The organism is Lysinibacillus sp. HST-98, from assembly GCF_016757845.1.
In the GTDB taxonomy this organism is placed as follows: domain Bacteria; phylum Bacillota; class Bacilli; order Bacillales_A; family Planococcaceae; genus Lysinibacillus; species Lysinibacillus capsici.
In genome coordinates, this window is the sequence record NZ_JAENHX010000005.1 from 56,354 (window position 1) to 114,024 (window position 57,671).

Genomic DNA, 57,671 nt, shown 5'->3' on the forward strand with positions numbered 1-57,671 from the left:
CTTGTCTGTGAAAAAGATTACAGACAAGCCTATTGCTAGTTATTAAGTAATGCCACCATGTATATTACAATAATACTCGATCTCAATAATATGAGGTGAGGATACACCATTATATGAATAGTAGCCACCGATCGCAATATTGTAAGCACTGCCTTGATCTTTAATGGAAGGGTCATAGCCCGTTTGCGTCCAGTAGCCTTTACCCTGTTCAATTGTAGAAGACAAGGAATGCATAACCGAAAATAACTGTCTTCCACCAGGAATGTCCATGCTTAGTTGGGTGTCAAATGAACCATCCACACGAATCATTGTTCGATGTGCCCCCATATGTAATTCAACGAATTTTGGTACTTTAACTGGAGAAAAAACTTCCTTATTATCGACTACGACATAAGAAGTGTCTATTCTACCTTTTAATATTTCTTCAAAATCTTTCAATTCAAGCCAATAATTTGCTGAGAATGATGTGATGGGATCTAGCTTAAAGCCTGTCCCATACTCTTCATTTAGTTTATTGACAATTGCCGAATATTCTTTATAGTAGTATTCTTTCTGCGCTAGCGTTAAAACTAATGGAACAGGTGCCCTGACAGATTCCGCAGTGATTATTTGTTCATCTACTGATGTAGATAGTGTTGAGGCTGCTTTGTCATTCTTTTCACAGCCTGTCAGGAAGATGGCTCCTACTAAAATGCTTGTCACCAAATATCTTTTCAACACTTTCACCTCCCAAAAATGAATAAAATCTATTATACCATACATAAATGTGAATAATTTCATTTATTTGGTAAAATAATAGTTTCGTAGTATATTGTAGAGAGAACGACGATTCAGCAAGTGTAAGGGGCGGTATAGTGGCAATTTTAAAAGATGATTCGAGTCAGCCAAGTTGTGAGGTAGAGCTAGATATTTTAATGGTGAATGAGGAAAGTGTAAAGTTTCGTATTGAATTTCGCTTTGGGCCAGCTTTCCCAGCGATAAATACTGAGATTTCCTGTTTAAAAAGAGATTTCCTTCAATTATTAGAAGACATAACACAATTGGAGCTTGCTTATTTAAGTATGCTGGAGCCGCATGATCCTGGCCTATGCATCTATCATATCCCTCATTATGGCGAATATTTTTTTCCTGGATACGGTCTCTTTCAAATTCCTGAAGAGGAGAGGGAGGAAGCAGAGCAACGTTATAAATTAATGTTTGTACTAGATGCTTATGAAAAGAATCATTATGGTGCAAGAGAATGTGGGCCTGCATTATGTATTATTGTGACGATGGAACAAATTCGCGTGTTCATTACCACTTTGCGAGAACAAGTAAAGATATTCTAAAGGAAAAGGTGATACAACGGTCATTCATCTTCTTCTAAAAAGATGCTAAAGGAAAGGTTGAGACGATCACATAGTTTATTTCATCGCTAGGTTATTGCTCATTCATCCCTAATTGTTCAAATGAAAATGTTTCCTGAATTTGATCGGTATATTTCGTATTAAAGGAAAACGTAATAAATTTAGACACGTTGATTTTCCTGCGTTTCCTAGGGTGTACATTCATGGGCGAATTATAAGAAATTGAATGTCGTTGATATTTTCAGTAACTAACCTTTTTTTCTTTGGGTAAAAAGAATAGAAAATGCTGTCGGCTGAATTATCATTAATATAGACAGTGTAAGTAGTATAATTTTCTAGCAATTGCTTTAATTGTTGGATTATTTGTTCATTCGGTTTTTCAGCTTTTGTTTCTTTTTCTAGTTCAAGAGTGATTGCTGTCGTCATATTTTGTATATCTAATTGGCTTGCAGGGCGATTAAATTTTTTCTGACTAGATAAAATAACATCGATTTCTTCAGGTGTAAGATCTTGTTCAGAAATATTTTTTCCTCCTCTCCAATTCATTGTTTGTCAAAAGGCAACTTAACAAGTATGAAATTTATTAAGTGTTTTTGTTAAAATGTAGTATAAACTCTCGTGTATGAAGGTGCAATAGTTACCATTAAGGAGCAGTATACTTCTGCTTTCTTCGTTTCTTTTGCTTATAGGTAAGATAAGAAGTTTTTAAGGAAGCATAACTTCCCATTGCTGCATAGCCATAAAACCAGCCCATGAATAGTCCTGCAAGTAGATTATGTCGGTGGCTGATGAAAATAGAAATGAATAAGCCGACAACTAGTGCAATGGTCGGAACCCAGAAAGGCTTTATATGACACATTTTCTTAATTAGTTGGGTAATAATCATAACTACAGGACTGCAACGACGGCATCCAAAAAATTTGTATGTATGAGTGGAAAGTGTTCCATTCCGTTCACCTCGCATTGACAATTGACAACTTATTGTGGACATAGAAATCATTGAGGATTTGTTGAGAGAATGTATAGATAGCTATGGTAGACTTACTCTGTTGGGGTGCACAAGCAAACTAACACGCACAAAAGGGACAGGGCAACTAGCCTTGTCCTTTTAATAAAGTAGCACCAAATGGAAATAGAGATTGCAATACCCAGTTGATAAATGTAAAATTTGATTCATAAATCTACGATAAAAGAGGTATATGATGTTTCCAATATTACATACTGAACGATTAGTGTTAAGGGAATTGTCGAGTTCTGATGGACAAGCTCTTCTTGCGTGCTTTTCGAATCCTGAAGTTTTGCGCCATTATGGACAACAGCCCTTAACGAGCTTAGGTCAAGTGCAGCAAATCATTCAAAATTTTGCCAACAATTTTGCCGAAAAACGTGGTATTAAATGGGGCATTGCATTAAAGGAACAAGAAGGAATTATGGGTACAATCGGCTTTCAAGAATGGTCAATAGAGCATCGAAGAGCGGAAATCAGCTACGCCCTTTTTCCAGAATATTGGGGAAATGGCTATGCTCAGGAAGCTGTTAAACGAGCTATTTCCTATGGTTTTGAAGAAATGGATTTAGTACGTATTGGAGCCATTGTATTTAAAGAAAATGAAGCTTCCAATCTACTATTGCAAAAAATAGGCTTCGAACAAGAAGGCTTATTAAAAAAATATATGCATCAACATCATGTGCCCCATGATACTTATATATACTCACTTATAAAATAATAGGGAGACCAGATTCCTATAAGGACATCTGGTCATTTTTTGATGGTTTCTGTAAAAGTTTTTCGACCTGGATTGATTTTGGCTACATCCACATCAATTTTGCTAATTGAATCCTCTGATAATGGGATTTTTCCATCTTTCTCAAGCTTTTTCCAAGCCTTGACGTTATCGCGGTAGAGATATTCTGACAATCGATAGATATCCACATCTAATTTTAGGCCTTCGTTATAGGTTTCCTGGATTTCCTTTTTCACTTCTTTTACAATAAGCTCTTTCAGCTCCTGTTCGGTTACTTTTCCTTTAAAACCATTGATGGTCGCATTGATTCTCAAATTGACTTCAAATGTAACAGCCTCTTGTTTAACAAGTGGTTCCACATCGACATGTATTTTCTCAATACTCACCGTTAGTTCTTCCTGGTCACCTGTGTTTAATTGAAAGGTAATCTCTCCACGATTTGTATAGTTATGCATCCATTGACTGCCACGAGCCGCAGTGTCTTGTACGAACCCCTTAAAGCCATCTTTCGATAGGACACCAACCCCTGAAAAATAGGTTTCCTCTACTTGCTCCTCATCTGTTTCCCAATCGTCTTTAATGGACACATAAGGAATTGTTACTTCATAACTTGGCTCATTTAAACCAATGACAACATCTCTTAAGTCCTTTGGTTCAATAAATGTTTCTTGTTCTGTTGGGTTGATTGGGTTACTTAATTTTGATGAGGATAACGAATTTCTTAAGATAGGTGTGACAAGCAGTATGTCTTCTACTGGGTTTTTTGTACAATACACCCAGATTTGATACCTAGTATCGCGAAAACGTATGAATGTATCGATGACAGGAATAATGTGTTCATTTTCCATAGCCTGCTCTGAAAAGACCATATATCGCATATGCCCCCAAAAAATTTCTTGATCCGAGGAGCGATATAATTTGTAAATGGCCTCTTCTATTGTTTTACCAGTGGCACGACCTACTTCAGCAGGCGCCACCGATGCGCTAGGTTGTATAGATTTCGCGACATCAGCGAAATTAATCACTTGTAAATAGACAATATACTCGTCGTTTTCGTAGTCTACACCTACTGCATTTATATAGTACATTCTTTGTGGCTCCGTAATATCCCAGCATCCAGCGAGTAAGGTCGTCAATCCGATGATCAATAAAAAGTTGAAATAAGTTTTCATGGTTTCTCCACTCGAATTGCTCTTTAGTTGTATTTTATAGTGTTAGCTTAGACAAAAGACGGCTTTTTTATAAAGTGCTTGCTGAGGAAATGGTATTTGGAAAATCATATCCAATGAGCCGATTTTCAGGTATGATGAGGCAAGGAGGGGAGAACGGTGACTAGTATTTCATATTGTCTAATTAATACATTTACGAATGAGCTATATAAAGGAAATCCTGCAGCAATATGTCTATTAGATGAAGCTATTTCTGAGGAGGCCATGCAAATAATTGCACAGGAGATACCTGTCCCGACAACAGCCTTTATTGAAAAAAAACAGGTTGATTTTTCGCTGAAATGGTTTACGCCAAATAAGGAAATACCCATTTGTGGTCACGGCACCCTTGCTAGTGCCTTTGTGCTTTGGCAGCAAGGAATTGTGCCAAAGGAGCACACAATTACATTTCATACAGCAAGTGGTCCTTTACATGCCAAGTGGCAACATGAACGAGTGGAAATCGCCATCAAAACGTATCCAATTGCTGAAATGGAATGTCCTTCAGCATTGGAGGACTGGTTAGGATGTAAGCCCATCTTTGTAGGGAGGACCGAATTGGATTATATCGTGGAAGTAGGCAATGAAGACCAAATTACACAGTTTGAACCTAACTTTTTTGCGATGAAGCAGTTTCCTGTTCGAGGAATTTGTCTAACTAGTCAGTCGAAGGAAGAAGGCATTGATATCGTATCTCGCTTTTTTTCTCCAGCACAAGGTATTGACGAGGATCATGTAAATGGTTCAAGTCATGGTGCACTAGGCCCTTATTGGTGTGAGAAATTATCTAAACAACAGCTTGTCAGCAAACAACTTTCTAAACGTGGTGGTGTACTCTATGTGACCCCTCACCACAACAAGGTATTGATTGCAGGCGCAGCAGTTACAGTCTTGCAAGGAGAATTAAACATCTAGTTACGGTTTAAAAGGAGATTTATATTTGAGGTAACTGTTTTTTGTTTTGGTAATTATTCCTATTAGAAAATTTGAAATTTGTTGTAACCTTTTTCAATGTGAAACGACTACTCTATTAGTAGAATACAAAAGAACTAAAGCAAGTAGTAACATTCACTTTTCACAAAATGACCAGGGCTCAGTTTTGAGTGCCTGGTTATTTTGTTGCCATAATAAAAGAGGGCTCGCACATGGCATACCCTCTTCGATTTTATTCGCTCAGCATAGCTTTTAATGTTCGTTTTTGCCAGCCTAGCTTGAAGTATGCATATTGCATAATGAAGTGGACGCAGAAGGTGATTGGATAGGCTAACCAAACACCATTTAGTTCTAGTGACGTATGGTGAGATAATAGGAACGCTAATGGTACCTGTACAACCCAAATCGTAATGACTAAGAAGATGGTTGGCCATAATACGACACCCGTCGCCCGCATTGTAGCAGAAACAGTTTGTGTGTGTCCGAATATTAAATAGCTCCAAAAGGCGATATATAAATAATTCTTGGCAATAAGCACAGTCTCATGTGAATCGATAAAGAAAGCCAAAATAGGCTCTGCAAACAGATACATAATGAGTATGATCGCGCCACCTAGAAGATAATTAATGCGCACACCCATTTGTCGGATTTTTTTAATCATCTCTGTGGAATTAGCCCCTAACGCCTGTGCTACAAAGACAGATGTAGCAATGGCAATACTCATTGCTGGGACTTGAGCATAGCTAGCTACCTGATTGACAACGCCATAAGCGGCAGTAGCATCCGAACCATAGCCATTCACAAAGCCAATAACGGCAATTTCGGCCACTGAAATGGCAACCATGCTAATACTGGCTGGAATGGCTAGCTTTAATAAGGACGTTAAAATATCTTTCTTTAATTTAAAATGCTGTAAGATCGTTTTATCAAAACGTAGTAAATGCTTTGTTTTATGCAAATAGGCTAACAACAGGATCATTGTCACCAGGTTTGATAACACGGAAGCATAGGCAGCCCCATTTAAGCCGAACGCAGGCAACCCCATCCATCCGAATACTAAAGGGGGGAGGAAGGCGATATTTAACACGACACTAATTACTAAAAATAGAAATGGGGTTTTGGAATCACCGACTCCTCGCATAAAGGTTGTATACACCAAATACCAAAACATAATCGGTAACGTGAAGAAAAGTATTTGGGCATAACTAATACTCATGTCTAAAATATTCGCAGGTGTCTGCATAAAACGTAAAATCCATTCGATGAAAAAGCCACCAAAAATCGCGACAGCGATTGATAAAATGGTTGTAAAGGCGAGTGTTACACCAACAACCTCTTTCATTTTGGCATGATTACCAGCCCCAAATGTTTGCCCGACTAAAATAGAGCTTCCTGAACCAATGCCAATTGCAAAGGCCATTAAAAAGAAGAAAAATGGAAAAAATGCCGAAATGGCTGCTAGGGCATCGACCCCTAAATTGCGTCCGACGATAAACATAGCAAAAACTTGGCCAACAGATTGCAGCACATTCGCTAGCATCACGGGAATTAAGAAATTAAAAAAAGCTTTGCGTAGCTGTTGATCATCCTGTAACATTTGTTCGTTCATCATTAAGTTCCTCTTGAGTTTTAATAACCCATTTCTTTTAAGATTCTTGAAAGTGTGCGTAGGCGTTCACCAATTAGCTCACCATCATTAGTAAGTGCTTGCTGAAAAAGCTGAATATCCTCTTTAATCTGTTCATTTTCTGTGCAAACTTCCACTGTCATGGCATCTCCCTGTAAGCCTACACGATTAATTACAGGGTTTTCTTCATCATATAAATGCTCATGACGATAAGCCTCCTTAAAATAAAGTTCCGTTTCACACACTAAAATAGCGAGATCAAGTACGCGGTGTAGGGGAAGTTCTTCTGATTGGCGAGACCACTTGCCACCTGTATGCCGCCAAACCTTCGCAGAAATATCAACCTTTCCTCGATCATTCCATTGTGCCAGACCAAGGGAAAGCCCTTGTGCATCTGTTTGATAAGCCGTGCGCCCATCAATATTGGCATAATTTTCTGCCACGATGACAGGTTTATGTTTTAAATGTGTTGGAATTTTCATGTATCCGTACTCCTTATCATTTCGAATTTAGTAATTTAGTAAATTACTGCTTTAGTAAATTTAGCATGATACGCTTCTATAAGTCAATCGAAAAGAGCAAAGTTGGAACCCTTTCTTTTAAGACCAGCTAAAGATGGGCTTAGCGTAAGGGATTCATTACAATAAACGTTCAAAATCTGCCGTGGTTTTTACAAAATAGTAAGTTATAATTTATAGAAGTATGATTGATTGGAGAGAAATAGGATGGAAACAGCTAAATATCACCGAATGGTTTATACACGTATATGTGAAAATTTACAAAAATGGGATAATAGTGACTTTGTTAGAGAAGACGAGCTCTATTCATTTTTACATACGTTAAAAGGCACCGCTGGATCAATCGGTTTACATGAATTAACGTCGATTGCTCGTGAAAAGCTAGAGCTTTTGAATGAAGACAGTAACAAGCAATGGACCAAATCAGAATGGAAAAAGTACCTTGCTCCGTTTATTGAAAGCGTTCATTTTTATCAAGAAAATAATTCAATGGCTCAACATATAGAACATCCTACAACCATCATTAAAAATCCAGCAAAACAAGATTTTATTCTGATAATAGATGATGATGTGGTATTTATTTCCTATTTAAAAAATGTTTTAGAGAAAAAAGGCTACTCTGTCATTGCAGCTCATAATGGTAAACGAGGATTAGCGTTAATTTATGAATTGCAACCATCCATCGTATTTCTAGATATCATGCTTCCAGATTCTAATGGCTTTTCTATTTTAGACAATATTAAAAAAACGAAAAAAGAGCTCATGTTTGTGACATTGATTAGTAGTAATGATAGTAAAGAAAATCGCGTTCGCACATTGGAGATGGGTGCTATGGATTTTATGGCAAAGCCCATTGATGAAGAGCTATTAGTTGCTTATGTTTCCAATCGCTTAGCCTATAAAAGAGAATTAGAGCAGGCTATTGTCATTGACGAATTAACCCAAATTTATAATCGTAAATTTATGGAATCACAAATGAAGCTTTTCATTAAACACCATCAGCAAAACAAAGAACATTTTTCGATTGCGATGATCGATTTAGATTATTTTAAAAAAGTAAATGATACATATGGTCACCTAGTAGGTGATGAGGTGCTGAAGGGTTTCGCTTCATTGGTGAAGGAGCTAAAAGGAGCTGAAGAAATTGCTTGTCGCTTTGGTGGAGAAGAATTTGTGATTTTAATGCCCCGTACTACTAAAAAAGAGGCATTTATTTTTATTGAAAAACTTCGTACCTCCATGGAGAAAAAGATATTTACAGCAAATGGAACTAGCTTCCATGTTACATTTTCTAGTGGAATCGCAGAAGCCACTTCTACCAATTTACATCCTAAAAAGATGCTAGAAGAGGCAGATCAAGCACTATATACGGCCAAGCAATTAGGGAGAAATCAAACGATCATCTTTGATAACATAGCTGCTGTGGAGAAAAGAAAGGTGAAAATCAAGATCGTTGTCATTGATGATGTGTATATTATTCGTGATCTGATTACCAATCATTTTAAGCATTTGGAGGAAAAAGAGGATTATATGATTGAAACACTGGCATTTCCTGATGGCATTAGTTTTCTGGAAGCCAATTGGTATGACCCTGAGTGCAAATACATTATCTTATTAGATTGGATATTGCCGAAAATGGACGGCATCGAGGTGCTAAGTAAGATAAGAGAGCAACATGCTTCAAGTAATGTAATCGTCTCCATGCTAACTTCACGTGTGGGGGAAGAATACGTCATGAAGGCTTTCATTAATGGGGCGGATGATTATATTGTGAAGCCGTTTAATGTGGCTGAAGTATCGGAACGCATTATTCGTTTAATTCATCAAATGTTTCTTTAATGGGAAAGGGAGAAAAGACAGGATGGCTAGAATTTTAGTAGTAGATGATGAAGAAATATTACGCATGTTAATACGTGAAACCTTAGAAGATTTAGAATTTGATATTGATGAGGCAGAGGATGGCGAGGAAGCCCTAAAAAAAATGATGGAAAGCTCCTATGATTTAATGATACTCGACTATATGATGCCGAATTTAACAGGAATTGAGGTGATCGAGCTTCTCCCACCAGAGATTAAAATGTCGATGCCTATTCTCATGCTGACAGCTAAATCACAGGAAAGTGATCGTCAAAAGGTATTTGATTTAGGGGCAGATTACTTTATGTCCAAACCGTTTAGTCCCATTAAGCTAATGAATTTGGTGGAGGATATCTTAAATGATTAAGTCTACATCCTTGCTGAATAAAAGTATACGAAGCCAATTCTTTAAAATGCTGCTTTTTCTAGTTGCTAGCTTTTTAATCATCATTGCTGCTTTTCTTGTCGTAGTCAATGCAAGTCAAAATGCCTTACAGCAGAAGAGAGAGCAAATGTATGAAAAATCAATGCTTGTCGATGAATTGGAAGAAAATTTTAATGGCATATTTTTTCGAGCAAGGGGCTATTATGCCTTTCAAAATGAGCAGGAATTAAAGCTATTGTATGAAAATTTGGAGACGTTTGAAGTTCTATTACAGCAGTTTTCGCAACTCGATTTAACAGAAGAAGAACGAGGGCTCTATAATGAGCTAGTTGATTTTCATTATAATTATAAAACAGTTACTCTCCCAAAAGCGTTAAGCTTTGCGAAGATGGGGGATTATGAGGCTTTGCGAGAACTTTCGAATGGCGGAGCAAATGACCTTGTCAATAAATTTATTACCTATACAAAATCCTATAAGAAAAAAACAGACCACTCCTTAAACCAAATTTTTAGCAAGACAGTGGAGCAGGGGCAATTATTCACTTTTATTTCGTTAATGATTAGCGGTCTCATTTTCCTATTTGTTGGCGTCATTTTACGAAGAGTGCTGAATAATATGATTCGACCAATTGAACAATTAACACTTGCGACAAACGCTTTGGCGTCAGGGAAATCCATTGATTTAGGTAATCTTGTACAAAAGGAAGATGAGTTAGGCATTTTAGCGAACTCATTTCTTAAAATGATACTCTCTATTCAGGATAAGGAAGAGGTACTGACAACCCAAAATGAGGAGCTTTTAGCGCAGCAGGACGAGCTTCAAGAAAATCAATTACAATTACAAAATTCATTAAATTATTTAGAAAAGTATAATCAATTAAATCATGTACTGACGTTTACGTTAAATAAACAGAAACTAATCGATAATCTCCATAATTATTTAAACGACATTTATCAATATGATACGAGTGTGCTTTATTGGATGGAGGGCAATGTGTATGCGACAAAAGGTTTATCACACCAATCTGCTGCAGCCCTAGTTGAAAATTTTGACATGGATAAACAAGCAAGATTAAAGCAGGAAAAATCCTTTGTTATTAAACGTCAATTGACAGCAAATGAAAAAGGAATTGCACAAGAGTCATATTATGCCTATGACTTGTATTCTTCTGTGTTTAATTCTAAACGAGAGCTAGTCGCTATATTAATGGCCACACGAGAGGGGCATCCCCATAATGAACGGGATATAGATAGTTTAAACGGACTATTAAATCGTGTGTCCATCGCATTTGAACGTATTCTTATGTATGAAGAGGTAGAAAAATCGAGGACGTTAAATCAAACGATTATTGATAATGTCAACGAAGGTATCCAGTTAGTTTCTGTTACAGGCGATACCATTCTTATCAATAGAGCGCTATGTGGTATTGTCAACTTCTTTAACTTGACAACAGAAACAAGTATCCCTAAAGAGGATTGGCTACAGCATTTTCAAAAATGTAGTGCCCAACCAGATGAATTAATTGAATTTTTAGAGGCATCTATTATGGAGAGCTTTGAGGATACACGAAAATACCGCTATTGTATGACGGCTGAACATGAAATCTTTGTCGAGGTATATGCAACTTGTCTTTTTGATGGGCAGGAAAAAGTAGGCACAATTTTTGTGCATCGTGATATTACAAGAGAATATGAAGTAGATCAAATGAAATCCGAATTGGTGAGTACGGTAAGTCATGAACTGCGAACGCCTTTATCGAGTGTACTTGGCTTTACAGAGCTTCTGTTAACGAAAAATATAAAACCCGAACGGCAAAATAAGTATATCGATACAATCCATAGAGAAGCGGTACGACTAACCAATCTTATAAATGACTTCTTGGATTTACAGCGAATGGAGTCAGGCAAGCAGCAATATAACATGGAGACATTACAATTAAATGAAATAGCCTTTGAAATTGTCAATCGCTTCCGACATGAGCAAAAGCATAATGTCCATCTAATTGATAAGGCAAGAGAGGTCTATGTCAATGCAGATCAAGATAGACTCGTTCAATTATTTATTAATTTAATAGGAAATGCGATTAAATTTTCTCCACAAGGTGGGGATGTGGAGATTTTGTTAGAAAACAAAAATAATAGTATCCAAGTGAGTATAAAAGATGAGGGCATCGGCATATCTAAACAGGATATTGCTCAGTTGTTCCAAAAATTCAAACGAATCGATAATAGTTTAAGACGTAAAATAGGAGGGACTGGACTGGGTCTTTCCATTTGTAGAGAAATCATCTTAAAGCATGAGGGAGAAATATGGATAGAGTCAGAAGAGGGACAAGGTACTACTGTATACTTTACTTTACCACTTGCAAATAACACTATCACCTTCGATGAAGAGGATGTAATGGAGGATAGCAATGGCTTAAACATGATGATTGTCGAGGATGACTTAAGCTTAGCTCTACTGTTGTCTGAAGAGCTAAAAAGCAAGGGCTTTACCGTGATTCATCATCATGACCCAAAAAAAGCTTTTGAAGATACACTCAATACGCCTTTACTTGGTATTGTGATTGACATAATGCTTGGCGAAGAAATGAGCGGCTGGGATTTAGTCCGTGCACTAAGAGAAAGAGAGCATACAAAAGAGATACCAATTATTATATCTTCAGCATTAGATGAGGTAAAAGAAATGGTGGACCAATTTCAAATTAAAAAATACTTAACCAAACCATACCCACCTGAAGAAATATCAAAACTGTTTGTAAAATAATAGGATAGCTTCATTTATTGTGCGTAGCATTATATTGTAAGTAAAATATGAGTGTCATAAAAACTTTACTAGATGAAGCAAAAGCGTTTGTCGCAAGTTGCTCCATACAACCAGACATTAACCTGAAATCGATCAACGAGAAATATAAGTTTTGCGAAATTTTCTTCATAAATGTGTAACCTTTGTAAAGCTGGTACGACTACTGTACTAGTAGAATACAAAACACTAAAGCAACCTAGTAGGTTTCACTTTTCACAAAAAGACCAGGGCTCAAATTTTTTGAGAACACCTGGTCTTTTTGCGTGCTGGCAACAAAGTGGAAGTAATGCTAAAATAAGAAAAATACTTTAGAATGTTCTTGAAATTTAATCAAAATCACGCATAGAAATTGAAAAAATGAAATCCCCCATCGTTTTTTCAACTAGGCGTAAAAAGGAGTTCAGACATGCAGGTTCGTCCAATTTAAAAATCTCCCAAGAAAAAATAAAATCTAAATTTTGGGGGATAAAACATGTTTAAAAACCGATCTTTTTCACTTTTATTGACAGGTCAATCTTTAGCGGATATTGGTGATATTCTCTATATAGTAAGCGTGATTAGTATAATTTATCGTTTCACCAACTCGGCGATTGCTACTTCCTTTGTACCATTTATTATTACTACTTGTATGTTGATTTCCAGTCTGCTAACACCTCTTATTACGACAAAAGTGTCGTTGAATCAATTGCTAACTATTTCTCAGGGCTTTAAAACAGCAGTCCTTTTGGGTCTTGCCTTGTATGTAGAATTGATAGGAGATCAGCCGATGATTGGCTTTGTGTTTTTACTGATCGCGATGGTTGCGTTTTTGGATGGTTGTGCCAATCCTATTCGTCAATCCTTGCTGCCTCATTATGTGGAAGAAAAGGATTTATTACGAGCAAATAGTATTGCTGAAACGGTTATCCAATCCATTCAAGTGGGTTCTTGGTTTGTTGGCAGTTCCTTGCTTCTTCTCTTTACACCATCACAGCTTATATGGAGTGTTGTCGTCCTTTTTTTCATCGCAACATTGCTTTTAAAACTTCTACCAGATGTGGCACGTATGGAACGTCCACAAACAAAGAAATGGGTGTTAATTATGGAAGGGTGGCAAACCATCCATCAAACGCCTGTACTAAAAATTGCTGCACGTATGGATTTACTGGAATCGATGGCAGGTGCAGTGTGGGTCGCAGCGATTTTACTTGTTTTTGTAGAAGAAGCATTGCAGGCTTCTTCTCAATGGTGGGGTTATCTCAACGGCATTTTTTTTATCGGCATGATTATAGGGAGTATGATTTGTTTAAGATGGACCAATTTTATTGAGCGTAAGAAAGCTATGTTCATAAGTGGAGGTGCGCTGTTGTCCGCTATTTTTACATTATTCTTTGCGGTTAGTATCACACCATTGATGGCTTTACTCTGTTCTTTGCTGATTGGCTTATGTGGGCAATTAAAAAACATTCCACAGCAAACCATCATTCAAACAAGTGTCTCAAAGGAGAAATTACCAACGGTGTATACATCGTTGAATGTCATTGTGACAGGGGTATTCGGCCTTTCATCTTTAATGATGGGCATGTTGTCAGAATGGTATGGGATACGAGTTGTTTTTTTCCTTTCAGCTAGTATGCTACTTCTCGTAAGTGTGATTGCCTATAAAAATAAAACATCTTTCACGTAAGAAAGAGTAGCCCTTACTTTTAGAGTAGGGGCTATTTTTTATAAAAAGTTCTTATCCTGTTAGTTGATAGTATGGTAAAATATACAAATGTTTGTATATTTTAAAAGGAGAGTTAGTATGAATCGTAAAAAAATAAGTTTCATTATCTCTGCACTTATCATAGCAATTTTTATTGGTGTGGCATTAAAAAATGTTTTTTTCCAAGCATCTCTTACACCCTCTATGACTGTTTTGGAGGATGGCACCAAAAAAATTAATTATGAAACTGCTTTAACAAAGCTAGATCAATCTGCCACAACGTTTGAAGCATATAAGGGGAAAATAGTAGTAGTGAATTTTTGGGCGTCCTGGTGTGGACCTTGTCAACAGGAAGCACCTGAACTAGAGGCATTTTATCAACAAAAATCAAAGGATGTCGAGCTACTAGCCATCAATGCCACAGCTTATGATAGCTATAAGAAGGCGGCAGCGTTTAAGGATACCTATGATTTATCATTTCCTATCTTCCTAGACGAAGAGGGAGTACTACAGAAAACGTTTGAAGTGGTGAATTATCCTAGTACCTTTATCTTTGATGAAGAAGGGAAATTACAGCACAGCGTGAAAGGCGAACTCACTCAACAACAATTAACAAAATTGATTGATGATCTCTAAGAACAAAATAAGTTTTATGGACAATATAGTTAGAAAAATGAAACTTTTCACAAAATGATGCGTAGAAGTAGCTGAAGAAAAAAGGAAGGGGGCTCCTTTAATGCAACGGAAACACATGATTATTATCATCATTGCGTGGGTTGTAGAAATATCGTTGACGTATTGGGTTGCCACAATATTCTCTGTGCGATTTATCGAAGTGATGTTTTTCACGGGCATTGCCTTTACCTTAGGAACGTTTTACTTTTCGAGTAGCGGTGGAGCAATGTCGAGGCTTTATACATCCCAAGTGAGTGCACAAACAGGGATCATTCATGAGCGAGAACGGTTTAAGGTTAAACTTGGCCCCATATTTATAGCGTCACTGATATTTTTCCTTATTGGATTGGTATTCTTTATTTTACTTGTAACAGGCATTATTCCACCACAAAAGGTGTGAAAGTTATTGGCTTCTACCTGCAAAAAATCAAGAGGGCTAGGTGCTCATTTTGATTTTTTTGCGCTGTATAGAATTTGTAGAGTGCTATAGTATAAAATAGGCTTCAATAATTGTATTTTTACAATTAGAAAGGAATAAAAGAGTAACTATTATACTAGAATTACCCTTTATTATTAGTGATTTGTCGTGCAAAATATGTATATCTGTGGAGGTATACAATATGTTAAAGGAGCTATCAAACCGCAGTGCCCCAAAATCGAAACCAACAAAATAGAGAGAAGAGTAGACACCAAGAACCTGACGTTCAGTATAATGCTATGCTAGAAATTCAAACAATGGAAAGTAGCATTAAAAGATACATAACAGTGCATGGTGATCACTTGAATGCAGCTGAATATCATTCTTTACTGCAAATGATTAAGAGTTTAGAGGAATTGAAAACAGCGATTAAAGGTGTCTCATTAGATTAGGCACATTCTTTTATATTGGATGACCTGACAATACGGTTTGTCAGATCATCCTAGGAATTAATCCACCGATAATAAGTAAAAGTGAAGTTTTGACCATTCATTTCAAATGATTCTCCGCTTCTATCCAATTGTTTAAAGCCGTTTTTTTCTAATACTTTTTGAGAGGCTATATTGTTCGTCGTTGTTTGTGCCTCAATGAGGAGCATGCCTTGCTTGCGCATAAGGTCTAATACTAATTGTAAGGCTGTATGGGCAACCCCTTTCCCACTAAATTCTTTTCCCACTCGATAACCGATATGGCCTAATTGTTGATCCTTATCAATATCGATTACATTGATTCTTCCTATAATTTCTTCAAGTTCATTTTTTATTAGATAGAAATAGGATAGCTGTTGTGCTTGTTCCTCTAAAAGCATGTCATTTTTTCTTATGAAATTTGGTAATTCGTAATAGTCATCCCCTCGACTTGGGACTGTTTTTTCAAAATAGGCCCTATTTTTAACCTCAAATGCATATAAGTTTTCAAAATCTCCCTGTGTTAATTTTTCTAATCGAATTTTCATGGCATCTCCAATCAATTTTGATTTTTCTTTATTATACCTGTAGTCTAGGGCTAATCTCATCTATTTTTTGATTGTTCAGATTTTGTAGATGTGCGATTAGTACAGTGGTTGCGTTCATAGAACATACGTTAGTTATGATTGGAGCTGACCTAGGAGGTGAAATAGGCAAAAGTGAATAATGTGTTTTTTTGTACTGAGAGCATTGGGTCAGGGATTTGAAAACTGCTTTGCTTCTTTTAGCCATCTATTAAAAATATCCACTTCCTGTGGCGTTGCCTTCACTAGTTTTTCTGAATGACTTATTTGAAAAGTTTGGGACGCATGCACTTTTACCAAATGGATTTACGAGATTTCGATTTCCAACATCAAACGCTGACATTAGATGGAGAATGGCTATTTAGAGCACAGCCTGAGGCGTCTTCGTTTTAAAATGTGTGAATAAGTAGCATCCCAAAATCACGATGATTCCCCCAATGCCTTGCAGCCAGCTTAGCTGTTCACCGATAAATAAAAACGCGAGCAATGCTGTAAAAATGGGATTAAAGTTTAGAAAAATACCAGAGGTTGTAGCACCTAATTGTTGAACGCCAATATTCCAAAATACCATACAAACTACTGTAGAGATGACCCCTGTATAAAGAAGCGAAAGAATGAAAGTGGAGTCGATTTCAGAGAAGGTAAAATCATTGATCGTGAATGGGACTAGGATGAGCACCCCAAACAAACCTGCATACAATGTCGCCATTAATGGAGAGGTTGTTTGCATAGCCCACTTACTACATACAGAATAAAGTCCCCATACGCAAACGGCTGCCATCATCCATAAATCTCCTGTATTCAATTGGAAGTGCCATAACAGTTGCCAATCTCCTTTTGAAAGGACAAGAAAAACACCAATGAAAGAGAGTATCATGGCCAGAAGCTGCGAGCCATTTATTTTTTCTTTCAGAAAGGCGAAGGAAAAGAATGCGATGGACATGGTATTCATTGTAGAAATAAGACCAGCATTCGTGGATGTTGTCCGCTCCAACGCTAAAAATTGAAATATATTAAACAAGGCAACACCTGTAATGCCCATTAGGAATAATGGCACAAGAGCGGCCTTAGCAGGAATCAATTTCTTCTCTTTCCACCAAACGAACGGTAGCAGGACGATCACCGCGATCAGCCATCTGACCAACGTTAAGGTCATCGGTGAGGCATGAGCCACTAGCGTCTTAGCCACAACAAAATTGCCTCCCCAAAGTAAGCTCGTGACAAGCATTAAGCCCATATAAAATTTAACCACAGTATAGGTACACTCCTTTTACTTCTATGTATAATAAGAATCATAGCACTATAAGTGATTTGTCAGTATAATATTTTGTATAATTGAATTAATTTGAAATAATCGAAAGTTATTTAACAGATATCAAAATAATGTTTTGAAATCGTGTTAAAAACTTCCTTGTCTAAAAATAATCAAAAGAGGAGAAAACAATGGAGGATATAAAAAATAAAGGATTAGATAATGTGGATCTGCAAATCTTAGCGATTTTACAGCGAGAGGTTCAGATTAGCAATGCGGAACTAGCTAGACGGGTGAATTTGTCCCCACCAGCAACTCATACAAGAGTGAAACGTCTAGAAAATGAAGGCTATATTGATCAACAAGTTGCGATTTTAAATCAGGAAAAACTAGGATTTGATTTATTGTGCTATATTTTTATGAGCACGAATATTCATCAAGAAAAGCAAATAGAGGAATTAGAAAACCGCTTGAAAACAATGTCCGAAATTTTGGAATGTCATTGCTTAACAGGTGCCTATGATTATTTGTTAAAGGTCGTCATTCGAGACCGCCAAGACTTAGACCAATTCATCCGAAAATTAAATAAGCTTGGCGTTTCTAGAATTCAAACGAATTTATCCTTACGGGAAATTAAATATTCTACAGTGTTACCGATCGAAGAAAATAGCAAGCCTGAGTAAGGTAACTCAAGGAGGAAATCAATTGAATATTATTGTCAACAGTATCTTTGTACAAGATCAGGAAAAGGCACTAGCATTTTATACGGAAAAGCTAGGGTTTGTAAAAAAGGAGGATGTCCCAGTAGGAAAATATAGATGGCTAACGCTTGTGTCGCCTGATGATTTAGAGGGCACTGAGCTATTACTTGAGCCAGATGAGCATCCTGCAGCAAAGGACTATCAAAGGAAGATTTTCGCTGAAGGCATTCCAGCAACAATGTTTGGAGTTGCTGATTTAGAAAAGGAGTATAGTCGTTTACTGGAGAAAGGCGTTGAATTTACACTTAAGCCGACAAAAGCGGGAGAAGTCACAATAGCAGTTTTTCATGATACATGTGGCAACCTTATTCAGATTATACAAAGATAGTGTAGAAAAGCGTGTTTTGATAAAAAATATCAAAACACGCTTTTCTCATTACTCAGCCATTACCAAACCTTTATCATCGTTCAAAACGTTTAGATCTTCCTTTGGCTGTGCATTTACGGTCTGTTCTTTGGCTTCTGCTTCCTCGCTGGGCGGAGCTTCTTCCGACGAACAAGCAGATAAAAGGAATAGTAGCGCTATACTAAATGACAGGAATTTCTGCATGAGGCAAACCTCCATCAATCAATTGTTGATATGAATATTTTGCACATCTTTTTACAGAATATGTTGTGTATAGCTGCCATTAAAAATTTTTTTAAGCAACTGTATTACTAATTATTTTGCTAAAGCCATTATCATATGCATTATTAATCAGCTGCTGTATTGACTTCACTGCTTGCTCAGAGAAAATATACCAGTTATCGCCATCGAAATCATGGAGTAAATACTCAGGATAGCCTTGTAATAATTCCTCTGGGAAAGGTTGATTTAATGTATAGATATCATATTGTTGAACACTGTATTGATCATGGCTCATAAAATCAAATTGACCAAGCTTGTAATAAGATCCAGGAGTTTCTAGATTGAGGTGCCAATAATAATCTTTCGGAGCCTCTACTTTGTCGCCTTTCTTTTCTTGGAAAATATTGAAAAGCGCTTGGTGGTAGGCATTGCCTTTGATGTCCTGAACGACACCACCCATTGTCATATGGTATTCATAGCGTAATACCTTAATTTTTTCATCTTCAATTCGCAATGGTTCAGTCGTAATATTCACTGTGCCTTGATTGTAATGCACTTGACTGCCAAATGTTTCAGCAATAAAGCGGATTGGTACATAGGTGCGATTGTTTTTCATGTATGGTTGTACATCCAATTGCTCTTTTTCACCATTTTTAATGACTGTTCGGTTATTAAGATTCAATTTAACGGTTGCTTGATCCATCGAAAGGGTGATTTGTGAATCCTGCCAATGAACTTGTGCACCAAGATTTTCACTGATCACACGTAATGGCACCATTGTTCGATTGTTTTTTTGCTCAGGTGCTGTATCAGACTTTACCACAACATCGTCGATTTTGATTTGTGGAGTTGCGGCATCAGCAGGTGTTGCTACAAATAATGTAGATGTTAAAAATAGCCCTGTAAAAAATTTTTTCATGGTATATAACCTCCTTATATTTTCACATTTACCACCATCGGAAATTTTACCATAATATTCTTTAATATATAATAAAAATCTTACTATTTTTTCTCTAAATTCAATAACTGTTTTAATTATCAAATGTATAATGACACAAAGTCACCATTGCTAATAGCTACTTTTTGACAGCGTATAATCTGTATTTGTTCTCGAATACTAACGCTGAAAGGAGGTTATTGAATGAAGTTTTTGACATGGGGCATTGTTGGTGCGGCATTATTTGCTGTGATGAAAGGCTACGGGAAATCAAATCAAGGACAAAAGGATAGCTTTCAACAAACAACGACGCCTGTACAATTAGTCGCCAATGCGAATCCGCTGACAGCCAATACACCGAAACAGTAGAACAAAAGCTTATAGATTACTTTGATCTATAAGCTTACTATAATTTTACATAAATATCCTATCATTGGTATAATAGATTGTGAGAAAAGGGGTGTATAGATGCTTCATTTTACAAACTATCATGAAGATGATTTAGAAGAAATTTTGCAATTATTTTACGAAACCGTACATAGTGTAAACGCAAAAGATTATACACAGGCCCAATTGGAGGCTTGGGCACCGTTAGCCATACAGCCAGTTAAAGTAGCGACTTGGCAAAAGACTTTAAGAAATAATAAGACCTATGTCGCACGGAAGCATCAGCAAATTGTTGGCTTTGGGGATATGACAATGGAGGGCTATTTAGATCGACTTTATGTCCATAAGGATTTTCAAGGACAGGGGATTGCATCAGCCATCGTAGATTTACTAGAAGCAGACGCAAAAAAACTTGGTCTTACCCATATTTACACGGATGCTAGTCTTACAGCGAGACCATTTTTTGAACGGAAAGGATACCAAATCATGCAAACACAAACAGTCGAGCGACAGGGCATATCGTTAATGAACGTTAGCATGGTTAAATTATTTACTGATGAAAAGGACGGATGAAAAGGATGAATTATGTAAAGGGTTTTATCGTATTAATGATGTTATGTTTCATGCTTAGTGCCTGTGCACAAACAGAAAAGCCTTCTCATGAGAAACCAGATGTAGAAAGTATCACAGTTTCATTCGAACATCCAGAAACGAAGCAACCATATAAAATAGTACATGCTTATGAGCTTTTTCAAAACTATACGGAAAAGGTAGAAAGGGATCCAGATCGTTCACCATTGGATGTCTATCAAGAAGAGGTCATTGATCCAGTTTATAGTGCATGTTTTGAGAATGGTGAATATAAAAACATGGCTGAGACGGTGTTGAATATCACGCCCAAACAATTAAAAGAAAATCAGCTATTAAGCGAAAAAATTGATAGGGAAGCAACTGAAAAGAGTATCAAAGAGGGTCTATTCAAATCTTCTGAATTTCTTCCAACTAATAATGAAACAACGGTATGTGTGTTTCCAGCCACAGATGTTAACGCGAATATGGTAACGATAGGTGCAGGTAAAATAACAGCCCTCTATAATAAATATTATACCGATGAATCTATCAGGGCCATTATCGCTCATGAATATCATCATAGTGTTGCAACTGAAAACCGCCCACGTGGTGAAGATAAAGTGCTAGATCATCTCCTATTTGAAGGAAGGGCTGTGATGTTTGAAAAATTAGTTTATCCTGATTTGAACTTTACGCGAGTTGATTTAGATTACAACAAAGTCTACTGGGCAGATGTTGCAGCAGATTTGGATAAGCCTGATCTGAATCGTGCATTAGATATAATTAGAGGTGGAAATGATCTACCCTATCAATATGGATATAGTGAGGGCTATAAAATGGTAAAATCCTATCTTGATTTGCATCCCAATGTATCGATAGAGGAGTGGACCGCCTTAAGTCCGAAAGAAATTTTTGAGAAAGGCAACTATCTTGAAAACTATCAATAAACAAGTAAGCAACAGACCGAGTATCAAACGCGGTCTGTTGCTTCATTTAGGCATCGATGAATGGTTAAAATTGCTTGTAAATGCATCCCTTCATGAAAGATGGTGCGTAACAGTACTTGTTCAATGGTTTGCATACCCATATCAATAGGACGGAATTCCTCTGACAATCGGTGACCATACTGCTCCTTTAATTGGGCAGGCTGCTGAGCCAAATACATTTTTAACTCCTCAAAGGATGGCGTTTCGTCGTCAAAATGCTTTGGCGATGTACCAAACCCAAACCATTTCTTGAGAGCTTCTAGTTCTGTATTCTTTTCTTTTGTTAATGCCTCTATCCATAAATATTGATCGAGATAAACATGACCCATATTCCAGCGAATATTATTATGATATCCAGCTGGGATGATGTTCGCTTTTTCTTCTGACACATGCTCCAGTAAGTGAAGCAACTCGCCACGATAATTGGCTAGCTGCTGAAATAAATTTTCTTGACGTTGATTCAAATGTAACCCTCCTTTTTAATATTATTGGCTATAATCCTCCATTTTCCTGCAAAAAAAGAAGAACACTTTTTGTGTTCTTCTCCAAATTATCTACTTTGTGTCTGTAATGCTAAACGGACACCGAGACCGATATAAACGAAGCCAACTGTCTTTTCGAGCCAGCGTGAGCTACCGCCTGTTTTTGTAAAGATTTTTTCACCGATGAAGCTTGTAAGAACTGCGAGTAGGATTGTATATAAAGCACTCATCACGACAAATGTTATTCCGAGTGTTAGCAATTGGCTTGTGACAGACTGCTCGTTATGCTGAACAAATTGCGGTAGGAAGGCAAGGAAAAACAGGGCCGTCTTTGGATTGAGGATTTCTGCTAAGAAGCCTTGACGGAATGAAGTACTAGCAGGACTATGTTCAACAGTCGGTTGCTCAATTTTCTTTGGTTTTGTGAGGAGCATCTGAACACCTAAGTAAACAAGGTATGCCACACCAATATATTTCACCACTTCAAAGGCAGTGGCTGATTTCATTAAAATAGCAGAGAGTCCTAAAACAGCTGCTAATGTATGAACCAAGTCACCAAGACCGATACCTAAAGCTGTATAAATACCATTCTTTTTTCCGCTTTTTAATGTTTGCGTAATGGTAATAATAACCGCAGGACCGGGGATTAAAAATAATAAAAGAACTATTGCGATAAAAGATAACATGCGAAACCATCCTATTCTAATAAACTAATCATTCTAGGGTGAATGCATGAAATATTATATTCTAGCTATTGTGTGGCTGTCGATAAAGAAATATTGAAAAAATAATGAAAAATAATTCAGAAAACTAATGAATAATACTAATGAAATTTTATTACCTAGTACTAATATTTAGTGTTAGAATAAGATTATAAAAATACGTTGGAGGAATTCATATGTTAACAAGTCAACAATTACAAGCTATTTTGCCACACCGTTATCCATTTCTTTTGGTAGACCGTATTGTGGAGTTAGAAGAAGGCAAGCGTGCCGTGGGGTTGAAAAATGTAACGATTAATGAAGCGTTTTTTACAGGTCATTTCCCACAGTATCCTGTGATGCCAGGTGTGCTAATTGTTGAAGCATTAGCACAGGTTAGTGCAGTGATTATGCTGACAAAGGCTGGGAATGAGGGAAGATTAGGTTTATTGGCAGGAATTGATCATTGTCGCTTTAAAAAGCAAGTAAAGCCTGGTGATCAGCTACATCTACAGGTGGAGATTACGCGTGTGAAGGGCGCTGTCGGGAAAGGCAGAGGGATTGCAATGGTAGATGGAGAAATAGTTTGCGAGACGGATCTTGTTTTCGCTTTTGGATCTTAGAAAATGGAGGTTCACGGTTGAATTACACATTGATGCTTTTTATCGCCATCATGCAAATAGCGCTATTAGCGAATATTACGATTGCTAAAGGCTCTTGGGATGGGTAGATAATGTGGCTTTGTACGGTAAGTTTTTGTTTTCGCAACAGCTATTTTTGGATTAAGTAGAGCGCGGCAAAAAGACACTCAAAAATAAACGACTTTGCATCAATTCGTACTACACGGCTTTCTTTCCTTCATATAGTAAATGGAGTGAAAGTTTTAATATGAGAGGGTGAGGAGGTTTGAGGGTCGCTTTTATAGAACATAAAGAAAAACAGCTACAGCCAGAGCAAGCGTTGGCGCACAATTTCTGTGATCAATTTGTGCAAAAGATGCATAAAAATATATTGCATAAAAAGCTTGATAAGGATGTGTATCAGTCCTATTTTGTTATCCTTCAGCAACAATATACAAGGCAAGAGCTGCGATTTATTGTCTATCTGTTAAAGGTACAGGCAAATGAGATAATACGCATGAAGCCCATGTTTATTACCATGAGTGGTGTTATTTTATCCATGTTTACATTGCTTGCTACAGCCATGAATAGCAAACTCATGATCGGCATGTCGCTTGTCCAAATTGTTGCATTAGCCGTCTTGAGTTTTAATGTCGCCATTATATGGATTTCCCTTAAAATTGAAATCGAACATAAGCGGGTGCAGGCAGTGATTGCATTATTAGATTATTACGTAACAATTGTTTCCGAAGGGAGTGACCTTCATGCAAAAGACAGTTGAACAATTACATTATTGGCTTATAAAAGTACCAGAAGTATTTCGTGTGATGACGGAAGCGGAAATAACACAACGCCCTGCTCCAAAAAAATGGTCCAAAAAAGAAGTAATCGGTCATTTATGTGATTCGGCTATTGTCAATCTTGAACGATTTCTTCAAATGCAGAATGAAGCTTCACCCTATGTAGTGACTACATACGACCAAGTACAATGGGTCGCGTTACAGGGCTATCAGGAATTACCAATAGAAGATATTTTAATGTTGTGGACAAGCATCAACAAAAAAATCATGTATGTACTGGACCACCTTGCTGAAGAGACATTGGCCCAGCCATGTGTGTTAAATCAACAACAAAGAACGTTGAGATGGTTGATAGAGGAGTATATGCACCATCTGGCCCATCATATCCATCATCAAATTTTTAATGAATGAATGCGAAACATAAGCATTTTTTTAGGAAATCCTCAAATAATAAAGTACGAAAATAATTATTTGGGGACGTGAAAATGTGAAAAAGTTTTTATTGCTTTTACTACCACTTAGTCTAATCACGGTGTCGCTTTTTTATGTAAAAGTGAGTTCTTCTGAAAATAAAGGAAGAAAGTATTATGAGGAAGCAGGTCAAATACTTTGGGAAATTCAGACAGATGAAAAAATCATTGCCTTAACATTTGATGATGGGCCACATCGCAAATATACAGCGGAAATTCTTGATGTTTTAGACAAGTATAATGCAAAAGCAACCTTTTTTATTGTCGGTCAAAATGCAGAAAAAAATCCTGAGCTGATTACAAGAATGTATGACGAAGGACATGAATTGGCCAATCATACCTATACACACCCTTTAAGAACAAATGTTACCAATTTAATGAAAGAAATACAGCAAACAGATGAAGTGATTGCAGGGATTACTGGCTATCAGCCAACATTATTTAGGCCAGTTGAAGGACAATATACAGATGCAATGATTGATGCAATTGCAAAAAAAGGCTATAAGGTTGTTATGTGGTCTTGGCATTTAGATACGCTTGACTGGAAAAGCCCTGGTGTTCATCGCATCGTGAATACCGTTTTAAAGGGTGTGAAGGCAGGCAATATTGTCCTATTTCATGACGGTGGAGGAAACCGAGCGCAAACGGTTCAGGCAATGGAACAAATCATACCAGAGCTTGAAAAACAGGGCTATCAGTTTGTGACAGTTTCTGAATTATTAGAAATCCAAAGAAAAAATAAGAAAATGGAAAAAAAACAATAGTGTTGAAGCTGAAACGTCTTCAACACTTTTCTTTATGTAAAGGTTATTTAAGCATTTTTTTGATTTGTTTAAGCTCAGCAATTAAATAATCAATTTGTTTCTGCATATTATCTATTTTAACTGTTTGATTCCCATTTCCATTATTAGTTTGAGAAGAATCATTGTTCGCGTTTTGGAGCGCTTCTAATGCGAGTCCCGCTGCAATGGTTTGTAAACCATCCCCTAATGTTGAAATGGCTGTGCCAATATAGGATAGCTTAGCCACATAAATTTCTATGGATTCATTGCCTTGGCTCGGTTTATTATTTCTCCCCATTATTCTTCCTCCTTACATTTGTCATTACTTGCATCATATGTGACAACAAGTGAAAAGGCGATTCCAATGATCGTTGAATGATTCACTAAAAATGGTAAAATTAGCACAATCAACGGATTGGGGGACTAGTATTGACAAAACATGTAGAGCTGATTGAAATGAATAGTGAGCTGTTAGAGGGGAAGGGCAGCTATTGTTTACGAAGCAAGAAGAAAACAGAGGGCTATCAGAACAAAAACAAATGGCTTAATCAACAATTTGAAAAGGGCTTACATTACATACAAGTACTTGAAAATCAAAAACAAGTAGGTTTTATAGAATATATGGACGCGGAATACTCTTCAAGAGTTGTACATGCAGATGGCTATGTGGTGATTCATTGTTTATGGGTAAGTGCAGTGGGCAAGGGCTATGGTACACAATTACTGAAGAAATGCTTAAAGGATGCCAAGGAACGTAAGAAAAAGGGAGTGGTGGTCATTACGAATGGCCAAACTTCCTGGACGCCAAGCAATGATTTATTTTTACAGCACCAGTTTCAACATATGGCAACAGCGCTCGATGATTTTGAATTATGGGTCTTTCCATTTCATGAAAGCGTTGAACGGCCATACTTTCCTGATGATTGGCAGGAACGATTAAAGAGGTTTCCTCATTTAACGATTTTACGTTCCTTTCAATGTCCCTATGTAGACGTCGCCACGGAAAATATTCAATTAGCTGCCAAAAAATTAGGACTGATGCCCACGTTGGTGGATCTTCAAACGAGAGAAGAGCTGATGGAGAAATCACCGACACCATATGGTATTTTTTCAGTCGTTTATAAAGGACAATTGATTTCCTTTCATCGATTAACCGTGCATTCCGTATATAAAAAACTGCAAAAACTTATGGATAATTCCTGATAGGATGCAACTTTTTTGGACACTGGCACGTTATATTCTTATAGCATTTCTAGGATTCTTTGAGTTTTTTGTTGACTGCTACTAGGAAATGAGTAAAATTAAAAGGCAGTACCATAATATGCCTAAATTTAGTAGTATAAAGGTTGAATAGGTGCTGGAATGCTAGTTAGAATGAAGCATGATGGGACAAGGTCTGTCATGAAATTTTGACAGTCTTTTTCTTTTCGTCTTCTGGATAACCTGTTAAGATGGTAGTAGTGTGACAACAAGTTAGTGTAAATGAGAGTGGTGACAATCAAGATGGATGAACAGAAAAAAGAAAGTACAGAACAGCAGCAGGAGCCGATTCCAGCTGAAATAAAGCCGGCAGGACAATTTATACAACTGAAACCGTTTAAATTTATCATGCTAATGTTCTTTACAATTCTTATTACGGCAGGTTTAACAATATTTGCGTTAACCTTTGGTGATAAGAAAGTAGTAGAAGTGAAAGTTCCGATTGAACGAGAGGAATTTACAAAATTATATGAAGCATTTGATTTACTGAAAAATAACTATTACCAAGATATTGACGATGAAAAAGTGGTCGATGGTGCGATCAATGGTATGTTTGATGCATTAGGCGATCCTTATTCTGATTTCATGGTAAAGGAAGAAGCGGATCAATTTAATTCGGGCTTATCTTCGAGCTTCCAAGGAATTGGTGCAGAAATCCAAGAACGTAATGGTTATATTACAGTTGTGTCACCTATCAAAAATTCTCCTGCTGAAAAGGCAGGCTTATTACCAAAAGATATTATCTTAACAGTTGATGGGAAAAGTATTCAGGGCTTAAGTGCAACAGAGGCAGTTGCACTCATTCGGGGCGAAAAAGGAACACCCGTAAAACTAACGGTAAAACGTGGCGAAAATACGGAACCCATTCAAATGACGATTGTTCGTGATGACATCCCAGTCGAAACCGTTTATGGTGAAATGCTTGATGGCAATATTGCTCATATTCAAGTTACATCCTTTAGTGAACAAACAGCCCAAGAGCTTGAAAAGATCCTTACTGAGTATGAAGGCAAAGGAATGAAGGGCATTGTATTAGATTTACGTCAAAACCCTGGTGGCTACCTAAAGGCTGCAGTCGATATCTCTAATTTCTTTGTGCCAGAAGGAAAAGCGATTGTGCAGGTACAAGAAAAAGATGCGGAGCCTCAAATTACAAATGCCATTGCGGGTAAAAAATATAACCTACCGATTACGGTACTAGTTGATAGTGGTAGTGCTTCAGCCTCTGAGATATTAGCAGGAGCATTAAAAGAGTCAGTTGGTGCTAAAGTTGTCGGTGAAACATCATTCGGTAAAGGGACTGTCCAAAATGTTACACCATTAAAAGACGGCTCTAATTTGAAATTTACGACAGGTAAATGGTTAACACCGAATGGCAACTGGATTAATGAAAAAGGAATTGAGCCTGATGTCAAAGTTGCGTATCCATCCTATGCCTCTTTACCATACTTGAATGCCTCTTTAGAAATGAAGACAGGCCTACAATCTGACTCTGTGAAAGCAGCTGAGGAGATGCTTCAGGTGCTAGGGTATGAGCCTGGTGAAGTAGATGGGATCTTTGATGACAATACCGCACAGGCAGTAGAAAAACTACAAGCAGCGAACAACCTTGAAGAAACAGGCATTCTAACAGGTAATACAACGTATGCATTAATGGATGCGTTACGTGCAAAAATGAAAGCTGATGATCCTCAGTTACTAAAAGCGAAAGAGCTTCTTGTAGGAACAGCCGAAAAAACAGAGGAAACAACAAACTAACCATGTAGCTGTCGCAACAGTTGTCTTTCACGGCATCTGCGACAGCTTTTTTTATAGGAGGACCTAATATGAAAGATGTGTACCTATTTAGTGGCTTCTTAGGGAGTGGCAAAACATCCATGCTGACAGATGTCATTCGCCAGCTAAAAGAAAAGAATTTAAAGCCTGCTGTTATTATGAATGAGCTCGGGAAGCTACCATTTGACTCACAGGCAGTGGAAAAAGATATCCCGCTCAAGGAGATGCTAGAGGGCTGTATTTGCTGTTCAGGTGCTGAAAAAACAGAGGCACAAATTCAATCTCTTCTATTAGATAGTGATTTTGATGTGCTCATTATCGAAACAACAGGTGCAGCACATCCTGTAGAAGCTTTGGATGCCGTTTTTTCACCGCTTTTTGCAGATCAGCTCAATGTGAAAGGTATTATCACGGTGGCAGATTCTAAGCTCTGGCTACACCGTGATACGTTAACACCACAAGTGCGCTCTTTATTTCTAGAGCAGATTCGCCATGCACATCTATTATTAGCAAATAAAACAGACTTATTAACAGAGGCAGAGCAAGGTCAGGTTGTCTATGAACTGCAGGGCTTAAACCCCCATGCCTTTATATTGCAAACAACAAATGGACGTGTACCACTTAGCTTATTAGAGGGGCTGAAGGCAACGACACAGGTCGATAAAGCAGATATAGTTAAAGCACCAATAGCCTCAATGCAGCTAGGCTCTCGCTTAGTAGATTTCACAGATCAGGAATTTACACAGGAGCAGTTTGAAGATTGGGTGCGTGCATTACCTGAAACGATTTATCGTATGAAAGGCTATGTACCAATTAAGGGCATCAAAAACCCAATGTTGTTCCAATATGCTTATGGAATGGTGCAATGGCTCCCAGAATATCTAAAAATGCCAGCAAAACTTGTTATTATTGGAGAGAATGTCGTTTCTTTACCTGTTATTGGGACTAATTGAAGAATAAAGCAACCTGTGAATTTTGCACCTGAACAACCCGTGTAGCTTTACACAGGTTGTTTTATTTTTATGTAAATGAAATGTAATGATTTTGTAACACAATTGTAACATTAGACTAACATGAGGCTACGACACTAGCCATCTCTAGGGTGATGCCAAGACAGAAATGAAGCAAGGCGGTTAAAAAATGAGTGTATAAAACATACATTTTTTATTCATATTAGCTGTTTATTTTCTAAAATATTTACTAGTTTAGGAGGGGTGTCAACCCTCTTTCAAACGTAAGTATTTCATAGATTGGTTAAACCTGCTAAAAAATAACGCGAAAAAAACGTGGTTTTTCGCGCATTTTCTTCTTCGTTGGTGCAGTTAGCAGATGTTGGTAAGATTTTAATGAAATTCATCCCTTACGATTAGTGGCAGAGAAGGAGGAATTGCAAACATGAAAAAAACACTAACTGCAATTTGTGCAACATTTCTTTTAGCAGCTCCAATTCAAATAGCTTCTGCTGCTGCCAATACAACAGAGGGGAATTCCGTACAGCAATCAACAAACTGTAATGTTTATTATTATAAATGGTCAAACAACAATCATAAGTGGACGATTAAACTTCCGCAGGCATCTACACCATCTAATGAGACGCCAACAACAAATAATACAACACCAACAAAGCCAAATAATAATCAATCATCACAAAATGAAAAGCCAGCAACACCACCAACTACTTCAACACCATCAACAACAACTTCAGATGTGAACGCATTTGAACAAGAAGTAGTAAAATTAACAAACGCTGAGCGTACAAAAGCTGGTTTATCACCACTTCAAACAGATGCAAAATTAATGGCTGCAGCTCGTGAAAAATCACAAGATATGCAAACAAATAACTATTTCTCACATACGAGTCCAACATTTGGTTCACCATTTGATCGTATGAAAGCTTTAGGCATCGCTTATAAAGCTGCAGGTGAAAACATTGCTCAAGGTCAACGTTCACCACAAGAAGTAGTACAAGCATGGATGGATTCACCAGGACACCGTGCGAACATTTTAAACGGTAAATTTACACACATCGGTGTAGGTTATGTGAAATCAGGTAACTACTGGACACAACAATTTATCCAAAAATAATCATTTATGAATAGAAAGATGCTCTACAAGTCTTTAAAGGCTTATAGAGCATCTTTTTTTATTGAATTAATGGTAAAATTTGATGAGAAAGGGAGGATAGAATTGAAACAATATAGCATAGCAATGGCGATTTTCTCATTAGCAGTGTCGTTTTTAATAGGAAGCTGGCTCATCGCCACTAGTTTAAAAGAGCAGCCAAAGGAATCCGTGCAACACCAGCTATTGTCACAAGAAGAGGCAGCTGATTATTTAGGAATCAGTGTAGGGGAAGTGCTAAAATTAACAGAAGTGCCAGACGGATCTAATGGTTACATAAGTGAAATCCCTCATGTGAAGGTAGGGGACAAAGTATTTTATCCAAAGCAAGCCATTGATCGCTGGCTATTGGATATGGAATTAATCGTAGTACCTTAAGAAAAACACATAATCTATTTCTTTGGATGGGGGGCATCCCCTAATAAAAAAGAGCGCTCCCTCCAGCGAAAAACGGTCGATGAAATTTTTCTTTCTCTTTTCTAAATAGTAGTTTTTAAACTGTATTTTTTGGGAATTGATAAATAAGTAGTGGGTAAAAAGTAGGGAGAGGTGAGATGGATGAAAAAGCCGAATCTATTAAAGCAATTTTTTACAAAGGAAGAAAGACCACATACGATTGCGCTGGCAACAGCTCAAGACCATGGTTTATTTTCATATGCCATGTCCTTTGCCAAGTATCACCCCGATATGATGATTGTGTTTTCGGCAGAGGGCGAAATTATTTATGTCAATCAAGAAGCACTCTATGAACTATTACAAGATCGACCTAGTCATGCTGAAGATTTCAAGAAAATTCTGACTGATGCAGATTATAAACGATTAAAAAGAGCATTCAATCGAACATTACGAGGAAAGTCGGTCAAAATTGATATTGATAGACTACAGCATCAAGGGCAAAATCTAAGCCTCGTACTGACATTTATACCAATCAAAAATGACGACAATCAGGCGGAGGGGCTCTATTTAGTCATTGAAGATATGTCCACGTATTCAGCCATGAAGCATCAGTTAATGCTCCATGAGAAGCATTTAAATTACGCCCAGCATATTGCGGCAGTGGGGAGCTGGGAGTACTTTATTCAGCATGACAAACTGTTTTGCTCGGATAATTTTTATCATATTTTTGGCTTTGCACGTTCAGATAACGATGGCATCGATCATGTTTTCCAGTTCATTCATCCAGATGATTATGAAAGGACGTATGATGCATTTAATGATGCGCGAAAAGGGACTAATTTTGACAGTGACTTCCGAATTTATCACGGTAAAACCAATGAACTGCGTTTTCTACAGGCAGCCGCCGAAGTCATATGGAAGGATGACAAGCCCTTTAAGATGATTGGGGTTGTCAAAGACGAAACAGCTTTCAAACTACTTGAGAAAACACTAAATGATACATTAGCCAACTATCATTCTATCTTTGACAATTTAGATGCAGGGATTTGGATGCGCGATTCTATTCGTGGCAATATGCTGTTCGCCTCTAAAGGATTGGAAGGAATTCTTGGTATTCCATTAGCCAGGCTTTACGAAGACTCAGAAGTATGGATTAATATGATTCATCCTGCACATCGTGAGGAGGTATTAGCGTATACAGATCATCTCGCTTCAGGCAAAAGCTATCAAGTGATTTATCGTATCCTAACGGGGGAGAATCAGACAAAGTGGTTACTGGAACAGATTGTGCCCAGAGTAGATCAGGAGGGGGAGGTCAACCATATTTTCGGCTTAGTAACTGATATTACAAAGGAGATTGAACGAGAAAAGAAGCTTAATTATTTAGTGTATTATGATGAATTGACAGGTTTACCGAATCGGTTGAGCTTACATGATAAAGTTGATACCTTATGCTTAGCTGGCGAACCCTTCGCACTATTATATATTTCGATTAACCGCTTTCATATCTTAAATAATGCGCTAGGTACGAAAATCGGTGATGAGCTTCTGCGCACGGTGACCAACTACTTTTCAACACTAACAGATGATCACAGTTACATGGCACGTTTAGACAATCAGCATTTTATCATTGTCATGAAAAAATATGGGAGCAAGCAACATATTTACGCGCTGGCTAGCCGTTTACTGAAAACCTTTGATACACCTTTTTCGATAAAAGACTACCGCTTGCACCTATCTGCTAGCATTGGTATTGCTTTTTATCCAGAGGAGGGCTTATCGAGAAACATTTTATTAGAAAATGCATATTCAGCTTTATGCTATGCGCAACAGCAGGGAAGGAATCGTTTTCATATTTATGCTTTTACGGAGGATATTACTTCCTATAAGCAGTACGTGTTAGACCGAGATATGCGACAAGCCATGTTAAATGAGGAATTCGAATTATATTTCCAACCATTGGTGGAGCCGCAAAAGGGGATTATCAATGGTGCAGAAGCGTTAATTCGTTGGCATCATAAAGAATGGGGCCTTGTGTCACCTGGTGAATTTATTCCATTAGCGGAAGAAAACCATATGATTCATATCATTACAGATTGGGTGATTAAAAAAGCATGTGCGTTGTTACAGCACTGGAAGCAGCAAGGGCATGTGCTGCGAACAATTAGTATTAAGATATCGCCAATCCGCCTGATGAAAAAGGGCTTTATTCAGTTTGTCCAAGAGCAATTACAGGTAAATTCGATTGACGCGCATTATTTACAGTTCGAGATTAGCGAAAGCACCATCTTAAAAAATAGTACAAGTGTGATGACTGTTCTCGAAGAATTACAAGACATGGGTGTCAAAATTGCTATTGGTGATTTTGGAACAGGCTACTCATCCTTAGAATCATTGCGAACATTCCAACCAACGACACTCCATATCTATGAAGCGTTTATCCGTGAAATTCGTCATGATCGTCCGATTGAAAATGGACTTATTTCAGCAACGATTTATTTAGCCAAAATGCTTGGTATTCAGGTAGTGGCAAAAGGAGTTGAAAGTTACGAGCAATTTATCTTTTTAAAGCAGCAAGAATGTGATTATTTGCAAGGTAGTATTTATACGAAGGCTGTTCCCGCGAAAGCCTTTGAAAAAATGCTGACACAAGGCATTTTAACACCACAAAAAGCCATTGTTCATAAAAAACCTGTGGTGGAGCGACGCAAATATTATCGTTTTCAATTCCCGGCCTATGTGAAGGGCTTCATGACAATTATTGAAATGAATGAACAAAAGCTTAACATTGGTCATACCCCGATCGTCATCGAAAATATTAGCTTAGGCGGTATGAAGATTCGCTCTTCTTTGAAGCTACCCGTTAATCAAACGATGAAATTTAAATTTAGCTTTATTTTGATGAATCAATCATTTAACCTAGAGGGTACATTTAGATGGACCTTAGAAGAAAAATATCAAATCTACTCTTATGGGGTCGCCTTCAATTTGACGCAGGAGGATGAAGGGAAATTAGCCCCGATTATCAATCGAATGACAGCCTTGCATAATCAACATGAAAAAATAGAGGGAACGCCCTTTATGTATGAGGATATTGAAGCTTATTTTAAAAAATAGCTGATCATGAAGATGCCCAAATGTTCTAGAGGGCATCTTTTTCATGGCGTGGAATCACACGAACTAAGCGTTTGAAATACACGAAAAATGCCTATACTCTCCAGTAGAGGAGGCGTTTTATGGATAAAGTGGAGTATATGATGAAAAGCCTACAAAAAGCATTCTACCATTCCTCGGATTTGACCGTCAGACAAATAGATTGGCATGAAGGGGACACGGCTATTTTATGCTTTTACGCTTCTCTTGTTGATGCGAAGGAAGTACAAAAAATACTGGATACGATTTATGCACGTTTAGATACAGAAAAACCTTTTTGGAGTGAAACCTTACTTACAACACTCGAAAATTTTGCGCTACCGCAAGCGATTGAACGGGTTTGCCAAGGTGAAACGCTCGTGATTTTACCTGACACGGGAAAAATGCTAACGTTAGCGATTACCAATGAAGTTCGTCGTAACCTTGAGGAGCCGAACAATGAACATATCCTGCGGGGCTCCCATGAAGGTCTTGTGGAGCGAGCGGATACCAATTTAACGTTGATCCGAAAGCGAGTGAATAATCCCGCTCTTGTGGTCAAATCTTTTACAATTGGACAACAAACTAACACAAAAGCTTATTATCTCTATATGGATGGAGTCATACAGCCTGAGACCTTACAAGAGATGGAAAAGCGGATTGCGGACATTAAAATCGACTATTTTTATAGTATTGGCCAGTTAAGTGATGTACTAGAGGATTCCGTGTTATCGCCGTTTCCGCAATTGTTAAATACAGAGCATCCAGATCGTGTGGTAGCCCATTTAGTGGAGGGTAAAGTTGTGGTCATGACCAATATTTCGCCGTCTGCCTTGATTGGCCCTGTGACATTTTTCTCTTTCTATCAAACACCTGATGACTATAATAGTCGGGTAATGGTTGGCTCTTTTTATAAAATCGTGCGTTTACTGTCGTTTGTAACGGCAGTTTTTTTACCAGCATTTTATATTGCTGTGATTAGCTTTCACTTTGAGGTATTACCTTTAGAATTAAGTAATCAAGTGAAAAATGATGTTAATGATATACCTTATCGACCGTTAATTGAAGCGCTGATCCTTGAGATTATTATGGAGCTCATTCGAGAATCAAGTATTCGTTTACCACAATCAGTAGGGCAAACGATTGGGATCGTAGGGGGATTAGTGATAGGAGATGCCATTGTAAGTGCGGGACTCGTGTCAAACTTAATGGTCATTGTTGTCGCCTTAACGGCCATTTCAAGCTATGTTGTTCCGTCTGTTGAATTGAATAGCACGATTCGCATGCTCCGTTTTCCGTTTATGCTACTTGCCTCATTATTTGGGTTTTTAGGCATTGTGGTAGGGGTTGTCATCCTATTAATTCATTTAATTAGTTTAACGTCATTGAAACAGCCGTATTTTTCACCTATCGTACCTTTTCAACCGAGAGCTGTTTATAAAATTTTTTTACGCTGGCCCTTTATTAGACCGACAGTCCAAGTTACTTCCTTTCAACCACCGAAGGATGAAAAGGGAAAAAATGAGGATACACCATGAATTTTTCTCTATCAAAGGCACAATTTTTTTTACTACTTTTTATCATTCAGACAGGTGTTGTCTACATTGCCTTTCAAACACCGTTAATCATATACAGCCAACATAGTGCATGGTTTGTATTCATCCTTGCAAGTATCTTCCATTATGGCTTGCTGTTATTTTTTGAACGCTATTATCAATTTTTCTTTTTAAATGGGTTCTTTCGCTGGGTCTATCTTATCTATTGGTTATTAATAACAGCTGTATTAATTGCCTATATGGGGTATGTTCTGGCATCTTGGGTCTTGCCCCAAACACCTGAATGGATTGTTGTCATGATGATTGTAGGGCTATCTTTGTATGCCAATTTAGTTAGACCAGAAACCATTATCAATATTGGTGTCATGCTAATCCCTATCATTTTCCTCTTTGTCATTTTTTTAATGCTAGCTGTTCCAGATTTAACGTGGAGTAATCTTTTCCCCGTTGAGTGGAACAATACTAAGCAAATCATGGCGGGCATGATTCATAGCATGTACGCTTATTTGGGGATTGAAATGTACCTCCTTTATCGTCCATTTCTCAAACAGGATTTACAGGTAAAGGGAAAGCCATTATTGGTTTACCAACTCGTTATTTTTATCTTTTATTTTATTTCGGTTGTCTTTACACAAATGTTCTTTGCTTTGGAGGAGGTTCAACTAATACCAGAGCCTATTATGTATATTTTAAAATCACAGGAAGTGAATTTTGTAAAACGGCTGGATATTTTTTTCATCTATATTTGGCTTTCTTGGTCCATTGTTACGGTTATGATCTACGGTTTGTCCTTTCGTGTGCTTTATTTGTCAAAAAAACGGAAGCATCCGAAACGAAGTATTGTTTTTTTTCATCTTCTCTTAGCCATCCTGCCGCTATTTGTCATGCAATTTCAGCGCATTGAGTTTATCAAAAATTCTATACACTACGTACTCATAGTGTTTACAATTCTACTACCAATGATGATAATTTGTTGGAATAAATGGAGGGGAAAACGTGTATCGTAAAGGGATTATGCTCCTCTTGTCTATGTTACTTGTAGCTGGTTGTTGGGATGAACGACTTTATAAAAACGCTTCCGTTGTGACGCTCGTTGGGGTGGACGGATATGTGGGGGCATACAAGGGATATTATGCCTATCCGAATACAGCAGCTCAGCAAAATGAAGTGATTGTAGCGGACGGTATTTCACCAAGAGATGTACGGAATCAAGCCAATTTAAAAGTAGAACAAACACTTGATTTATCTGAGCTATCGACCATCCTTGTATCGGATCAAACGGTAAGAGAGCCTCTTTATGATATTTTGGATATTTATTTTCGTGATCCCCAAAACCCGATTTCGATAAAAATAGCTGTAACTGAAGGGGATGTCAAGCCGTTTATTGAGCTAACAAAGGATTTAGCAGGGGGGGCAGGAGGCTATTATGAACGTTTTATGGAAAGCACAGAGGAAAATACAATTTTTCCGAAATTAGATTTACAGACGGTTGGCTCCATGCTATTTGAACAGACAATTGATATTGCACTACCTTATATTCAGTTAAGTGAGGATAAAAAGCATGCTGTTGCGGCAGGCGTTGCTTTGTTCTCAGGTCAAACGTTTACGGGTACAGTATTAACACCAAAACAATCGCTCATGATGCTTCTCTTAATGAATCAACCTAGCAAACAAGCACGGATGAGCTATATGTGGAAACATGATGGAAAAGCAATGCCAATAACGGCTGATGTCATTCATATCAAGCGTCAATGGAGGGTGAATGAGGAATTAAAAAGAATAGACATGGATTATCTCATCGAGGTAGAAATTGAGGAATTTGCACATGACCATTTATATAAAGACCCCATTTTCAAGGAGGTTCAGCAGTTGATTCAAGACCATGTGCAGGCAGAGTTTGAGGAGGTTTTGCGAATTCTTCAAGTTCAGCAATCGGATATGTTGGGGATTGGTCGATATATTCGTGCCTATCACCCCAAGATGTTTCAGAAGGATTGGCATGCTATCTATGCATCCTTACAGCTAGTGCCGTCTGTTCAAGTGAAAATCATTCGTACAGGTGTTTTACGCTAAAAAATCGCCTTTCTCAAGTTAGAGAAAAGCGATTTTTTGTCGTTAAACAGTGACTCTTTTTTGAACAACCAACAGACGGATTAAAAGAGTAACTGCGCCCATTGTTAATCCTGCCACAAGACCAATCCAATAGCCAAATGGGCCGAAATCCGTATGTGTGGCAAGGGTATACCCAACTGGTAAGCCAATCACCCAATAAGATATAATGGCCATGATAAACGTAATCATGACATCTTTATAGCCCCTCAATGCACCTTGTACGGGTGCTTGTATCGCATCAGAAAGCTGGAAAATGGCTGCGTAGACTAAAAATTGGACGGCATACTCAAGTACCAGCTGATCTGTCGTATACATATGTGCTACAGGTTCACGTAAAATAAACAAGATGCAAGCTGATATAAAGCTAAACAAAATGGCTGTGGCGACACATAGATAACTATACATACGAGCATCTCGCATGCGACCAGCGCCGATCTCAAAACCTACTAATATTGTGACACCCATAGAAATACTGAGCGGAACCATGTATAACAGAGAAGTGAAATTGATGGCAATCTGATGGGCTGCGATGATTTCTGTGCTAAAATTACTCATCATCATGGTCACAGCAGAAAATATACTCGTTTCTGCAAATAGGGAAATACCAATTGGTACCCCAATCAATAAAATTTCCTTCCATCGAAGCCATTCAAGCTTAGGCCAATCATGAAACAGGCGGAATCGTTCGAACGGTACTCGTTTAGCGATGATCCATACAGTAATCATGAATATTAGCCAGTACGTAATTGCTGTCGCTACACCAGCCCCGATGCCGCCAAGCTTAGGTGCACCGAATTTGCCGAAAATAAAGATATAGTTCAGCATGATATTAATGGGCGTTGTCATTAAGGTAATGATCATCGTGACCCGTGTCTGACCAAGAGCGTCAATAAAGCAACGCATCACAAAAAATAAGAAAAGTGGCAAAAGACCAGCACACATCGCATAGATGTAGCCTTTTGCAATGTTATGTACAGCAGATTCTAAGTTCATCTTACTAAGTATCCAATCAATGCCAAAGAAGAGTCCTGTAAAAATAAGGACCGCTAGCAATATCGCGACATAAATGCCTTGCTGGACTGCCTTTTTTGCATCCATCTCTTTTTTCGCTCCCACAAGCTGTGAGACAATTGGGGTAATAGCTAGGAGTATACCAGAAAGTCCAGTATAAATCGGCATCCATATAGAGGAACCAATCGAAACACCTGCTAAATCAACCGTCCCGTAACGACTGGACATTAAAATATCAAAAAATGAAATAAGATAAATAGCTACCTGTGTCACTAAAATAGGGACAATCATTTTTAAGAGTAGCGCATATTTTTCCTTAATTGTGGATGTTTGATACATATTTTCTACTTCCTTCATGAACATAATGAACAAGTATAGCATATGTAAAGAGAGAAAAGCTGAAATTTTCATGCTTCATCTATATCTTTTCGTCAGCATATAGTAAAATAGAACACTGTAAACAAAAAGTAGTGCTAACTACAATGGTTTTTAAGGAATAGGAGAATTTGTGTGAAACAACAAACAATCATTTTAACCGGTGGTGGGACAGCTGGCCATGTATCGTTAAATCAGGCGATACTCCCGTCTTTACTAGAACTTGGTTATGATGTCCACTATATTGGCTCAGAGCAAGGTATTGAAAAAGAATTAATTGGCGAGGCGTTCCCCGATGTTCCGTTTTATGGCATTGCGAGTGGTAAATTGCGTCGTTATTTCTCCATGAAAAATTTTACAGATCCATTTAAAGTGCTTGCTGGAATGATGCAGGCTTTTCGTATTCTTAAAAAAGTGAAGCCACAGGTTGTCTTTTCAAAGGGAGGGTTTGTCTCTGTGCCCGTTGTGATGGCAGCGAAATTAGCAGGTGTGCCAGTCGTCATCCATGAATCTGATGTCACACCTGGTCTTGCCAATAAAATAGCCTTACCTTTTGCTTCCCATGTATTCACGATTTTTGAAGAAACACTGAAGCATTTACCTCAAGAGAAGGCTACTTGCACAGGCTCCATTATTCGTCCTGAGTTATTTGAGGGAGAAAGAGCAAGGGGGCTAGCTTTCTGCGGCTTTTCTACTTTAAAGCCTGTTTTACTTGTTATGGGAGGGAGTTTAGGCTCTGTTGTCTTAAATGAGGCACTACGTAAAAACTTACCAGAGCTCCTCAAGCAATTTCACATCATTCATTTATGTGGGAAGGGGAATTATGATCAAGCACTGGAGGCAATGCCAGGCTACAAGCAATTTGAGTATGTGACAACAGAGTTACCTGATTTATTGCATGCTGCAGACTTTATTGTGTCACGAGCAGGCTCTAACTCCATTTTTGAATTTTTAGCGCTTCACAAGCCGATGCTATTAGTACCTCTCTCAGCGCAAAAAAGCCGTGGGGATCAAATTTTAAATGCCAACTTGTTTAAAAAACAAGGTTACGCAGAAGTGCTACAGGAAGACGAGTTGACAAAGGAATCTTTTATGAAGTCTGTTCATACACTAACAGAGCGTAAAGTGGAAATGGTGGAGACAATGGCAAAAACGCAAAAACCAAAAACACCAGATGAAATGGCGTCATTAATTTTACAGTATAAGAAATAAGTGCTATTTGAAAAAAGAAAAGAAGCTAGGAGGTAGGTCGAAATGACAAAACCTTATAGCTTCTATTTTATATATACACACTACATTGCTTGCTCTTCGCCTTCTTGCATTTGATGTGCGGTTGTTAGGTAGAATAAATCTTTTGGTATTTTAAATAAATTAAATTGTGCCTCACCGCTATTAACCTGCGCTAATAATGTTGGATGACTTTCATTGGCACTCACCACATAAGGAAGCTTTAAAGCAGCACGCTGTGATTTTAAATTTTCAACACGTATACGGAGAAAGACCGTATGAAAATTATAGTCAAAAAATAACTCGTTCAAAAATAACATTTTTGCTTTTTGATTATAACCTTTACCTTGGTAAGGGAGTCCAATCCACGTTCCTAGAAAGCCTGCACCGTCCTCCACATCGTGAATACTAATCGTGCCGATTGGTTGACCCCAATCATCAGTTATGGTCCTCGAGATAGCGAGTCCTCTCGCTTCCTCTTCAATCAGTTGTTTTGTCATAAACCAATATTCATCAGCGGATGTGGCTTTTTGACGGACAAAAGGGAATACAGAAGGGTGTGATAATAGCTCATAAAGCTCTGTACATTCATGCAGGTCTCGATGTTTAAGCATACGAAACGCCTCCTTTACTAGGGTAGTTAAAACAATTCCGTTGAAGCATAAAGAAGAAAACTAAAATTCGTACTGGAATTAAAACCCAAAGAACTAGACGTTATAACTATGATATTCCATAATCTCCCGCTGTCTTACTGATTTCGACCATACCGAAAAAAGGCTAGTTTTTTAAATATAATATAACATATTATCTGTTCGATGCAATCATTTTGCTCGTAAAAAAACAAAATTTGAGGTTAATAGTCAGTATATTCTGACAAGTGAAATAAGATTATCCATAAATTTGTTGTTTTATAGCATTAAGTCTAACCTATCAATTTTATCTAATATTAATCATTTATCTACATCTTTAGTAGGATTGGTTGCTTGTTAGAATAGGTAATATATCAAATATTATCCTTAAAAGGATATAATTTTTATGATTCTAGAAAGGTAATTTTTTATTTTTATGTTATAATAGTAGTATTATTTTTATTCTAACAACACATACATACGAACATTTCTATCATGATGGCAATGGCTTTTCTGGAGGTGACAGCATGGAGTATATTTTAAGCGAAGATTTCTTTAACTCATTATTTATTGGCAAGGATTTTGTTTTTCTCGTGAAAAAAGTAGGGGACGATTATCAATATATTCGCTTAAATCAAGCAGCTCAAGATCTGTTATCGAATGAGGCGATTGGCAAAATGATTTCGACCGTTACCTCAAAGCGTAATTTTTTGATCATTCAGAAAAATTACCATGAGGCCATTAGAGAACATAAACAGGTTGACTATGTAGATTATGCATATGTTCAATCGGAGGTTCGTAAATATGAAACATCCGTCAGACCGTTGAAATATAAGAATGAAGACTATATATTAGCCATCACGAAGGAAATACTCTATGACCGCAGTATTGAAGATAAATTTTTATTTATGCGGTCCATGTTTGACCATGCCTTTTTCTCAACAGTCATTTTATCGGCTGAAGGAATGATATACGAAGTGAATTCAAGCTTTATGGAAGATTTTCAATTAGATAATGAAGCCGTTAAACAGAAAATGTTTGTGGATTTACCGATTATTCCAAAGGAAGAAGTTGAACAAATTAAAATTTGTTTGCAAAAAGCTGCAAGAGGGGAAAACGTTGGTGAGAAGTTTATTAAATTGCATACATTGGACCAGCAGGAACGTATGTATTTACTGTCACTATCACCAGTGATGCAGGATGATAATTCATTTGCCATTTTTCTTATCATGCAAGATTTTACACAATTTACTTTACAAAAAGCAGAATTACGTTCGAAGTCTCATGGACTAGAGGTCTTTAAATCTGCATTAAATTCAGCTACAGCCATTGCTGTATTAGATCATGAGGGGAACATTACCGAAGTGAGTGAGATGTTTTTACAGGCTTCTGGCTACACGGCGGAGGAGTTAATCGGTCAGCCCTTCGCATTGATTGAACCACGATTCCGTGGGCAAAACCTTTTTCAAATAATTGAAGATAAGCTGGACACGATGGGAATGTGGCGTGGAGAACTTTGCTATCGAACGAAATATCATGCCGATTACTGGGTAGAAGCTACCATTGTTCCATTAAAAGATGAGTTTGGTCAAATTGAACAAATTTTAACCATTAACTATGATATTACGGATAAGAAAAGAATGTTCACAGAATTAAAAAATATTGAACGTACTTTCCGACTTATCACAGAAAATACAAATGATTTAATTGTGATTACTAATGAAGATGGCATCATTATTTATGCTTCCCCGTCCTATGGTATTTATTTAGGTTATGAAAATGTAGAGCTACAAGGACAGTTTTACAGTGACATTATTGATCGAGAAAGTAAAGACGAATGGCAAACATTCTTAAATAATTATACAGGGCAAACAGATTCACAGTTTGAACTTTTACTGAAGGCGAAAGATGGAACCCCAATATGGACAGAAGGAAATGTCACGGTTGTGCACGATCCTGAACGTGAAAAAGTTTCCCAAATTATGATGGTGTCTCGTGAAATTACGCATCGCAAAGAAAGGGAAAATGATTTGCTGTATCTAGCGTATCATGATGCTTTAACACAGCTACCTAATCGGCGTTTTTTAGAAAAGGAGTTTCCTCAAATACTAGCAGAAGCAAATGAAAATCAAACCTGTGTGGCGATGCTCTATATAGATGGTGATGATTTTAAAGAAGTAAATGATCGCTTTGGCCATGAGACGGGCGATGCGTTTATTCAGCGATTCGGCAGTTCCTTGAACAAAACAGTTCGAAGCCATGATATGGTTATTCGAATAGGTGGCGATGAATTTATTGTCATCTTAACTGGCTTAACAAGAGATCAGGAAAAAAGACATCATCAAATTATGCATATTATTCGACGGATTCGTGATGAATTAGCAGAAGGCTGGATGATAGAGGACCATCTTTTTACACCAACTGCTTCAATTGGCATTGCCTATTACCCAGACCATGCTCGAACATTGGATGAGCTAATGGATTTAGCTGACCAAGCATTATATAAATCAAAAGAGTCGGGGAAAAACAACCTCTCTATTTCCGACATACACTAAAAAAGTCTGTCCACAAGGTTTTCCTTGTGAGACAGACTTTTTATTTGATGTTATGCTATAACAGTATAGGGATAAAAATCCTACATCGTTATTTTGGAATAGAAGGTGATACGATGCCTAAGAAGATATTGTTGGTAGAAGATGAAAAGCATATCGCTCGTTTTGTGGAACTTGAATTACAACACGAAGGCTATGAAGTGAAAACTGCCTTTGATGGTCGAGAAGGATTGTCTTTGGCAACGTCGGAAAATTTTGATGTCCTTTTACTGGATGTGATGTTACCAAGTATTAATGGGATAGAGATTTGCCGTCGTATCCGAACACAATCACAAGTGCCGATCATTTTATTAACGGCACGAGATGCTGTGATGGATCGTGTAGCGGGCCTCGATGCTGGGGCAGATGATTATATCGTCAAGCCTTTTGCGATTGAAGAGCTGCTGGCTAGAATACGAACGATTTTACGTCGTGTCACGCCAGAGCAGACAAACAGTGAATCTTTATGCCTACGGGATATTGAAATAGATGTAGCTGCCTATGAAGTTTTCGTTCAGGGGAATAAACTTGATCTAACAAAGACAGAATATGACTTATTGAAACTATTAATCGAGCACAAAAATAGAGTATGCACACGAGAGCATATTTTAACATCCGTTTGGGGCTATGACACGGATATCGAGACCAACGTGGTAGATGTTTATATCAGACATTTACGTACAAAGCTCCCTGGGGCGATGAATGATTATATTGAAACCGTTCGCGGTGTTGGGTATGTGATGCGAGAATGAATAAGTTAAGAAATTATTTACGTCAGCAGTCCCTGCAAAAAAAATGGATGCTGACCTCAAGCAGTGTCATCTTTATTAGCTTTACGATTATTTGTGTAGTCGTCTATCTTTCTCTGCATACATGGTTATTAAATGATGAGGAGAGTAAGGTCAATCGGACAAGTAAGGATATCATCTCTTTTTTAGAGTCCCAAGGCCCTACAATTACCATTCAGCAAATTCAGCAAAATACAGGCTTGCTCAAATCGATTGCGGATCGTGATGAGACGGTCCGAATATTTAATGCTGATGGGGTGGATATTTTACGAATCAATGATACCTCTGCTGCAGCACCACTTAATTCGTTGCAAGAAATTTTTGAGATGACCATTGATAAGCAAGATGTGTTGGTCATCAATGAACCGATTCGGATGGGTTTTTTCCAAGGCTATATTCAAGTGATTCATCCGTTAACTAGTTTTCAATCTCTCATGCATTATCTCTTGACAGCCATGCTGATTGCAGGGTTAGGAGCCTTAGTGTTATCTGGCTCTATTGGCTATTATCTAGCGAACTATTTAATGAAGCCACTACACGAATTGCGAGCATCTATGAAAACTGTGATGGATCAAGGATTTAACGAGCCTATACAGCTATCCTATACATCACATGACGAAATTGGTGATTTACTGAAGATGTACAATGCCATGATGAATGAACTGCAAATCTCATTTACCCAGCAGCAACAATTTGTCGCCGATGCTTCTCATGAGCTGCGTACGCCCATTCAAGCAATTGAAGGGCATCTTTCTCTTTTAAAAAGATGGGGCAAACATGATCCTGCTATATTAGAGGAATCCATTGATACCTCTTTAACAGAAATTGCTCGTATGCGCAAAATGATTGAGGAATTATTAGAACTTGCACGGCGTGAGCAAAAAGATGAAACAAGTGAGGCCGATGCACTAGTGGTCATCGAAGCAGTGATGGATGAGGTAAAGCGTGTTCATCCTCAAGCGCGAATGTCGCTGTCGAAACATGGTGAAATAGGTCCGTTATTTATTACCGAAAATGCACTAAGTCAAATCGTTCGTAATATAATAGAGAATGCTATTCGTTATTGTGAAAAAATTCCTGAGATCCAAATTTCTATTTCTGTTGCTGGAAATTATGCATGTTTAGAAATTACTGATAATGGTATAGGAATAGCACAAGACAATATTCCGTTTATCTTTGATCGTTTTTATCGAGTGGATGAAGCAAGAAATCGCCAAATTGGTGGAACAGGCTTAGGGCTTAGTATTTCGAAGATGTTACTTGAAAAATATAATGCCACAGTAGAAGTCAAGAGTGAGGTTAATATTGGAACCGTTTTCTTGCTGAAAATCCCGCTAAAATATTAAGAAAAATACATGCTTTATTTCATTATTCTATCCTTTGCGAAAAAAATTGCTTAATTTGCTAAAAAGAGTTGTATTTTTTGTGAAGAGTAGTAAGATTGAGATGGAAAAAACGTTCTTTAAAATATGGAAAAGTAGTGTGAAACATTCTTTTAAAGAACGGCTAAATATTATATAATTAATTGCAATTTAATTAATGGAACTGCCGAAAGGCAAAATTTGGAGGTCATTTTTCATGTCGAACAACTTTACAACTGTAAGTTCTCCATGGTCAGCTTTCTCTGGTCCTAACCTAGGATATGTGATGGAGCAATACGACTTATTCTTACAGTCTCCTGAAGAAGTAGAACCGGAGTTAGTTTCTTTATTCCAACAATTTGGTGCACCAGTAGTAGTAGAAGGTGAAGTAGCTGTAGCTAGTCATACAGCAGCGGCTCCTGCTGGCGATTACAAAAAAGTGTTAGCCGCTGTAAAACTAGCAGATGCAATTCGTTCACGCGGTCATTTAGCGGCAGATATCTATCCTCTGAAAAACCGTGAACTACAAACAGCTCAAATTGAAGAAAGCGCGTTCAACTTAAGCGCTGCAGATTTAGCTGAAATTCCTGCAGCAATCTTCTTCAAAGATGTGCCAGCAAACGTGAAAAATGGTAAGGATGCAATCGACTATTTAAAAGCTATTTATACAGATAAAGTAGCATTTGAATATGGTCACGTAGTAGCTACTGAAGAACGTGATTGGATTCAAGCGCAAATCGAATCAGGCTCATTCAAACAAGCATTATCTGCGGATGAGAAAAAAGCCTTATTAGATCGTTTAACTCGTGTTGAAAATTTCGAGAAATTTATTCATAAAACATTTGTAGGACAAAAGCGTTTCTCTGGTGAGGGCTTAGATACGCAAATCGTTCTATTTGATGAAATTATTAAAACGGCTGAAGCAAAAAAAGTGGAAAACGTACGTATTGGTATGGCACACCGTGGTCGCTTAAACGTTTTAACACATATTTTAAATAAACCTTATGACATGATGTTCTCTGATTTTGCACATGTTTCCAATGATTTATTTATGCCAGAGCATGGCCGCCTTGAAATTACAAAAGGTTGGACAGGTGATGTGAAATACCACATGGGTGCTTCTTACAACCGTGAATCTGGTATGAATGTGAAATTGGCTTACAACCCATCTCACTTAGAAGTGGGTAATCCAGTAGTACTTGGTGCTACTCGTGCAACACAAGATGATACATCTAAACCAGGGCAACCTATTTTTGACCGTACAAAGGGCTTAGGCATTCTTGTACACGGTGATGCTGCATTCCCAGGTCAAGGGATTGTAACAGAAGTGTTAAACTTCGCTAAAACAGAAGGCTTTACAACAGGTGGAACAATCCATATTATCGCAAACAATATGATCGGATTCACAACAGAACATTATGATTCTCGTTCTTCTGTGTATTCTTCTGACCCTGCAAAAGGCTATGAAGTACCAGTGATCCATGTTAATGCAGATAGCCCAGAGGCAGTAGTGCAAGTCGGACGTTTTGCGGCAAACTACCGTCAAACATTTGGCAAAGACATTATTGTGGACTTAGTAGGTTACCGTCGCCATGGTCATAATGAAACAGATGACCCAACAGTGACAAACCCAGAAACATACAAATTAGTGTCTAAACATGAAACAGTGCGTGCATTATATGGTGCACAATTAGTGGCAGAAGGTCTTGTAACTGCTGATGATGTAGCAGCACTAGATACAGCTATCTATGCAGAAATGCAAGCAGCCTATGACCATGTCAAAGAAATGGCAGAAAAAGATGATCATCATCATTTAGAAATGCCAGAAGAATTAAAAATAGAGTTCCCACAAATTGATACAGCAGTAGGTGCGGAACGTTTAGAAAAAATCAATGAAGAGCTTTTAGTGTTTGAAGAAAACTTCGAACCACAGAAAAAGCTTGGTAAAATCTTAGAAAAACGCCGTGATGCTTATGCGTCTGCAAAAGTTGACTGGGGTCATGCTGAAACTTTAGCGTATGCAACGATTATTCAAGATGGCACACCAGTACGCTTTACAGGTCAAGATGCACAACGTGGTACATTCTCTCAACGTCACTTAGTACTGCATGATAAAAACAATGGCAATGTCTTCACACCACTACACCATATTTCTGGTGCGAACGCATCCTTTACAGTACACAACTCTCCGCTGACTGAAGCTGGGGTAGTAGGCTTTGAGTATGGTTACAACCTAGAAAATAGCCATGTACTAACAGTATGGGAAGCACAATTCGGTGACTTTGCGAATATGGCACAAGTGATGTTTGATAACTTTATTTCAGGGGCACGCTCAAAATGGGGTCAAAAATCTGGTCTAGTTATCCTTTTACCTCATGGTTATGAAGGTCAAGGTCCAGAGCACTCTTCAAGCCGTATGGAACGCTATTTACAAATGTCAGCTGAAAATAACTGGTTTGTAGCGAACTGTTCAAATGCTGGAAACTACTACCACTTATTACGCCGTCAAGCAGCATTATTAGGTACAGAAGGGGTACGTCCACTTGTAGTCGTATCACCAAAATCATTATTACGTCACCCACTAGCTGCGGCGAATGCTGAGCAATTAGCAAATGGTTCATTCCAAGAAGTGATTGAACAACCAGGCTTAGGGGCTAAACCAGAAGCTGTAGAGCGTATCGTTTTAGGTACAGGTAAAGTGATGATCGACTTAGCAGAGCGCGTGAAAGACGGCGAGGGCTTCGATCACCTACACATTATTCGTGTAGAACAACTTTACCCATTCCCAAAAGAGCAAGTTGCTGGTATCATTGCTAAGTATCCTAATGCAAAAGAGATTGTTTGGGTACAAGAAGAACCTAAAAACCAAGGCTCATGGAATTATGCATTAGAAACATTATATGAACTTTCAGAAGGTAAAAAACTTCGCTATGTAGGCCGTCCTGCAATGAGCTCAACTTCTGAAGGGGATGCAGATTCTCATAAAGCAGCACAAGCAGCTCTTATTGAAGAAGCGGTTGCTGAGCCAGTAAAGGTTAAATAATCATATATCAATTTTTGAAACCGGGCTACTTGCCCTTAAGCAGTAGCCCTTCTATGTGCGTCATGCACGTTAATCAAAGGAGGAAATGAAAGTGGCTGAAATTAAAGTCCCTGAATTAGCAGAATCGATTACAGAAGGTAGTATCGCACAGTGGGTAAAAAAAGTGGGCGATCGCGTTGAAAAAGGTGAATTCATCGTTGAACTTGAAACAGATAAAGTAAACGCTGAGATCATTTCTGAAGAAGCAGGTGTATTAACACAAATTTTAGCTGAAGAAGGCGATACTGTACTTGTTGGTCAAGTTATCGCAGTAGTAGAAGCAGGTGAAGGCGCAGCAGCAGCTCCAGCGGCAGCACCAACTGAAGCAGCGCCAGCACCAGCAGCGCCACAAGCAGCATCTGCACCAGTTGCAGCAGCTCCAGTAGTAGAAGAAACTTCTGGTGAGCGTGTAGTTGCATCTCCAGCAGCACGTCGTCTTGCACGTGAAAAAGGAATTGACCTTGCGGCGGTATCTCCAGTAGATCCACAAGGACGTGTACGTGTACAAGATGTAGCAGCTCACGGTACAGCACCAGCTGTAACGCCAGCAGCACCTACATCAGTAGCAACTTCAGGTGGCCCAGTAGTATTTACACCAGCAGCTAATTCTGACCGTGTAACAATTGAAAAAATGAGCCGTCGTCGCCAAACAATTGCAAAACGTTTATTAGAAGTTAAACAATCAACAGCAATGTTAACAACATTCAACGAAATTGACATGACAAACATCATGGCACTTCGTAAACGTAAACAAGAAGAGTTTGTAAAAGCAAACGACATCAAACTTGGTTTCATGTCATTCTTCACTAAAGCTGTTGTTGCAGCACTGAAAAAATACCCATACGTAAACGCTCAAATCTCTGGCGATGAAATTCATTTAAATAACTTCTTTGATATCGGTATTGCTGTATCAACTGAAGAAGGTTTAGTCGTACCAGTTGTACGCGATGCAAATAGTAAAAACTTTGCAGAAATCGAAAAAGATATCGCTAACTTAGCGACAAAAGCTCGTGATAAAAAATTAGGCTTAAATGACATGGCTGGTGGATCCTTCACAATCACAAATGGTGGTGTATTCGGTTCATTAATGTCAACACCAATTATGAACGGTACGCAAGCTGGTATTTTAGGTATGCACTCAATTGTAAACCGTCCAGTTGCAGTAAATGGTGAAGTTCAAATCCGTCCAATGATGTATGTAGCACTTTCATACGATCACCGTATCATCGATGGTAAAGATTCTGTAGGATTCTTAAAAACAGTTAAAGAATTAATCGAAAATCCTGAAGATTTATTATTAAATTCATAATGCCATTAAACCCTGCGAACAATGTTCAGCAGGGTTTTTGTATGACAAAGAGTATTGACCGATTCTATGCTTGAATGAGTACGAATGTTATATCGTTTAGAGGAGCAAAGAAAGAAAAAACGCGACTTTTCTCACATAGAGAACATACTCTATAATAAATATTTGTTGTAATTTTCAGAAATATCAACAAAAGTTCAACGATTTAAAGTGGAAGCAGAACGCACAATATCCTAATATTGTCATTAGTCAGAAAAATGTTAAAATCGTCTTGACGAACATATTAGTTTTATAGTAGTATCTAAATATCAATTAAATAAACAAACCTCACGAATTGTTATCAGTGAGGTAGAGGCGCGGTATTTATTAGTTCATTGTTGAGTAAAAGCAAGCGAAGACGCAATGAAGAAGGAAATATCGCCGAAGTATAAAAGGAGCTCGTACTTTTATACTGGGTCTGCAGTGAATAAGTGCAGGACTGTCCTAGTAAATGGATTTCCAGATTTACTAGGTTGTGCTATCTCGGAAACATGGAAATTATAGTGAGGATTTGGGCAACTGTCATAAAAGGTAAGACCTAAGTTCAATAAACTTAGGTCTTTTTTAGTACAGTTGTCTTATTTTTTTACAGAAAAGGGGAGTTTTTCATGAAAAGAAAATGGTTGTTAGTAATGATCTCTATCATGACGGCAATTGTGCTAGCTGCATGTGGCACAAGCGACAAAAAAGAGGGCGGTTCAAGTGATGCTGGAACTGACAAAGAAGAAGGCGGCGGTGAATTCCGAATTGGCATGGAGGCTGGCTACCCACCGTTCAACTGGACACAGCAAGACGATGCGAATGGCGCAGTGAAAATTGCGGATAATGCAGAATATGCAGGTGGCTATGATGTACAAATGGCAAAGAAAATCGCTGAAGGTTTAGGCAAAGAGTTAGTCATTGTTAAAATGGAGTGGGACGGATTAGTTCCAGCGCTACAATCGAACAAAATTGATGCAATTATTGCAGGTATGTCACCAACAGAAGAACGTAAGAAAACAATTGATTTTACAGAAAACTATTATACTTCTGATTTTGTTATGGTTATTAAAAAAGGTAGCAAATATGAAGGCGCAAAATCGATTCAAGACTTCTCAGGTGCTAAAATTACATCACAATTAAATACATCAAACTATACAGTTATCGATCAAATTAAAGGCGTAGAAAAGCAAACAGCAATGGAGAGCTTCCCAGCAATGCGTGTAGCGTTAGAAGCAGGTAAAATTGATGGCTATGTAGCTGAACGCCCAGAGGGCATTTCCGCTTCTGCAGCCAACGATAAATTCACATATGTAGCATTTGAAGAAGGCTTTGATACAGACCTATCAAATACTTCAATTGCTGTAGGCTTACGTAAAGATGACGCAAATCGTGAAAAAATCAATGAAATCCTAAAAGGCATTTCAGAAGATGATCGTCAAGCCATTATGGAAGAAGCTATTTCTCAACAGCCCGCAGCACAATAATGACATGGCACGGACTAGCAATTAGTCCGTGCATGATCATTTCATCATTATCAAAATGAGAACCTCTCTACATAATGATAATGTCCTAGCGTGACAAATCATAGAATGGTAGAAAGAGCTAGGACACAAAAGAAATAAACGAGCAAGATGACATTGTTAGGAGGAACATCATGAGTCTTGAATGGATACTTTCAATTATTGAAAACAACTGGCAAATGTTTTTACGAGGTGCGTATTATACGTTACTGATTTCGAGTATTAGTACAATTATTGGTGCATTTATCGGATTTTTCATCGGAATTATGCATACGATTCCAGTTCGTAAAAAAGGTGTGAAATTTTATAGCTTAAAGCTCATTAATTTTATACTAACATGCTATGTTGAATTTTTCCGTGGTACACCAATGATTGTACAAGCTATGGTTGTCTACTACGGATTAGATATCGCATTCGGTATCGATATGCACTTTATTACAGCAGGTATTTTAGTCGTTTCCCTCAATACAGGGGCCTATATGGCAGAAATTGTTCGTGGCGGTATTGTATCTATTGATAATGGTCAATACGAGGCAGCATCAGCAATTGGCATGAATCACTTCCAAATTATGCTTCATGTAGTCTTACCACAAGTAGCACGTAATGTTTTACCAGCTACAGGTAACCAATTAATCATGAATATTAAAGATACAGCCGTATTAAATGTCATTGGGGTAACGGAATTATTTTTCCAAACAAAATCAATTTCGGGTAACAACTTCCGTTATTTCGAATCATTCTTCGTTGCATGTGTTCTTTATTTCATCATGACATTTACCGCATCTCGCATCCTTCTTTATGTTGAAAAACGTCTAGATGGTCCTGATGCCTATCAAAAAGAACAAAAAGAAGCTGTATAGGGGGACGCACAAATGGCAGTCATCAAAATCGAACATTTAAGTAAATCATTTGGACGTAACCAAGTGTTAAAAGATGTGAATTTCCAAGTGGAAAAAGGAGAGGTAGTTTGTTTAATTGGCTCCTCTGGCTCTGGTAAATCCACATTGCTTCGTTGCATAAATTTATTAGAAACGCCAAGTGGCGGTCAAATTATTTATAAAGGGGAAGACATCCTAGATGAAAAGCACAATATTCAAGAATATCGTACACATTTAGGGATGGTGTTCCAGCAGTTCAATTTATTTAACAACCACAATGTCATAAGTAATTGCACAGTGGGCCAAATCAAAGTGTTAAAACGTTCGAAAAAAGAAGCAGAAGAAACGGCGCTTAAATACTTGAAAATCGTTGGCATGGATCAATATGTGAATGCCAAGCCTCGTCAACTCTCAGGTGGACAAAAGCAGCGCGTGGCCATCGCTCGTGCCTTATCAATGAATCCTGATGTTATGCTATTCGATGAGCCAACATCCGCATTAGACCCAGAAATGGTGGGTGAGGTGTTAAAGGTAATGCGTCAGCTAGCAAACGAGGGCAATACGATGCTCATCGTGACACATGAGATGGAATTTGCCAAAGAAGTAGCAGATCGAGTTGTCTTTATGGATAAGGGTGTAATTGTGGAGGAAGGCCCTCCAGCACAAGTATTAGTCAATCCGCAACATGAACGTACGAAGGAATTTTTAAAGCGTACATTAAAATAAGCACAAAAAAGTGAGTCCAACCTGTTGGACTCACTTATTTTCTAGAATTCCATTCTGCATAAAGTACAAAGCAGATTGCGAATGCTACAGCAATGATAAAAAACCATTGCGGTACACCACCAAAACTCATCATAACACCTCAAATATTCATTTTTTTTGGATAGAATAGGTATAGTATTTCTTTTTTCTCCACAAAAGACCAAAAATATTATAAAATAAGCAATAGACATTAGCTTTTGCTAGTAAAGAGAGGTAGAGAGAATATGTTACATTTAAAATGGAAAGATGCGCCAACATTACGAACGGTTACTTGCAAACATACAAATGCATCGAAATACTTAGTATCAAACGTATTAACAGTAGGAAAAGGTTATGAAGTGAAAAATGAAACAGACGAGTTCGTTTTTATCATCGACAACACAGGTAATGTCGGTGGCTACTATAAAGATTATTTTGAATAAAAACAAACAGGGTGGTTCAGAACATTTGCTGAGCCACCCATTTTTTTGTTAGTCTCGCTGATAGCTGCTAGCACCCGCCACATCCTGTAGCTGCTGTTTCTCTTGTTCAGTTGCGGTATGCAGGGCAAAAACATCTTTAATTGCTGTTTGCAGTTCTTGCTGTGTTTCTTTAAACTTCGAAACTTGCTGTTCAAACGTGGGACTTGAGAAGCGATCATGAGCCCTTGATAATCGCTCCTCTAAACGTGCATAATGATGATCCATATGCATCGACAACATCATCGCCAGTTGGTTTTTCCAGAGCGGAATCAAGGTAACGATAGAAAACTCAATTTTTTCAGCTAAGGTTTGATTGGCCTGTTGAATCATACGGATTTGAGGAGCTGTTTGCAGGGCGACTTGCTGTGATACTTGTAAATCATAAATACGTTGATCCAGTCTTTCGATTTGAGCAGCAAAGTCATTTAATTGCTGAATTGCAAGTGGCTGTTTGGTTGCTTGGACACTCGTTATTTGTGCAGGTAGTTCTACCTCAATGGCTTGCTGCTTTTTCATTTGTCCTGCGGCAATGGCTGTTGCCAATTCCTCAAAAAATCCCCGATTATGGGCATAAAGCGCCTCTAAGTTTTCGACATCTTTGATCAGCTGGAGCTGTGCACGCTCCAGCTGTACACCAATACGTTCCACCTGTATACTAATACGCTCAAATTCTGTGAGTGTTTGCTTCACATTAGGCTCGGTTTTGCCAAAGATTTTTTTGAAAAAGGTTTGCTTCTTAGGTTCCAAAGCAGTCGGATCTACTCGATCTAACGTCTGCATTAAAGAATCCAGCATTTGACCAATTTTAGTGACATCTTTTTGCTTTACTTGAGCAAGCATACGGTCGGCAAATTGAGACAGAGCTCGCTGTGAATCTTGCCCAAGGGACAGCAATGATTCAAAATCAGTCAAATCGATTTGACTGGCATACAGTAATGCACGACTTTGTGCAAGAGGCGATAGCGTTTCATAAGTCGCCATCGCCTCGTTTTGTGGAGTTGTTTCTAAATAGGATTGGACTAGTGGAGAAAGCCCTGGTATGGTATTTAGTTGAAATGCGTGTTCGTTTGCTGTCATTCATCATCGCCTCGCCAGTCCAATTGTTCTCTACGTCTAAGATTGGAACGATTTGCGAATTCAATCTCCATTTGCAGATGATCGATATCATTTGCAAGCGCATCCTTTAAATCAATTTGAATTGTGTCATTCAAATCAGTTAAGGTTTCGCGTGTTTTGGATAAAGTTAATTGAATTTCCTTATCCTTCACAGGCTGCTTGGAAAGCATCGTATATTTATCCGTTAATTCCACAGCAGAAGGTAAGTGTGCATAGAAAAATGGTTCCACATTATAAAATTTACGTGGGTCTGTCTTGACGATCTTGACGATATTTTTAGAGATACGCGTCATTTCAAGTAGTTGTTTAAAAGCAGAAACAGAACGTACACGTAAATAGTTTTGACTCAATGTTTGAATATGCTTATTGGCTGTTAATACTTGTGTTTCAATGTGTTTGAACTCTTCTTTTGTGATGCCTGCTATTTGCATGACTTTCTTTTTTTGTCTATGTTTCAGCAACGCTGTACTCGTCGCATAGGAACCCGCAAACAGTAAACCACCAAGGAAGAATCCAGGATTTGCCGCAATGGCTGCGATAGAAACAGTTGTGAGCGAAATAAGAAAGCTGGCACTATGTCTAGAGAAAAACTGTCCGACACTAAGCATTGTTTCATCCTCCTTGCTTTTCAATATGTCTATCTTCTTATACGAAATAATCGACATAAAGTTTCATTGAAAATTAATCCCTTACATAAATTTTACTGCTATTTGTGAACTTTCTCAATGATAATACATAGAATAAGTGAGTTGTTTCGATGAATAAGTCGGTTTTGTAATCCTAAGGAGCCATTTTGACATCGAAATGAGCGATTTTTTGCATCTTGATCTCTGAATAGAGGAGCATAATTTGATTCAAGAGCGGCTTCTGCCTCAGAGCGAGCGGATAAGTGAGGTCCATGAGCGGCTCCAACTCGAAAAGGAGCGGTTTATTCTCTAAGAAGAGCATCTTCATCCAGAATGAATGAGTCTTGTATGAAACTTTTTCCAAATGAATTCGTAACTGATACAAAGGGGGATATAGGATGACGAAAATTTTTCTGGTGTCTATTACAAAAAATACCGATGAACCAGTAAGTGAACAGAAAGTGAAAGAAAAAGCCTTTGAGAAAAAATCAAAATTAAAAGCCTATTTAAGCAAAGAAGGGTATATGAAGGAATCTAAAAATCAATATGTGAAAATCACGGATGAATCAATATTAGTGGCTGCCATTCAAAAGATAAAAATCAAAAAATGATGATAAGTCATGTTCTTAAGAGCATGACTTTTTTGATTTCAATAAAAAGTAGAGAAGTGATCATTTCCCAGTGTTGACTGATCTCTAGACAAATGGCTTCCAGTTTGAATCTTTTTCGTCTTTTTCGTTTGGTTTTCTTACAAACGCAATACATCTTTCTTCGCACGCACCAATTATAATGAAATTTTTCTGTGCTTGCCTTAAAGAGGATGTATTAGCTCCACCTACAAAGTCATTATCATAAAATTGAACGCTGTCATCTTCCCAAAAACAAATTTCACATATTTCGTATGTACCTGGTGGTTTTCCATTCAATGTCTTATATCCGCAACAAGGACAAGTAAATTTCATTATTATCACTCCAATATATTTTTCGATAATTTTATCATAAAAACAACACTACAAAAAAGTCAGACATTAAACAATGTCTGACTCCATACGTATATAGCCTTTTAAATCATCGTATAATTCTAAAGAAAATGAATTGGAATCGGCTTGGGGACTCACGCCTTTTTGGACAAAAAGGAGAAATTCATTGAGTGCCTTTTCTGAGCCCTCCACTTCCACTTCAATTTGCTCTGTGTCATTCAATCGACAGTATCCTTTTAACCCTAATTCGATAGCTTTTTGCTTGATGAAGAATCGGTAGCCTGTGCCGTAGACATCACCAAAAAATTTTATACTTGCTCGTTTGTTCAAGGGAATACCTCCTACTTAATGGAGGAGAGGGGCGATCCTCTCCTTTTATTGCATGACACGTTCTTTTTCTAAATAGGTAATTAAGTTATTAATGTGATAGAGTACATGCTTAGATGCCTCATCGACTTCTTTTAGATGAACATCAGCTTGCTCGATATGCCCCGCTTTATGGGCTTCAGCCGCAAGCTTCGCTGATTCATGGACGCGTAAATGATAGCCATCTAATTCATGATAGTCCTGTAAATGACCGAAACGTTCGACTGTGCGAGGCGCTGTGTACCATTTGCCAAGTCGACAGTCTCTGTGAGAAGAAACATCACTTGGATCAACGTTTTCTAGGCCAAGGAACATATTATAAATGCGCCATTTCCATAAAATATGATCCGCCTTCGATAATTGTAGTTGGGCAATAGATGAAAGCTGTACATTATTGTTAGCAATAAGATCATTACGGAAACGGTTAATTTCTTTCCCTAATAAATGAATATCACTGGATGTATTATGACTATAATCACGAATATCTTCCTGCAAGCTTGAAATTTCGATCATTCTTGCTGAAACTTCATCAATTGCGGCTGCTTGTTCCTGGGAAATGGCAGCCGTATTTATCACATCTAAATTAATACCCTCAATCGCTTGAACAATGGCATTTAATAATGGTAACGAATCTTTTGCTTCAACG

The 57,671-nt window shown here is 37.9% G+C and carries 58 protein-coding genes, 1 pseudogene and 1 riboswitch (1 of these 60 cut by a window edge); of the genes and pseudogenes, 39 read left to right on the forward strand and 20 right to left on the reverse strand.

Translation table 11 applies throughout. The features are described from left to right. Positions 1 to 42: 42 nt before the first annotated feature. The gene (locus JIN86_RS13150; protein ID WP_370568689.1) at positions 43 to 720 is read right to left on the reverse strand and encodes a hypothetical protein; all 678 of its coding nucleotides are present in this window, start codon (positions 718 to 720) and stop codon (positions 43 to 45) included. A gap of 134 nt (positions 721 to 854) precedes the next feature. Between JIN86_RS13150 and JIN86_RS13155 the strand changes: the two genes are divergently transcribed. Further along, positions 855 to 1,328, forward strand: a complete 474-nt coding sequence (locus JIN86_RS13155; protein WP_004230199.1) for a hypothetical protein — start codon at positions 855 to 857, stop codon at positions 1,326 to 1,328. Positions 1,329 to 1,547: 219 nt separating this feature from the next. On the opposite strand, the gene JIN86_RS13160 is transcribed toward JIN86_RS13155, so the two are convergent. Continuing rightward, positions 1,548 to 1,892, reverse strand: coding sequence for a hypothetical protein (locus JIN86_RS13160; protein WP_202342128.1), 345 nt, complete (start codon positions 1,890 to 1,892; stop codon positions 1,548 to 1,550). Between the two features lie 97 nt (positions 1,893 to 1,989). Then, positions 1,990 to 2,294 (reverse strand): annotated as a pseudogene (locus tag JIN86_RS13165) (hypothetical protein). A gap of 254 nt (positions 2,295 to 2,548) precedes the next feature. On the opposite strand from JIN86_RS13165, the gene JIN86_RS13170 reads away from it, so the two are divergent. After that, a complete protein-coding gene (locus JIN86_RS13170; RefSeq protein ID WP_202342129.1) occupies positions 2,549 to 3,073 on the forward strand; it encodes a GNAT family N-acetyltransferase in 525 nt (174 codons plus the stop codon). Between the two features lie 32 nt (positions 3,074 to 3,105). Here the strand turns inward: JIN86_RS13170 and JIN86_RS13175 are convergent, their stop codons facing one another. After that, positions 3,106 to 4,263: a Ger(x)C family spore germination protein gene (locus JIN86_RS13175; RefSeq protein ID WP_202342130.1), complete on the reverse strand. Its 1,158-nt coding sequence runs from the start codon at positions 4,261 to 4,263 to the stop codon at positions 3,106 to 3,108. A 156-nt stretch (positions 4,264 to 4,419) separates the two neighbouring features. On the opposite strand from JIN86_RS13175, the gene JIN86_RS13180 reads away from it, so the two are divergent. Next, positions 4,420 to 5,214 (forward strand): PhzF family phenazine biosynthesis protein, encoded by a 795-nt coding sequence (locus JIN86_RS13180; RefSeq protein ID WP_004230192.1) that lies wholly within the window; start codon positions 4,420 to 4,422, stop codon positions 5,212 to 5,214. Positions 5,215 to 5,464: 250 nt separating this feature from the next. On the opposite strand, the gene JIN86_RS13185 is transcribed toward JIN86_RS13180, so the two are convergent. Together JIN86_RS13185 and JIN86_RS13190 are read right to left on the reverse strand one after the other, a co-directional pair. Beyond that, a complete protein-coding gene (locus JIN86_RS13185) occupies positions 5,465 to 6,844 on the reverse strand; it encodes an MATE family efflux transporter (protein ID WP_009371309.1) in 1,380 nt (459 codons plus the stop codon). 17 nt (positions 6,845 to 6,861) lie between these two features. Next, complete coding sequence (locus tag JIN86_RS13190; RefSeq protein ID WP_004230188.1) at positions 6,862 to 7,341, reverse strand: DUF6530 family protein; 480 nt, start codon at positions 7,339 to 7,341, stop codon at positions 6,862 to 6,864. A 243-nt stretch (positions 7,342 to 7,584) separates the two neighbouring features. Between JIN86_RS13190 and JIN86_RS13195 the strand changes: the two genes are divergently transcribed. The 7 genes from JIN86_RS13195 to JIN86_RS13225 all read left to right on the forward strand — a co-directional run bounded on the left by JIN86_RS13195 (position 7,585) and on the right by JIN86_RS13225 (position 15,654). After that, positions 7,585 to 9,216, forward strand: coding sequence for a diguanylate cyclase (locus JIN86_RS13195; protein WP_004230187.1), 1,632 nt, complete (start codon positions 7,585 to 7,587; stop codon positions 9,214 to 9,216). 22 nt (positions 9,217 to 9,238) lie between these two features. After that, positions 9,239 to 9,601, forward strand: coding sequence for a response regulator transcription factor (locus tag JIN86_RS13200; protein ID WP_004230185.1), 363 nt, complete (start codon positions 9,239 to 9,241; stop codon positions 9,599 to 9,601). After that, positions 9,594 to 12,386, forward strand: a complete 2,793-nt coding sequence (locus JIN86_RS13205; protein ID WP_202342131.1) for an ATP-binding protein — start codon at positions 9,594 to 9,596, stop codon at positions 12,384 to 12,386. Before JIN86_RS13200 ends, JIN86_RS13205 begins: the two co-directional genes overlap by 8 nt. 511 nt (positions 12,387 to 12,897) lie before the next feature. Then, entirely contained in the window at positions 12,898 to 14,091 is a 1,194-nt protein-coding gene (locus JIN86_RS13210) for an MFS transporter (protein WP_202342132.1), read from the forward strand. 117 nt (positions 14,092 to 14,208) lie between these two features. Beyond that, positions 14,209 to 14,745, forward strand: coding sequence for a TlpA family protein disulfide reductase (locus tag JIN86_RS13215; protein ID WP_202342133.1), 537 nt, complete (start codon positions 14,209 to 14,211; stop codon positions 14,743 to 14,745). Between the two features lie 100 nt (positions 14,746 to 14,845). After that, entirely contained in the window at positions 14,846 to 15,184 is a 339-nt protein-coding gene (locus JIN86_RS13220) for a hypothetical protein (RefSeq protein ID WP_004230178.1), read from the forward strand. 245 nt (positions 15,185 to 15,429) lie between these two features. Further along, a complete protein-coding gene (locus JIN86_RS13225; RefSeq protein ID WP_004230176.1) occupies positions 15,430 to 15,654 on the forward strand; it encodes a hypothetical protein in 225 nt (74 codons plus the stop codon). Positions 15,655 to 15,704: 50 nt separating this feature from the next. Here JIN86_RS13225 and JIN86_RS13230 read toward each other — a convergent pair whose 3' ends face one another. Both JIN86_RS13230 and JIN86_RS13235 read right to left on the reverse strand, forming a co-directional pair. Then, complete coding sequence (locus tag JIN86_RS13230) at positions 15,705 to 16,217, reverse strand: GNAT family N-acetyltransferase (RefSeq protein WP_202342134.1); 513 nt, start codon at positions 16,215 to 16,217, stop codon at positions 15,705 to 15,707. 397 nt (positions 16,218 to 16,614) lie between these two features. Then, complete coding sequence (locus tag JIN86_RS13235; protein ID WP_237497287.1) at positions 16,615 to 17,490, reverse strand: DMT family transporter; 876 nt, start codon at positions 17,488 to 17,490, stop codon at positions 16,615 to 16,617. Between the two features lie 206 nt (positions 17,491 to 17,696). On the opposite strand from JIN86_RS13235, the gene JIN86_RS13240 reads away from it, so the two are divergent. Both JIN86_RS13240 and JIN86_RS13245 read left to right on the forward strand, forming a co-directional pair. Next, positions 17,697 to 18,188, forward strand: coding sequence for an Lrp/AsnC family transcriptional regulator (locus tag JIN86_RS13240; RefSeq protein WP_004230168.1), 492 nt, complete (start codon positions 17,697 to 17,699; stop codon positions 18,186 to 18,188). A 22-nt stretch (positions 18,189 to 18,210) separates the two neighbouring features. After that, a complete protein-coding gene (locus JIN86_RS13245; protein WP_004230167.1) occupies positions 18,211 to 18,594 on the forward strand; it encodes a VOC family protein in 384 nt (127 codons plus the stop codon). Positions 18,595 to 18,642: 48 nt separating this feature from the next. On the opposite strand, the gene JIN86_RS13250 is transcribed toward JIN86_RS13245, so the two are convergent. Together JIN86_RS13250 and JIN86_RS13255 are read right to left on the reverse strand one after the other, a co-directional pair. Beyond that, on the reverse strand, positions 18,643 to 18,816 hold the full coding sequence (locus JIN86_RS13250; RefSeq protein ID WP_004230166.1) for a hypothetical protein: 174 nt from the start codon (positions 18,814 to 18,816) through the stop codon (positions 18,643 to 18,645). A gap of 91 nt (positions 18,817 to 18,907) precedes the next feature. Beyond that, positions 18,908 to 19,753 carry a copper amine oxidase N-terminal domain-containing protein gene (locus JIN86_RS13255; RefSeq protein ID WP_004230165.1) on the reverse strand — a complete coding sequence of 282 codons (846 nt, stop codon included), beginning with the start codon at positions 19,751 to 19,753 and terminating at the stop codon, positions 18,908 to 18,910. 222 nt (positions 19,754 to 19,975) lie between these two features. On the opposite strand from JIN86_RS13255, the gene JIN86_RS13260 reads away from it, so the two are divergent. From JIN86_RS13260 to JIN86_RS13270, 3 genes are all read left to right on the forward strand, one after another. Continuing rightward, positions 19,976 to 20,140: a hypothetical protein gene (locus tag JIN86_RS13260; protein ID WP_004230164.1), complete on the forward strand. Its 165-nt coding sequence runs from the start codon at positions 19,976 to 19,978 to the stop codon at positions 20,138 to 20,140. A gap of 99 nt (positions 20,141 to 20,239) precedes the next feature. After that, positions 20,240 to 20,731, forward strand: coding sequence for a GNAT family N-acetyltransferase (locus JIN86_RS13265; RefSeq protein WP_202342135.1), 492 nt, complete (start codon positions 20,240 to 20,242; stop codon positions 20,729 to 20,731). A 5-nt stretch (positions 20,732 to 20,736) separates the two neighbouring features. Continuing rightward, positions 20,737 to 21,675, forward strand: a complete 939-nt coding sequence (locus JIN86_RS13270; protein ID WP_202342136.1) for a DUF2268 domain-containing putative Zn-dependent protease — start codon at positions 20,737 to 20,739, stop codon at positions 21,673 to 21,675. Between the two features lie 23 nt (positions 21,676 to 21,698). Here JIN86_RS13270 and JIN86_RS13275 read toward each other — a convergent pair whose 3' ends face one another. Together JIN86_RS13275 and JIN86_RS13280 are read right to left on the reverse strand one after the other, a co-directional pair. Further along, a complete protein-coding gene (locus JIN86_RS13275; RefSeq protein WP_202342137.1) occupies positions 21,699 to 22,178 on the reverse strand; it encodes a DinB family protein in 480 nt (159 codons plus the stop codon). A gap of 86 nt (positions 22,179 to 22,264) precedes the next feature. Continuing rightward, on the reverse strand, positions 22,265 to 22,882 hold the full coding sequence (locus tag JIN86_RS13280) for a LysE family translocator (protein ID WP_009371318.1): 618 nt from the start codon (positions 22,880 to 22,882) through the stop codon (positions 22,265 to 22,267). A 212-nt stretch (positions 22,883 to 23,094) separates the two neighbouring features. On the opposite strand from JIN86_RS13280, the gene fabZ reads away from it, so the two are divergent. From fabZ to JIN86_RS13300, 4 genes are all read left to right on the forward strand, one after another. Beyond that, complete coding sequence (gene fabZ, locus JIN86_RS13285) at positions 23,095 to 23,520, forward strand: 3-hydroxyacyl-ACP dehydratase FabZ (protein ID WP_202342138.1); 426 nt, start codon at positions 23,095 to 23,097, stop codon at positions 23,518 to 23,520. A 283-nt stretch (positions 23,521 to 23,803) separates the two neighbouring features. Continuing rightward, positions 23,804 to 24,298 (forward strand): hydroxymyristoyl-ACP dehydratase, encoded by a 495-nt coding sequence (locus JIN86_RS13290; RefSeq protein ID WP_202342139.1) that lies wholly within the window; start codon positions 23,804 to 23,806, stop codon positions 24,296 to 24,298. Then, complete coding sequence (locus JIN86_RS13295) at positions 24,282 to 24,728, forward strand: DinB family protein (RefSeq protein ID WP_202342140.1); 447 nt, start codon at positions 24,282 to 24,284, stop codon at positions 24,726 to 24,728. Before JIN86_RS13290 ends, JIN86_RS13295 begins: the two co-directional genes overlap by 17 nt. 76 nt (positions 24,729 to 24,804) lie before the next feature. Continuing rightward, the gene (locus tag JIN86_RS13300) at positions 24,805 to 25,551 is read left to right on the forward strand and encodes a polysaccharide deacetylase family protein (protein WP_202342141.1); all 747 of its coding nucleotides are present in this window, start codon (positions 24,805 to 24,807) and stop codon (positions 25,549 to 25,551) included. A 43-nt stretch (positions 25,552 to 25,594) separates the two neighbouring features. Here JIN86_RS13300 and JIN86_RS13305 read toward each other — a convergent pair whose 3' ends face one another. Next, the gene (locus tag JIN86_RS13305; RefSeq protein ID WP_009371322.1) at positions 25,595 to 25,867 is read right to left on the reverse strand and encodes a hypothetical protein; all 273 of its coding nucleotides are present in this window, start codon (positions 25,865 to 25,867) and stop codon (positions 25,595 to 25,597) included. 131 nt (positions 25,868 to 25,998) lie between these two features. Here JIN86_RS13305 and JIN86_RS13310 point away from each other — a divergent pair, with 131 nt between their 5' ends. The 9 genes from JIN86_RS13310 (at position 25,999) to JIN86_RS13350 (ending at position 37,883) form a co-directional block, all read left to right on the forward strand. Then, positions 25,999 to 26,772 (forward strand): GNAT family N-acetyltransferase, encoded by a 774-nt coding sequence (locus tag JIN86_RS13310; RefSeq protein WP_202342142.1) that lies wholly within the window; start codon positions 25,999 to 26,001, stop codon positions 26,770 to 26,772. A 300-nt stretch (positions 26,773 to 27,072) separates the two neighbouring features. Then, positions 27,073 to 28,587 carry a lmo1851 family serine protease gene (locus tag JIN86_RS13315; protein ID WP_009371323.1) on the forward strand — a complete coding sequence of 505 codons (1,515 nt, stop codon included), beginning with the start codon at positions 27,073 to 27,075 and terminating at the stop codon, positions 28,585 to 28,587. A gap of 68 nt (positions 28,588 to 28,655) precedes the next feature. Next, on the forward strand, positions 28,656 to 29,558 hold the full coding sequence (locus JIN86_RS13320; RefSeq protein ID WP_004230148.1) for a CobW family GTP-binding protein: 903 nt from the start codon (positions 28,656 to 28,658) through the stop codon (positions 29,556 to 29,558). Between the two features lie 442 nt (positions 29,559 to 30,000). Beyond that, the gene (locus JIN86_RS13325; protein ID WP_004230146.1) at positions 30,001 to 30,690 is read left to right on the forward strand and encodes a CAP domain-containing protein; all 690 of its coding nucleotides are present in this window, start codon (positions 30,001 to 30,003) and stop codon (positions 30,688 to 30,690) included. A gap of 102 nt (positions 30,691 to 30,792) precedes the next feature. Next, a complete protein-coding gene (locus JIN86_RS13330) occupies positions 30,793 to 31,104 on the forward strand; it encodes a helix-turn-helix domain-containing protein (protein WP_004230144.1) in 312 nt (103 codons plus the stop codon). Between the two features lie 180 nt (positions 31,105 to 31,284). Then, a complete protein-coding gene (locus tag JIN86_RS13335) occupies positions 31,285 to 34,239 on the forward strand; it encodes an EAL domain-containing protein (RefSeq protein ID WP_202342143.1) in 2,955 nt (984 codons plus the stop codon). A gap of 119 nt (positions 34,240 to 34,358) precedes the next feature. Next, the gene (locus tag JIN86_RS13340) at positions 34,359 to 35,792 is read left to right on the forward strand and encodes a spore germination protein (RefSeq protein ID WP_202342144.1); all 1,434 of its coding nucleotides are present in this window, start codon (positions 34,359 to 34,361) and stop codon (positions 35,790 to 35,792) included. Further along, positions 35,789 to 36,817: a GerAB/ArcD/ProY family transporter gene (locus tag JIN86_RS13345; RefSeq protein ID WP_202342145.1), complete on the forward strand. Its 1,029-nt coding sequence runs from the start codon at positions 35,789 to 35,791 to the stop codon at positions 36,815 to 36,817. The genes JIN86_RS13340 and JIN86_RS13345 overlap by 4 nt, the downstream gene beginning before the upstream one ends. Continuing rightward, positions 36,807 to 37,883, forward strand: a complete 1,077-nt coding sequence (locus JIN86_RS13350; RefSeq protein WP_202342146.1) for a Ger(x)C family spore germination protein — start codon at positions 36,807 to 36,809, stop codon at positions 37,881 to 37,883. The genes JIN86_RS13345 and JIN86_RS13350 overlap by 11 nt, the downstream gene beginning before the upstream one ends. 42 nt (positions 37,884 to 37,925) lie before the next feature. Here JIN86_RS13350 and JIN86_RS13355 read toward each other — a convergent pair whose 3' ends face one another. Further along, positions 37,926 to 39,272 (reverse strand): MATE family efflux transporter, encoded by a 1,347-nt coding sequence (locus tag JIN86_RS13355; RefSeq protein ID WP_202342147.1) that lies wholly within the window; start codon positions 39,270 to 39,272, stop codon positions 37,926 to 37,928. Positions 39,273 to 39,443: 171 nt separating this feature from the next. On the opposite strand from JIN86_RS13355, the gene JIN86_RS13360 reads away from it, so the two are divergent. Continuing rightward, complete coding sequence (locus JIN86_RS13360; RefSeq protein WP_004230130.1) at positions 39,444 to 40,520, forward strand: undecaprenyldiphospho-muramoylpentapeptide beta-N-acetylglucosaminyltransferase; 1,077 nt, start codon at positions 39,444 to 39,446, stop codon at positions 40,518 to 40,520. 80 nt (positions 40,521 to 40,600) lie between these two features. Here the strand turns inward: JIN86_RS13360 and JIN86_RS13365 are convergent, their stop codons facing one another. Further along, positions 40,601 to 41,149, reverse strand: a complete 549-nt coding sequence (locus JIN86_RS13365) for a GNAT family N-acetyltransferase (RefSeq protein ID WP_004230128.1) — start codon at positions 41,147 to 41,149, stop codon at positions 40,601 to 40,603. Positions 41,150 to 41,691: 542 nt separating this feature from the next. On the opposite strand from JIN86_RS13365, the gene JIN86_RS13370 reads away from it, so the two are divergent. The 9 genes from JIN86_RS13370 to JIN86_RS13410 all read left to right on the forward strand — a co-directional run bounded on the left by JIN86_RS13370 (position 41,692) and on the right by JIN86_RS13410 (position 53,898). Then, positions 41,692 to 43,719: a diguanylate cyclase domain-containing protein gene (locus JIN86_RS13370; RefSeq protein WP_004230125.1), complete on the forward strand. Its 2,028-nt coding sequence runs from the start codon at positions 41,692 to 41,694 to the stop codon at positions 43,717 to 43,719. 113 nt (positions 43,720 to 43,832) lie between these two features. Next, positions 43,833 to 44,507: a response regulator transcription factor gene (locus JIN86_RS13375; protein WP_004230122.1), complete on the forward strand. Its 675-nt coding sequence runs from the start codon at positions 43,833 to 43,835 to the stop codon at positions 44,505 to 44,507. Next, a complete protein-coding gene (locus JIN86_RS13380; RefSeq protein ID WP_202342148.1) occupies positions 44,504 to 45,889 on the forward strand; it encodes a HAMP domain-containing sensor histidine kinase in 1,386 nt (461 codons plus the stop codon). Before JIN86_RS13375 ends, JIN86_RS13380 begins: the two co-directional genes overlap by 4 nt. A 232-nt stretch (positions 45,890 to 46,121) precedes the next feature. Further along, positions 46,122 to 48,947 (forward strand): 2-oxoglutarate dehydrogenase E1 component, encoded by a 2,826-nt coding sequence (locus tag JIN86_RS13385; protein ID WP_202342149.1) that lies wholly within the window; start codon positions 46,122 to 46,124, stop codon positions 48,945 to 48,947. A gap of 91 nt (positions 48,948 to 49,038) precedes the next feature. Next, the gene (odhB, locus tag JIN86_RS13390; RefSeq protein ID WP_202342150.1) at positions 49,039 to 50,295 is read left to right on the forward strand and encodes a 2-oxoglutarate dehydrogenase complex dihydrolipoyllysine-residue succinyltransferase; all 1,257 of its coding nucleotides are present in this window, start codon (positions 49,039 to 49,041) and stop codon (positions 50,293 to 50,295) included. A 338-nt stretch (positions 50,296 to 50,633) separates the two neighbouring features. After that, a riboswitch (Lysine riboswitch) is annotated at positions 50,634 to 50,820 on the forward strand. A 119-nt stretch (positions 50,821 to 50,939) separates the two neighbouring features. Continuing rightward, positions 50,940 to 51,797, forward strand: coding sequence for a transporter substrate-binding domain-containing protein (locus JIN86_RS13395; protein ID WP_004230114.1), 858 nt, complete (start codon positions 50,940 to 50,942; stop codon positions 51,795 to 51,797). Between the two features lie 170 nt (positions 51,798 to 51,967). Then, positions 51,968 to 52,693, forward strand: a complete 726-nt coding sequence (locus tag JIN86_RS13400; RefSeq protein WP_004230111.1) for an amino acid ABC transporter permease — start codon at positions 51,968 to 51,970, stop codon at positions 52,691 to 52,693. Between the two features lie 12 nt (positions 52,694 to 52,705). Further along, a complete protein-coding gene (locus tag JIN86_RS13405) occupies positions 52,706 to 53,437 on the forward strand; it encodes an amino acid ABC transporter ATP-binding protein (protein WP_004230107.1) in 732 nt (243 codons plus the stop codon). A 263-nt stretch (positions 53,438 to 53,700) separates the two neighbouring features. Beyond that, the gene (locus JIN86_RS13410; protein WP_004230105.1) at positions 53,701 to 53,898 is read left to right on the forward strand and encodes a DUF6501 family protein; all 198 of its coding nucleotides are present in this window, start codon (positions 53,701 to 53,703) and stop codon (positions 53,896 to 53,898) included. Between the two features lie 48 nt (positions 53,899 to 53,946). On the opposite strand, the gene JIN86_RS13415 is transcribed toward JIN86_RS13410, so the two are convergent. Together JIN86_RS13415 and JIN86_RS13420 are read right to left on the reverse strand one after the other, a co-directional pair. After that, complete coding sequence (locus tag JIN86_RS13415) at positions 53,947 to 55,014, reverse strand: toxic anion resistance protein (RefSeq protein WP_009371332.1); 1,068 nt, start codon at positions 55,012 to 55,014, stop codon at positions 53,947 to 53,949. Continuing rightward, positions 55,011 to 55,661, reverse strand: coding sequence for a 5-bromo-4-chloroindolyl phosphate hydrolysis family protein (locus JIN86_RS13420; RefSeq protein ID WP_202342151.1), 651 nt, complete (start codon positions 55,659 to 55,661; stop codon positions 55,011 to 55,013). Before JIN86_RS13420 ends, JIN86_RS13415 begins: the two co-directional genes overlap by 4 nt. 416 nt (positions 55,662 to 56,077) lie before the next feature. Between JIN86_RS13420 and JIN86_RS13425 the strand changes: the two genes are divergently transcribed. Then, positions 56,078 to 56,290: a hypothetical protein gene (locus JIN86_RS13425; protein ID WP_004230097.1), complete on the forward strand. Its 213-nt coding sequence runs from the start codon at positions 56,078 to 56,080 to the stop codon at positions 56,288 to 56,290. Between the two features lie 84 nt (positions 56,291 to 56,374). On the opposite strand, the gene JIN86_RS13430 is transcribed toward JIN86_RS13425, so the two are convergent. From JIN86_RS13430 to JIN86_RS13440, 3 genes are all read right to left on the reverse strand, one after another. Continuing rightward, a complete protein-coding gene (locus JIN86_RS13430; RefSeq protein WP_004230095.1) occupies positions 56,375 to 56,641 on the reverse strand; it encodes a CPCC family cysteine-rich protein in 267 nt (88 codons plus the stop codon). 66 nt (positions 56,642 to 56,707) lie between these two features. Beyond that, a complete protein-coding gene (locus JIN86_RS13435) occupies positions 56,708 to 56,989 on the reverse strand; it encodes an acylphosphatase (protein ID WP_004230093.1) in 282 nt (93 codons plus the stop codon). A 45-nt stretch (positions 56,990 to 57,034) separates the two neighbouring features. Continuing rightward, positions 57,035 to 57,671 carry the 3' end of a globin-coupled sensor protein gene (locus JIN86_RS13440; protein ID WP_202342152.1) on the reverse strand. Its footprint extends 1,091 nt past the window's final position, so only the last 637 of its 1,728 coding nucleotides appear in the window; the start codon falls outside the window, past its right edge; its stop codon occupies positions 57,035 to 57,037.

What these genes read in the sequence shown, in the direction of transcription:
- JIN86_RS13235 (WP_237497287.1), bottom strand. Translation starts at nt 17,490, where the DNA reads ATGGGCTTAATGCTTGTCACGAGCTTACTTTGGGGAGGCAATTTTGTT.
- JIN86_RS13370 (WP_004230125.1), top strand. Translation starts at nt 41,692, where the DNA reads ATGGAGTATATTTTAAGCGAAGATTTCTTTAACTCATTATTTATTGGC.
- JIN86_RS13220 (WP_004230178.1), top strand. Translation starts at nt 14,846, where the DNA reads ATGCAACGGAAACACATGATTATTATCATCATTGCGTGGGTTGTAGAA.
- JIN86_RS13315 (WP_009371323.1), top strand. Translation starts at nt 27,073, where the DNA reads ATGGATGAACAGAAAAAAGAAAGTACAGAACAGCAGCAGGAGCCGATT.
- JIN86_RS13270 (WP_202342136.1), top strand. Translation starts at nt 20,737, where the DNA reads ATGAATTATGTAAAGGGTTTTATCGTATTAATGATGTTATGTTTCATG.
- JIN86_RS13230 (WP_202342134.1), bottom strand. Translation starts at nt 16,217, where the DNA reads ATGAAAATTCGATTAGAAAAATTAACACAGGGAGATTTTGAAAACTTA.
- JIN86_RS13185 (WP_009371309.1), bottom strand. Translation starts at nt 6,844, where the DNA reads ATGATGAACGAACAAATGTTACAGGATGATCAACAGCTACGCAAAGCT.
- JIN86_RS13385 (WP_202342149.1), top strand. Translation starts at nt 46,122, where the DNA reads ATGTCGAACAACTTTACAACTGTAAGTTCTCCATGGTCAGCTTTCTCT.
- JIN86_RS13375 (WP_004230122.1), top strand. Translation starts at nt 43,833, where the DNA reads ATGCCTAAGAAGATATTGTTGGTAGAAGATGAAAAGCATATCGCTCGT.
- JIN86_RS13425 (WP_004230097.1), top strand. Translation starts at nt 56,078, where the DNA reads ATGACGAAAATTTTTCTGGTGTCTATTACAAAAAATACCGATGAACCA.
- JIN86_RS13395 (WP_004230114.1), top strand. Translation starts at nt 50,940, where the DNA reads ATGAAAAGAAAATGGTTGTTAGTAATGATCTCTATCATGACGGCAATT.
- JIN86_RS13405 (WP_004230107.1), top strand. Translation starts at nt 52,706, where the DNA reads ATGGCAGTCATCAAAATCGAACATTTAAGTAAATCATTTGGACGTAAC.
- JIN86_RS13325 (WP_004230146.1), top strand. Translation starts at nt 30,001, where the DNA reads ATGAAAAAAACACTAACTGCAATTTGTGCAACATTTCTTTTAGCAGCT.
- JIN86_RS13305 (WP_009371322.1), bottom strand. Translation starts at nt 25,867, where the DNA reads ATGGGGAGAAATAATAAACCGAGCCAAGGCAATGAATCCATAGAAATT.
- JIN86_RS13170 (WP_202342129.1), top strand. Translation starts at nt 2,549, where the DNA reads ATGTTTCCAATATTACATACTGAACGATTAGTGTTAAGGGAATTGTCG.
- JIN86_RS13205 (WP_202342131.1), top strand. Translation starts at nt 9,594, where the DNA reads ATGATTAAGTCTACATCCTTGCTGAATAAAAGTATACGAAGCCAATTC.
- JIN86_RS13345 (WP_202342145.1), top strand. Translation starts at nt 35,789, where the DNA reads ATGAATTTTTCTCTATCAAAGGCACAATTTTTTTTACTACTTTTTATC.
- JIN86_RS13280 (WP_009371318.1), bottom strand. Translation starts at nt 22,882, where the DNA reads ATGTTATCTTTTATCGCAATAGTTCTTTTATTATTTTTAATCCCCGGT.
- JIN86_RS13195 (WP_004230187.1), top strand. Translation starts at nt 7,585, where the DNA reads ATGGAAACAGCTAAATATCACCGAATGGTTTATACACGTATATGTGAA.
- JIN86_RS13340 (WP_202342144.1), top strand. Translation starts at nt 34,359, where the DNA reads ATGGATAAAGTGGAGTATATGATGAAAAGCCTACAAAAAGCATTCTAC.
- JIN86_RS13430 (WP_004230095.1), bottom strand. Translation starts at nt 56,641, where the DNA reads ATGAAATTTACTTGTCCTTGTTGCGGATATAAGACATTGAATGGAAAA.
- JIN86_RS13250 (WP_004230166.1), bottom strand. Translation starts at nt 18,816, where the DNA reads ATGCAGAAATTCCTGTCATTTAGTATAGCGCTACTATTCCTTTTATCT.
- JIN86_RS13335 (WP_202342143.1), top strand. Translation starts at nt 31,285, where the DNA reads ATGAAAAAGCCGAATCTATTAAAGCAATTTTTTACAAAGGAAGAAAGA.
- JIN86_RS13415 (WP_009371332.1), bottom strand. Translation starts at nt 55,014, where the DNA reads ATGACAGCAAACGAACACGCATTTCAACTAAATACCATACCAGGGCTT.
- JIN86_RS13255 (WP_004230165.1), bottom strand. Translation starts at nt 19,753, where the DNA reads ATGAAAAAATTTTTTACAGGGCTATTTTTAACATCTACATTATTTGTA.
- JIN86_RS13295 (WP_202342140.1), top strand. Translation starts at nt 24,282, where the DNA reads ATGCAAAAGACAGTTGAACAATTACATTATTGGCTTATAAAAGTACCA.
- JIN86_RS13240 (WP_004230168.1), top strand. Translation starts at nt 17,697, where the DNA reads ATGGAGGATATAAAAAATAAAGGATTAGATAATGTGGATCTGCAAATC.
- JIN86_RS13210 (WP_202342132.1), top strand. Translation starts at nt 12,898, where the DNA reads ATGTTTAAAAACCGATCTTTTTCACTTTTATTGACAGGTCAATCTTTA.
- JIN86_RS13215 (WP_202342133.1), top strand. Translation starts at nt 14,209, where the DNA reads ATGAATCGTAAAAAAATAAGTTTCATTATCTCTGCACTTATCATAGCA.
- JIN86_RS13190 (WP_004230188.1), bottom strand. Translation starts at nt 7,341, where the DNA reads ATGAAAATTCCAACACATTTAAAACATAAACCTGTCATCGTGGCAGAA.
- JIN86_RS13175 (WP_202342130.1), bottom strand. Translation starts at nt 4,263, where the DNA reads ATGAAAACTTATTTCAACTTTTTATTGATCATCGGATTGACGACCTTA.
- JIN86_RS13160 (WP_202342128.1), bottom strand. Translation starts at nt 1,892, where the DNA reads ATGAATTGGAGAGGAGGAAAAAATATTTCTGAACAAGATCTTACACCT.
- JIN86_RS13365 (WP_004230128.1), bottom strand. Translation starts at nt 41,149, where the DNA reads ATGCTTAAACATCGAGACCTGCATGAATGTACAGAGCTTTATGAGCTA.
- JIN86_RS13410 (WP_004230105.1), top strand. Translation starts at nt 53,701, where the DNA reads ATGTTACATTTAAAATGGAAAGATGCGCCAACATTACGAACGGTTACT.
- JIN86_RS13420 (WP_202342151.1), bottom strand. Translation starts at nt 55,661, where the DNA reads ATGCTTAGTGTCGGACAGTTTTTCTCTAGACATAGTGCCAGCTTTCTT.
- JIN86_RS13260 (WP_004230164.1), top strand. Translation starts at nt 19,976, where the DNA reads ATGAAGTTTTTGACATGGGGCATTGTTGGTGCGGCATTATTTGCTGTG.
- JIN86_RS13265 (WP_202342135.1), top strand. Translation starts at nt 20,240, where the DNA reads ATGCTTCATTTTACAAACTATCATGAAGATGATTTAGAAGAAATTTTG.
- JIN86_RS13320 (WP_004230148.1), top strand. Translation starts at nt 28,656, where the DNA reads ATGAAAGATGTGTACCTATTTAGTGGCTTCTTAGGGAGTGGCAAAACA.
- JIN86_RS13200 (WP_004230185.1), top strand. Translation starts at nt 9,239, where the DNA reads ATGGCTAGAATTTTAGTAGTAGATGATGAAGAAATATTACGCATGTTA.
- JIN86_RS13400 (WP_004230111.1), top strand. Translation starts at nt 51,968, where the DNA reads ATGAGTCTTGAATGGATACTTTCAATTATTGAAAACAACTGGCAAATG.
- JIN86_RS13380 (WP_202342148.1), top strand. Translation starts at nt 44,504, where the DNA reads ATGAATAAGTTAAGAAATTATTTACGTCAGCAGTCCCTGCAAAAAAAA.
- fabZ (WP_202342138.1), top strand. Translation starts at nt 23,095, where the DNA reads ATGTTAACAAGTCAACAATTACAAGCTATTTTGCCACACCGTTATCCA.
- JIN86_RS13355 (WP_202342147.1), bottom strand. Translation starts at nt 39,272, where the DNA reads ATGTATCAAACATCCACAATTAAGGAAAAATATGCGCTACTCTTAAAA.